Annotated in this window: 54 protein-coding genes and 2 tRNA genes (2 of these 56 running past the window's edge); 38 read left to right on the forward strand and 18 right to left on the reverse strand. The window is 64.4% G+C overall.

The window, feature by feature from the left end; all coding sequences use genetic code 11:
* The 3 genes from edd to ACQ651_RS04505 form a co-directional block, all read left to right on the forward strand.
* Nucleotides 1–1,710, forward strand: partial view of a phosphogluconate dehydratase gene (gene edd / locus ACQ651_RS04495; protein ID WP_227285514.1) — the 3' portion only. It extends 96 nt beyond the left edge of the window; 1,710 of the gene's 1,806 nt are visible here — the last part of the coding sequence; the start codon falls outside the window, past its left edge; the stop codon is at nt 1,708–1,710.
* Nucleotides 1,711–1,786: 76 nt separating this feature from the next.
* Nucleotides 1,787–2,425 carry a bifunctional 4-hydroxy-2-oxoglutarate aldolase/2-dehydro-3-deoxy-phosphogluconate aldolase gene (eda, locus tag ACQ651_RS04500; protein ID WP_430448512.1) on the forward strand — a complete coding sequence of 213 codons (639 nt, stop codon included), beginning with the start codon at nt 1,787–1,789 and terminating at the stop codon, nt 2,423–2,425.
* Nucleotides 2,426–2,583: 158 nt separating this feature from the next.
* Nucleotides 2,584–3,198 (forward strand): outer membrane protein, encoded by a 615-nt coding sequence (locus tag ACQ651_RS04505; RefSeq protein ID WP_227285516.1) that lies wholly within the window; start codon nt 2,584–2,586, stop codon nt 3,196–3,198.
* A gap of 70 nt (nt 3,199–3,268) precedes the next feature.
* On the opposite strand, the gene ACQ651_RS04510 is transcribed toward ACQ651_RS04505, so the two are convergent.
* The 4 genes from ACQ651_RS04510 to ACQ651_RS04525 form a co-directional block, all read right to left on the reverse strand.
* The gene (locus ACQ651_RS04510; protein WP_430448513.1) at nt 3,269–4,093 is read right to left on the reverse strand and encodes an isocitrate lyase/PEP mutase family protein; all 825 of its coding nucleotides are present in this window, start codon (nt 4,091–4,093) and stop codon (nt 3,269–3,271) included.
* A complete protein-coding gene (locus tag ACQ651_RS04515; RefSeq protein WP_430448515.1) occupies nt 4,090–5,151 on the reverse strand; it encodes a bifunctional transcriptional activator/DNA repair enzyme AdaA in 1,062 nt (353 codons plus the stop codon). Before ACQ651_RS04515 ends, ACQ651_RS04510 begins: the two co-directional genes overlap by 4 nt.
* A gap of 50 nt (nt 5,152–5,201) precedes the next feature.
* Nucleotides 5,202–6,389 (reverse strand): pyridoxal phosphate-dependent aminotransferase, encoded by a 1,188-nt coding sequence (locus ACQ651_RS04520; RefSeq protein WP_430448517.1) that lies wholly within the window; start codon nt 6,387–6,389, stop codon nt 5,202–5,204.
* Between the two features lie 78 nt (nt 6,390–6,467).
* On the reverse strand, nt 6,468–6,866 hold the full coding sequence (locus ACQ651_RS04525) for an MmcQ/YjbR family DNA-binding protein (RefSeq protein ID WP_430448518.1): 399 nt from the start codon (nt 6,864–6,866) through the stop codon (nt 6,468–6,470).
* Nucleotides 6,867–7,084: 218 nt separating this feature from the next.
* Here ACQ651_RS04525 and cysS point away from each other — a divergent pair, with 218 nt between their 5' ends.
* The 4 genes from cysS to ACQ651_RS04545 all read left to right on the forward strand — a co-directional run bounded on the left by cysS (nt 7,085) and on the right by ACQ651_RS04545 (nt 11,769).
* Complete coding sequence (cysS, locus tag ACQ651_RS04530) at nt 7,085–8,527, forward strand: cysteine--tRNA ligase (protein WP_430448520.1); 1,443 nt, start codon at nt 7,085–7,087, stop codon at nt 8,525–8,527.
* Between the two features lie 151 nt (nt 8,528–8,678).
* The gene (gene cimA / locus ACQ651_RS04535) at nt 8,679–10,298 is read left to right on the forward strand and encodes a citramalate synthase (RefSeq protein ID WP_430448522.1); all 1,620 of its coding nucleotides are present in this window, start codon (nt 8,679–8,681) and stop codon (nt 10,296–10,298) included.
* Complete coding sequence (locus ACQ651_RS04540) at nt 10,295–11,002, forward strand: class I SAM-dependent methyltransferase (RefSeq protein ID WP_430448524.1); 708 nt, start codon at nt 10,295–10,297, stop codon at nt 11,000–11,002. The genes cimA and ACQ651_RS04540 overlap by 4 nt, the downstream gene beginning before the upstream one ends.
* On the forward strand, nt 10,999–11,769 hold the full coding sequence (locus ACQ651_RS04545; protein ID WP_227285524.1) for a squalene/phytoene synthase family protein: 771 nt from the start codon (nt 10,999–11,001) through the stop codon (nt 11,767–11,769). The genes ACQ651_RS04540 and ACQ651_RS04545 overlap by 4 nt, the downstream gene beginning before the upstream one ends.
* 31 nt (nt 11,770–11,800) lie before the next feature.
* On the opposite strand, the gene ACQ651_RS04550 is transcribed toward ACQ651_RS04545, so the two are convergent.
* The gene (locus ACQ651_RS04550; protein WP_121898039.1) at nt 11,801–13,033 is read right to left on the reverse strand and encodes an MFS transporter; all 1,233 of its coding nucleotides are present in this window, start codon (nt 13,031–13,033) and stop codon (nt 11,801–11,803) included.
* A gap of 114 nt (nt 13,034–13,147) precedes the next feature.
* Between ACQ651_RS04550 and ACQ651_RS04555 the strand changes: the two genes are divergently transcribed.
* The 8 genes from ACQ651_RS04555 to pgi all read left to right on the forward strand — a co-directional run bounded on the left by ACQ651_RS04555 (nt 13,148) and on the right by pgi (nt 21,445).
* Nucleotides 13,148–13,768 (forward strand): DNA-3-methyladenine glycosylase family protein, encoded by a 621-nt coding sequence (locus ACQ651_RS04555; protein ID WP_430448526.1) that lies wholly within the window; start codon nt 13,148–13,150, stop codon nt 13,766–13,768.
* On the forward strand, nt 13,765–14,439 hold the full coding sequence (locus ACQ651_RS04560; protein ID WP_430448528.1) for an alpha/beta hydrolase: 675 nt from the start codon (nt 13,765–13,767) through the stop codon (nt 14,437–14,439). The genes ACQ651_RS04555 and ACQ651_RS04560 overlap by 4 nt, the downstream gene beginning before the upstream one ends.
* Before the next feature lie 201 nt (nt 14,440–14,640).
* On the forward strand, nt 14,641–15,237 hold the full coding sequence (locus tag ACQ651_RS04565) for an HNH endonuclease (RefSeq protein WP_121898293.1): 597 nt from the start codon (nt 14,641–14,643) through the stop codon (nt 15,235–15,237).
* A gap of 46 nt (nt 15,238–15,283) precedes the next feature.
* On the forward strand, nt 15,284–16,243 hold the full coding sequence (locus ACQ651_RS04570) for an agmatinase (protein WP_430448530.1): 960 nt from the start codon (nt 15,284–15,286) through the stop codon (nt 16,241–16,243).
* The gene (locus ACQ651_RS04575) at nt 16,240–17,451 is read left to right on the forward strand and encodes a 4Fe-4S double cluster binding domain-containing protein (protein ID WP_430448532.1); all 1,212 of its coding nucleotides are present in this window, start codon (nt 16,240–16,242) and stop codon (nt 17,449–17,451) included. Before ACQ651_RS04570 ends, ACQ651_RS04575 begins: the two co-directional genes overlap by 4 nt.
* Before the next feature lie 239 nt (nt 17,452–17,690).
* Nucleotides 17,691–19,142, forward strand: coding sequence for a glucose-6-phosphate dehydrogenase (zwf, locus tag ACQ651_RS04580; protein ID WP_227285529.1), 1,452 nt, complete (start codon nt 17,691–17,693; stop codon nt 19,140–19,142).
* Complete coding sequence (pgl, locus tag ACQ651_RS04585) at nt 19,142–19,816, forward strand: 6-phosphogluconolactonase (protein ID WP_430450308.1); 675 nt, start codon at nt 19,142–19,144, stop codon at nt 19,814–19,816. The genes zwf and pgl overlap by 1 nt, the downstream gene beginning before the upstream one ends.
* Before the next feature lie 21 nt (nt 19,817–19,837).
* A complete protein-coding gene (gene pgi, locus ACQ651_RS04590) occupies nt 19,838–21,445 on the forward strand; it encodes a glucose-6-phosphate isomerase (RefSeq protein ID WP_430448534.1) in 1,608 nt (535 codons plus the stop codon).
* Between the two features lie 33 nt (nt 21,446–21,478).
* Here pgi and ACQ651_RS04595 read toward each other — a convergent pair.
* The 6 genes from ACQ651_RS04595 to ACQ651_RS04620 all read right to left on the reverse strand — a co-directional run bounded on the left by ACQ651_RS04595 (nt 21,479) and on the right by ACQ651_RS04620 (nt 26,760).
* Nucleotides 21,479–21,552, reverse strand: a tRNA-Gly gene (locus ACQ651_RS04595).
* A gap of 54 nt (nt 21,553–21,606) precedes the next feature.
* The gene (locus ACQ651_RS04600) at nt 21,607–23,646 is read right to left on the reverse strand and encodes an ASKHA domain-containing protein (RefSeq protein ID WP_430448536.1); all 2,040 of its coding nucleotides are present in this window, start codon (nt 23,644–23,646) and stop codon (nt 21,607–21,609) included.
* A gap of 41 nt (nt 23,647–23,687) precedes the next feature.
* Nucleotides 23,688–24,377 carry a hypothetical protein gene (locus ACQ651_RS04605; RefSeq protein WP_375552577.1) on the reverse strand — a complete coding sequence of 230 codons (690 nt, stop codon included), beginning with the start codon at nt 24,375–24,377 and terminating at the stop codon, nt 23,688–23,690.
* 129 nt (nt 24,378–24,506) lie between these two features.
* Nucleotides 24,507–25,472 carry a methyltetrahydrofolate cobalamin methyltransferase gene (locus ACQ651_RS04610; protein ID WP_121898030.1) on the reverse strand — a complete coding sequence of 322 codons (966 nt, stop codon included), beginning with the start codon at nt 25,470–25,472 and terminating at the stop codon, nt 24,507–24,509.
* Nucleotides 25,473–25,484: 12 nt separating this feature from the next.
* Entirely contained in the window at nt 25,485–26,414 is a 930-nt protein-coding gene (locus ACQ651_RS04615; protein WP_227285533.1) for a methylenetetrahydrofolate reductase, read from the reverse strand.
* A 34-nt stretch (nt 26,415–26,448) separates the two neighbouring features.
* Nucleotides 26,449–26,760, reverse strand: coding sequence for a virulence factor (locus ACQ651_RS04620; RefSeq protein WP_227285534.1), 312 nt, complete (start codon nt 26,758–26,760; stop codon nt 26,449–26,451).
* A gap of 236 nt (nt 26,761–26,996) precedes the next feature.
* Between ACQ651_RS04620 and ACQ651_RS04625 the strand changes: the two genes are divergently transcribed.
* The 5 genes from ACQ651_RS04625 (at nt 26,997) to ACQ651_RS04645 (ending at nt 34,249) form a co-directional block, all read left to right on the forward strand.
* On the forward strand, nt 26,997–28,154 hold the full coding sequence (locus ACQ651_RS04625) for a Ppx/GppA phosphatase family protein (protein ID WP_430448537.1): 1,158 nt from the start codon (nt 26,997–26,999) through the stop codon (nt 28,152–28,154).
* A 133-nt stretch (nt 28,155–28,287) separates the two neighbouring features.
* Entirely contained in the window at nt 28,288–29,004 is a 717-nt protein-coding gene (locus tag ACQ651_RS04630; protein ID WP_227285536.1) for an RlmE family RNA methyltransferase, read from the forward strand.
* Between the two features lie 107 nt (nt 29,005–29,111).
* Entirely contained in the window at nt 29,112–30,566 is a 1,455-nt protein-coding gene (gene guaB, locus ACQ651_RS04635; RefSeq protein WP_227285537.1) for an IMP dehydrogenase, read from the forward strand.
* A gap of 31 nt (nt 30,567–30,597) precedes the next feature.
* Nucleotides 30,598–31,770: an RsmB/NOP family class I SAM-dependent RNA methyltransferase gene (locus tag ACQ651_RS04640; protein WP_430448538.1), complete on the forward strand. Its 1,173-nt coding sequence runs from the start codon at nt 30,598–30,600 to the stop codon at nt 31,768–31,770.
* Between the two features lie 127 nt (nt 31,771–31,897).
* Nucleotides 31,898–34,249, forward strand: a complete 2,352-nt coding sequence (locus ACQ651_RS04645; RefSeq protein WP_430448540.1) for an ATP-binding response regulator — start codon at nt 31,898–31,900, stop codon at nt 34,247–34,249.
* 58 nt (nt 34,250–34,307) lie between these two features.
* Here ACQ651_RS04645 and ACQ651_RS04650 read toward each other — a convergent pair whose 3' ends face one another.
* On the reverse strand, nt 34,308–34,913 hold the full coding sequence (locus ACQ651_RS04650) for a gamma-glutamyl kinase (protein ID WP_375552570.1): 606 nt from the start codon (nt 34,911–34,913) through the stop codon (nt 34,308–34,310).
* 184 nt (nt 34,914–35,097) lie between these two features.
* On the opposite strand from ACQ651_RS04650, the gene recA reads away from it, so the two are divergent.
* The 3 genes from recA to ACQ651_RS04665 all read left to right on the forward strand — a co-directional run bounded on the left by recA (nt 35,098) and on the right by ACQ651_RS04665 (nt 39,348).
* The gene (gene recA, locus ACQ651_RS04655) at nt 35,098–36,180 is read left to right on the forward strand and encodes a recombinase RecA (protein WP_227285541.1); all 1,083 of its coding nucleotides are present in this window, start codon (nt 35,098–35,100) and stop codon (nt 36,178–36,180) included.
* A gap of 213 nt (nt 36,181–36,393) precedes the next feature.
* Nucleotides 36,394–39,054 carry an alanine--tRNA ligase gene (gene alaS / locus ACQ651_RS04660; RefSeq protein WP_430448542.1) on the forward strand — a complete coding sequence of 887 codons (2,661 nt, stop codon included), beginning with the start codon at nt 36,394–36,396 and terminating at the stop codon, nt 39,052–39,054.
* Between the two features lie 3 nt (nt 39,055–39,057).
* On the forward strand, nt 39,058–39,348 hold the full coding sequence (locus tag ACQ651_RS04665; RefSeq protein ID WP_227285543.1) for a DUF1330 domain-containing protein: 291 nt from the start codon (nt 39,058–39,060) through the stop codon (nt 39,346–39,348).
* Between the two features lie 144 nt (nt 39,349–39,492).
* Here the strand turns inward: ACQ651_RS04665 and ACQ651_RS04670 are convergent, their stop codons facing one another.
* On the reverse strand, nt 39,493–39,951 hold the full coding sequence (locus ACQ651_RS04670) for an Lrp/AsnC family transcriptional regulator (protein WP_430448544.1): 459 nt from the start codon (nt 39,949–39,951) through the stop codon (nt 39,493–39,495).
* Between the two features lie 117 nt (nt 39,952–40,068).
* Between ACQ651_RS04670 and ACQ651_RS04675 the strand changes: the two genes are divergently transcribed.
* Complete coding sequence (locus ACQ651_RS04675) at nt 40,069–40,275, forward strand: DUF6356 family protein (RefSeq protein ID WP_227285545.1); 207 nt, start codon at nt 40,069–40,071, stop codon at nt 40,273–40,275.
* A gap of 143 nt (nt 40,276–40,418) precedes the next feature.
* Here ACQ651_RS04675 and ACQ651_RS04680 read toward each other — a convergent pair whose 3' ends face one another.
* The 4 genes from ACQ651_RS04680 to ACQ651_RS04695 form a co-directional block, all read right to left on the reverse strand.
* Nucleotides 40,419–41,633: an NADP-dependent isocitrate dehydrogenase gene (locus tag ACQ651_RS04680; protein ID WP_121898017.1), complete on the reverse strand. Its 1,215-nt coding sequence runs from the start codon at nt 41,631–41,633 to the stop codon at nt 40,419–40,421.
* Nucleotides 41,634–41,751: 118 nt separating this feature from the next.
* Nucleotides 41,752–42,333 (reverse strand): hypothetical protein, encoded by a 582-nt coding sequence (locus ACQ651_RS04685; protein ID WP_430448546.1) that lies wholly within the window; start codon nt 42,331–42,333, stop codon nt 41,752–41,754.
* A 66-nt stretch (nt 42,334–42,399) separates the two neighbouring features.
* Nucleotides 42,400–42,621 carry a hypothetical protein gene (locus tag ACQ651_RS04690; protein WP_227285547.1) on the reverse strand — a complete coding sequence of 74 codons (222 nt, stop codon included), beginning with the start codon at nt 42,619–42,621 and terminating at the stop codon, nt 42,400–42,402.
* An 11-nt stretch (nt 42,622–42,632) separates the two neighbouring features.
* On the reverse strand, nt 42,633–43,286 hold the full coding sequence (locus tag ACQ651_RS04695; RefSeq protein WP_227285548.1) for an alpha/beta hydrolase: 654 nt from the start codon (nt 43,284–43,286) through the stop codon (nt 42,633–42,635).
* 174 nt (nt 43,287–43,460) lie between these two features.
* Here ACQ651_RS04695 and ACQ651_RS04700 point away from each other — a divergent pair, with 174 nt between their 5' ends.
* From ACQ651_RS04700 to ACQ651_RS04760, 13 genes are all read left to right on the forward strand, one after another.
* A complete protein-coding gene (locus ACQ651_RS04700; RefSeq protein ID WP_227285549.1) occupies nt 43,461–43,922 on the forward strand; it encodes an Rrf2 family transcriptional regulator in 462 nt (153 codons plus the stop codon).
* A 124-nt stretch (nt 43,923–44,046) separates the two neighbouring features.
* The gene (locus ACQ651_RS04705; protein ID WP_430448548.1) at nt 44,047–45,090 is read left to right on the forward strand and encodes a cysteine desulfurase family protein; all 1,044 of its coding nucleotides are present in this window, start codon (nt 44,047–44,049) and stop codon (nt 45,088–45,090) included.
* Between the two features lie 103 nt (nt 45,091–45,193).
* Nucleotides 45,194–46,714, forward strand: coding sequence for a Fe-S cluster assembly protein SufB (gene sufB, locus ACQ651_RS04710; protein WP_227285551.1), 1,521 nt, complete (start codon nt 45,194–45,196; stop codon nt 46,712–46,714).
* Complete coding sequence (locus ACQ651_RS04715) at nt 46,714–47,592, forward strand: FkbM family methyltransferase (protein WP_430448550.1); 879 nt, start codon at nt 46,714–46,716, stop codon at nt 47,590–47,592. Before sufB ends, ACQ651_RS04715 begins: the two co-directional genes overlap by 1 nt.
* 11 nt (nt 47,593–47,603) lie before the next feature.
* On the forward strand, nt 47,604–47,915 hold the full coding sequence (locus ACQ651_RS04720; RefSeq protein WP_227285553.1) for a heavy metal-binding domain-containing protein: 312 nt from the start codon (nt 47,604–47,606) through the stop codon (nt 47,913–47,915).
* A gap of 160 nt (nt 47,916–48,075) precedes the next feature.
* A complete protein-coding gene (gene sufC, locus ACQ651_RS04725) occupies nt 48,076–48,831 on the forward strand; it encodes a Fe-S cluster assembly ATPase SufC (protein ID WP_227285554.1) in 756 nt (251 codons plus the stop codon).
* Nucleotides 48,831–50,129, forward strand: a complete 1,299-nt coding sequence (gene sufD, locus ACQ651_RS04730; RefSeq protein ID WP_375552564.1) for a Fe-S cluster assembly protein SufD — start codon at nt 48,831–48,833, stop codon at nt 50,127–50,129. Before sufC ends, sufD begins: the two co-directional genes overlap by 1 nt.
* Before the next feature lie 3 nt (nt 50,130–50,132).
* Nucleotides 50,133–50,630: a YIP1 family protein gene (locus ACQ651_RS04735; RefSeq protein ID WP_227285556.1), complete on the forward strand. Its 498-nt coding sequence runs from the start codon at nt 50,133–50,135 to the stop codon at nt 50,628–50,630.
* Nucleotide 50,631: 1 nt separating this feature from the next.
* Complete coding sequence (locus tag ACQ651_RS04740) at nt 50,632–51,228, forward strand: Yip1 family protein (RefSeq protein WP_227285557.1); 597 nt, start codon at nt 50,632–50,634, stop codon at nt 51,226–51,228.
* Nucleotides 51,229–52,449: a cysteine desulfurase gene (locus ACQ651_RS04745; RefSeq protein ID WP_227285558.1), complete on the forward strand. Its 1,221-nt coding sequence runs from the start codon at nt 51,229–51,231 to the stop codon at nt 52,447–52,449.
* Between the two features lie 476 nt (nt 52,450–52,925).
* Nucleotides 52,926–53,002: transfer RNA gene (locus tag ACQ651_RS04750), tRNA-Arg, on the forward strand.
* A gap of 400 nt (nt 53,003–53,402) precedes the next feature.
* Entirely contained in the window at nt 53,403–54,056 is a 654-nt protein-coding gene (locus ACQ651_RS04755; protein WP_430448552.1) for a glutathione S-transferase family protein, read from the forward strand.
* A 257-nt stretch (nt 54,057–54,313) separates the two neighbouring features.
* Nucleotides 54,314–54,940 (forward strand): LysE family translocator, encoded by a 627-nt coding sequence (locus tag ACQ651_RS04760; RefSeq protein ID WP_430448553.1) that lies wholly within the window; start codon nt 54,314–54,316, stop codon nt 54,938–54,940.
* A 271-nt stretch (nt 54,941–55,211) separates the two neighbouring features.
* Here the strand turns inward: ACQ651_RS04760 and ACQ651_RS04765 are convergent, their stop codons facing one another.
* Complete coding sequence (locus tag ACQ651_RS04765; RefSeq protein WP_430448555.1) at nt 55,212–55,829, reverse strand: TetR/AcrR family transcriptional regulator; 618 nt, start codon at nt 55,827–55,829, stop codon at nt 55,212–55,214.
* Between the two features lie 132 nt (nt 55,830–55,961).
* On the opposite strand from ACQ651_RS04765, the gene ACQ651_RS04770 reads away from it, so the two are divergent.
* Nucleotides 55,962–56,517 carry the 5' portion of an alpha/beta fold hydrolase gene (locus tag ACQ651_RS04770; RefSeq protein ID WP_430448557.1) on the forward strand. 236 nt of this gene lie beyond the right edge of the window, so only the first 556 of its 792 coding nucleotides appear in the window; the start codon lies at nt 55,962–55,964; its stop codon lies off the right edge, out of view.

Below are 56,517 nucleotides of genomic sequence, written 5' to 3' on the forward strand. Positions count from 1 at the left end.
GCAGAGGATGGCCCGCGCCGGGCGCATCTGAGTTGCGGCAACCAGGCCCATGCCTATGCCGCGATGGGCGCCGACAAGGACGCGCTGGTGGATGCGAGAGTGCCCAATCTGGGGATCGTGACCGCCTATAACGACATGCTAAGCGCCCACCAGCCTTTCGAGACCTATCCGCAGAAGATCAAGGATGCCGCGCGCGCCGCAGGCGCGACCGCGCAGGTGGCCGGCGGCGTACCGGCGATGTGCGACGGGGTCACCCAGGGACAGGTTGGCATGGAGCTGAGCCTGTTTTCCCGCGACGTGATCGCGCTCGCCACGGGTGTGGCGCTGTCGCACAACACGTTCGATGCGGCGGTCTATCTGGGTGTCTGCGACAAGATCGTTCCCGGTCTGGTCATCGCGGCGGCCACTTTCGGCTATCTGCCGGGTATCTTCATTCCTGCCGGGCCGATGGTCTCCGGCCTGCCCAACGATGAAAAATCCAGGGTTCGCCAGCAGTTTGCCGCGGGCGAGGTGGGGCGTGACGTGCTCATGAAAGCCGAGATGGACAGCTATCACGGCCCCGGAACCTGCACCTTTTACGGCACGGCCAATTCCAATCAGATGCTGATGGAATTCATGGGGCTGCACCTGCCGGGCGCCAGTTTCGTCAACCCCGGCACGCCGCTGCGCGAGGCGCTGACCGCGGCGGCGGCGGAGCGGGCCGTCTCGATCACAGGGCTGGGCAACGACTATCGCCCGGTTTGCGATATTCTGGACGAAAGGGCCTTCGTGAACGGCATTGTGGGCCTGATGGCGACGGGCGGGTCCACAAATCTGGTGATCCATCTGGTGGCGATGGCGCGGGCGGCGGGCGTGATCCTTGACTGTTCCGATTTCGCCGAGATTTCCGCGGTCACTCCGTTGATGGCGCGGGTCTATCCCAACGGTCTGGCGGATGTGAACCATTTCCATGCCGCCGGCGGGCTTGGCTACATGATCGGCGAGTTGCTGGAGGCGGGCCTGCTGCATCCCGATACCGAAACGGTGGCGGGCACGGGCCTGCATCGCTATGCGCAGGAGCCGAAGCTGAAGGACGGCGTGCTGGTCTATGAGGACGGCGCGGGGGAGAGCCTCAACACGAAGATTCTTCGCCCGGCAACCGACCCGTTCCAGCGGACCGGCGGGCTGGCCGAACTGCGCGGTAATCTGGGCCGGGGGATCATGAAAGTCTCCGCCGTTGCGCCCGAGCGCCATGTGATCGAGGCGCCGGCGGCGATTTTCGAGAGTCAGGCCGACGTCAAGAAAGCCTTTCAGAACAACGAACTCAATCGCGATGTTATCGTGGTTGTCCGGTTTCAGGGTCCGAAGTCGAACGGGATGCCCGAACTGCACGCGCTGACACCGGTTCTTGCGGTGCTGCAGGATCGGGGCCACAAGGTTGCGCTGGTCACCGACGGGCGGATGTCCGGGGCGTCGGGCAAGGTGCCGTCGGCCATTCATGTGGCCCCCGAGGCGCTGGACGGAGGGCTGATCGGCAAGCTTGAGGATGGCGATATCATCCGGGTCGATGCCACAAGGGGCGTGCTGGAGGTTCTGACCGAGGGCGTCGAGGACCGCGCCCCCGCGACGCCGGATCTGTCGGCCAATTCCCATGGCATCGGGCGGGAAATGTTCGAGATCTTTCGCCGGACGGCCGGTTCCGCCGCCGATGGCGCGGGCGTGGTTGTCTAGGCGCCGCGGCCTGCGTATCCCTGTGGCAGGCTTCCGGTTTCGTCGGAGCCACCCCCCGAGTGAAAAGGACGACAGGATGACCCCTTTGCAGGCCAGCCAGACCACCCGCAAGATCTGCCAGATGGCGCCGATCGTCCCGGTCCTCGTGGTGGAGGACGCAGCCCATGCGCGCCCGCTGGCCGAGGCGCTGGTGGCCGGGGGTCTGCCCGCGCTGGAGGTGACGTTGCGAACCCCCGCCGCGCTGGAGGTCATCGCGGAAATGGCCCGGGTGCCGGGCGGCGTCGTAGGGGCGGGCACGTTGCTGACCCCCGCGGATGTCGGGGCGGCCAAGGATGCGGGTGCGCAGTTCGGCGTGTCCCCGGGGGTGACCGACCGGCTTCTGGCCGCCTGTGAGGACGCCGATCTGCCGCTTCTGCCCGGCGCGGCCACCGCCTCCGAGGTGATGGCGCTTTTCGAGCGGGGCTATGACATGCTGAAATTCTTTCCCGCCGAGGCTTCGGGCGGGGCGCCTGCGCTGAAAGCCATCGGCGCGCCGATCCCGCAGGTTTCCTTCTGCCCCACCGGCGGGGTGTCGCCCGGCAATGCGGCGGAGTATCTGGCCCTGCCGAACGTGCTTTGCGCGGGAGGAAGCTGGGTCGCGCCCGCCGATGCGGTTGCAGGCGGGGACTGGGCGCGGATCACCGCCCTTGCGGCCGAGGCGGCCGCTCTCGGCTGAGACTTGCCAAAATCCCCGCGCGCGGGCGGCGGGTGATTGCCAGATCGCAGATTCTGACGATCTGGTTCAAAGAAATGATCGAAATGTGCATCGTAACGGGCCGCGGATATCCCCAAGTTCTGCCGTATCGCGCAAGACATCAAAAAAGGAGTCGCCCGATGCGAAAACGACATATCTTTGCTTTGCCCATGGCCTTTGTCGTGGCCGCCGGAACAGGCCCGGCACTGGCAGGCAACCTTGACCCGGCGCCGATGGAACAGCCTGTGGTTGTTGCACAGCCTGCGCCGGTTTTTGCCGGCAATGACTGGACCGGTTTCTATCTCGGTGGACAGCTCGGCTTTGGTGACGTCGGCACCGGCGGAGCGGCCAACGTGGATGGCGATGGCGGGTTTGCCGGTATTCACGGCGGCTATATGTGGGATTTCGGGAACACCGTGATCGGTGCCGAAATCGACTATGATTTCTCGGAGATGGAACTGGACGCAGGCGCCGGCACGATTGACGAGGTCGGCCGGCTGAAACTGCGTGCCGGTTGGGACGCGGGCAACACGCTTATCTACGGCACCGTGGGTGCGGCCAATGCGGCAGCCAATATCGGTGGCGTCGATTATGACGACACCGGCTGGCTGGCGGGCGCGGGCCTTGCCTATGATCTGGGCAACAGCTGGCTGGTCGGCGGCGAGATCCTGTATCACGAGTTCGAAGATTTCGACTCCACCGGCATCGACGTGGACGTGACCACGATCAGCGCGCGGGTGTCCTACCGGTTCTGATCCGATCCGCACTTAATGAAACAAGGGGCGGGCCGCGAATGTGCGGTCCGCCCTTTTTGGTGGTATCGTCTCAGTCCTCTCCGCGCAGCAGCACGTCGACCCTGTCGCTGGAAATCCCCCGGATCAGGGGCGTGAAATCGCCATGATCGAACATGGCCTCCGCGGCATCATGGATCACCCGGTGCGTGACCCGTGCAAGAGCGGACCCAAGCGAGATGCGCGCCACCCCCGCGGCGGCATAATCGGCCCGGGGAATTCCGGCGAACCGGCCCGCGGCCAGGGCGTTGACGGGCACCGGGCTTGCCGCACAGAGCCGGGCGATATCGGACAGATCGGGCGGCATCGGCGTATAGACGCAATCGGCCCCGGCCTCGGCATAGGCCAGGCAGCGGCGCAGCGCCTCTTCCATATCGTATTGCCCGGTCATGACCCCGTCGGCCCGTGCGCACAGCACGAAATCCCGGGCCGACGCACGGGCGGCCGCAGACGCGGCCCGGATCCTGTCCACCGCGTCCGGAAAGGCATAGGGCTTGCCCGAGGGGAAGGCCGTATCCTCGATGGAGATGCCCGCAAGCCCTGCCTCGACCGAGAGCCGCACCGTTTCGGCGCAGTCCTCGGGGCCATCGCCGAAGCCGTTCTCGAAATCGCCCGATACGGGCAGGGGCGTGGCCGCGACCAGATCCACGGCGTGGGCCAGCGCCTCGTCACGGGTGAGCGTGCCGCCATCGGGGCGGCCAAGGGTGAAGGCATGGGCGGCCGAGGATGTGCCGATAGCCTGTGCGCCAAGGCCGGCCAGCATCCGGGCGCTGCCCGCATCCCACGCATTGGCGAGGATGAACGGATTGCCGGGTTGATGAAGCGCGCGAAAGGCGCGTCCGGGGTCGTGACGGCTCATGTCGATGTCCTTTTCTGATCTTCATATTGTCGTTCGAGTGTCAGCAGGTGATCCTTGCGCCAGAGTCCGCCGCCATAGCCGGTCAGGCCCCCGTCGGCCCCGGTGATCCGGTGGCAGGGCACCAGAATGGCAAGGGTGTTGGCGCCGTTGGCGCGGGCGACGGCGCGCACCGCATCGGGGCGGCCGAGCGCTTCGGCAAGCTGGCCATAGCTGCGCCGTTCACCCGCCGGGATGCGTTGCAGCTCGGCCCAGACCGATTGCTGAAAGGCGCTGCCCGGTTGCCGAAGCGGCAGGTCGAACCGGGCGGAACCGCCGCTGAAATAGAGGTGCAGCGCGCGCTCCAGCCGGTCGATCAGATCGGTCCTGCCAAAGCCAAGCCTGCCGTGGCTGTCCAACAGAAGCCGGTGCAGCGCGGCGGGCAGGGCCTTGCGGTCGAAGAACTCCAGCAGATGGAGCGCGTGGCGGCTGGCCACGGCGATCATCAGGCCGATGGGGGTGGCGATCCAGTCGGCGGTCAACTCGGCGGATTTGAGCAACTGGCCGGGCGGTAGCCCCAGAAGCCGGATCACGGCCTGACGGAACGCATCGGGGGAGGAGAAGCCCGCATCGATCTGCGCGTCGATCACCCGGCCGCCCGCGGCCAATGTGGTGAACCCGGCCGCCAGACGGCGGTGCCGCGCCATTTCCAGAAAGCTCAGCCCGAAGGCCCGCTTGAAGGCGCGCCGCGCGGTGGACGGCTCGATCTTCATGGCGATGATGTCGACCTCCGACCAGCGGCGGGACGGCTCGGCCTCCAGCGCGGCCAGAAGCCGCGTCACCATCGGGTCGCCATGGGCCAGCGGATCGCAGCGCTTGCAGGGGCGAAAGCCCGCGCCGATGGAGGCGGCAGCACTGTCGAAAAAGCGGCAATTCGCGCGGTTCGGTTTGCGGGCTGGGCAGCTCAGGCGGCAAAAGATCCCTGTCGTCGTGACGCCGACAAAGACCTGCCCGTCATAGGCCGGATCACGTGCCAGAAGGGCGGTATAGAGCGTGTCAGAATCGGGTGTGGTCATCAGCATGGGGGCAGAGTAGCGCGCTTGCCGCGGCCGGTGAGCCGGAAATCGGGCGTCTATTCCGCACCGCGCCGGGCCGCGCAAAGATTGGCGAACCGGATCAGCCGGCTCGCGGCCTCCCCGAACTGGTCATCGGGCAGGGTCAGCGCCACACGTATATGGCCCGCCGCGGCGGCACCGAAGCTTTCGCCGGGCATCACGGCGATCTTTTCGGCCTCCAGAAGCCGCGCGGCAAACTCCTCGCCGCTGAGCCCGGTCGAGCGGATATCGAGCATGGTGTACATGGCCCCCTGCGCGGGGACCGCGCGCACCGCCTGCTGCCCCGCCAGAAGGGTCAGGATGATCTCGCGGCGGCGCAGGAAGGGGGCGGCGATCCCGGCCTCGAACTCCACGCCGAGGCCAAGGGCATGAAGGCCCGCGTCCTGAATGTAGCCGGGCACGCCATAGGTGGTGTGGGTGGCAAGCGTGATCATATGGGCGATGACCTCCGAAGGCCCCACGACCCAGCCAAGGCGCGACCCGGTCATCGCATGGCTTTTGGAGAGCGAGCCCACCACAAGGGTGCGCGCGGCCATGCCGGGCAAGGCGCGCGGAGAGATATGGGCGCCCTGCCAGACCTGGGTGTCGTAAACCTCGTCCGAGATCAGCCAGAGCCCGTGCTCGCATGCGACCCGCGCGATGCCCGCAAGCGTCTCCGGCGTGTAGACGACGCCCGTGGGGTTGTTGGGCGAGTTGATCAGCAGGGATTTGGCCCCGGGTGCCGCCGCGGCAAGGGCGGTCTCGCGCGGCTGGAACCCGTCCTCCGGCGCGGCCTGAACCGGGACGGGAACCGCGCCGACGCCACGGATCGTTCCGGGATAGGTGGCATAATAGGGATCGATGAGCAGCGCGCGGTCGCCCTCGTCGCAGGCGGCGTGGTGGGCGGCGAAAAGACCGGCCTGTCCGCCCGGCGTGATCAGCACGTTGTCGCGGGAGGTGGGCACCCCGGTCCGTTCGGTGAGCCGCGCGGCCACCGCGTCGCGCAGGGCGGGGATGCCGGGCACGGCGGCGTAGCCCGTATGCCCGCCCCGGGCCGAGGCCGTCATGGCCGCCAGAATGCGCGGATCGGTGGCGATGTCATGCTCCCCGATGGTCAGCTCCAACACCGGCTCGCCCGCGGCCTTCATCGCGCGGGCGCGCAGAAACAGGCCCCAGCCATCATCGCCGGTACCGGTCAGCGTGCGAATGCGGTTGGAGGCTTTCATCGCGCCACCTCATCTGATGCTGCGACCAGATGGACCGGCGGCGCGGAAAAAGGCAAGGGCTGCGCCCGCGATCCCGTTTCAGGCGCCCGCCGCACGCCCGCGTATCGGCGGCGGCGGGGGCAGTTCCGCCTGCCGTTCGCAGGGCAGGCCGCTGCGCACGATCATGTAGCTGTCGGTCAGCCGCCACCGCAACTCTTCGGGCCGGGTGTTCTCCCACAGGAACATCACCCAACCGCCCCGTTTGAGATAGGGCGCCGAGATCGCCTTGCGGGTCTGGATCAGCCGCTGCGCCGTGGCCCCGTCGGCGCATTTGACCGAAACGCCGTTCGCGCCGCGCGTATGGGCGGCAAACATCCGGCCACCGATCTTCCAGACCTGCGTGTCCGGTCCGAACGGTTGTTCGGCAATGGCGCCGGGCAGGGTCGCGCAATGGGTGTCGATCAGACGGGCGAACATGGCGGAAAGGGTAGTTTGCATACAACGGAATGCAAGCGGGCCGGGTCGCGCCGCCGTCGCCGGTCTTGATTTGCGTGACGGGCAGGCGTATGGCTGGGTCATGACCCTGCTGATGACCCCGATTTGCGGCATTTGTATTCCTGTCTGACATTTGTCGGCGGGCCGGTCTTCTTTGTTTCCCTAACACTCCGAAGCTGCTACCCCGCCGGCGCGAGCGCTATGGCGAAAGGCTGTCCGTGATGGTTGAGATCCGTCTGAGAAACACCAAAACCCGCCGGGAGGAACGGTTCACGCCGCTCGATCCGGAAAACGTGCGGATGTATGTCTGCGGGCCTACGGTCTATGACCGGGCGCATCTGGGCAACGCGCGGCCCGTGCTGGTGTTCGACGTGCTCTACCGGCTCCTCAGGCATGTCTATGGCGAGGATCACGTCACTTATGTGCGGAACTTCACCGATGTCGATGACAAGATCAACGCGACCGCGCAGAAGCGCAAGGCGGCGGGCGACCCCCGGAACCTGGAGGAGTTGATCCGCGAGCGGACCGAAGAGACGATCGGCTGGTATCACGAGGATATGGACGCGCTCGGCGCGCTGAGGCCCACGCAGGAGCCGCGGGCCACCGAATGGATCGGCGCGATGATCGCGATGATCGGCGATCTGGTGGCCAGGGGGCATGCCTACGAGGCCGAAGGGCATGTGCTGTTCGCCGTCGAGAGCTATGCCGATTACGGCAAGCTGTCCGGCCGGACGGTGGAGGACATGATCGCCGGCGCCCGGGTGGAGGTCGCGCCCTACAAGAAGAACCCGATGGACTTCGTGCTGTGGAAGCCGTCCACCGACGACCTTCCGGGCTGGGATGGGCCAGTGGTTGATGGCAAGAAAGTTGGCCGTGGCCGCCCCGGCTGGCACATCGAATGCTCGGCCATGGCGCGGGAGTTGCTGGGGGAGAGCTTCGACATCCACGGCGGCGGCATCGATCTGCAATTCCCCCACCACGAGAACGAGATCGCGCAGAGCATGTGCGCCCACCCGGAGGGCGATTTCGCGCGTGTCTGGATGCATAACGAGATGCTGCAGGTCGAAGGCAAGAAGATGTCCAAATCCCTGGGCAACTTCTTCACCGTGCGTGACCTGCTGGATCAGGGGGTGCCGGGCGAGGTGATCCGCTTCGTGATGCTGAGCACGCATTATCGGAAGCCTATGGACTGGACGGTGGAGAAAAGCGTTGACGCACAATCACGCTTATTCGGCTTTGTGGAACTGATCGCAATGTATGGCGATATCGACCAGGCTATCAGGCTCCAACCTGAGCAGGCGATAATAGACGCCCTGGCGGACGATCTGAACACCCATGCCGCGCTAGACGTTCTTAAGAAGATGAATGATTCCTCCAGTGCCAATCGGCTTGCCCGAAATCTCTTATTCTTGGGTTTGTTCAGCGAAGCCGGATTGAAGCGTCGAATAGAGGATTATCGCGCAGGCCTAGAACGCTTGCGTGTCGTCGCCGATTTTTTGCAGCGCGCCCGTGATGAAGCCCAAAAAAATAAAGACTTCGCAGAGGTGGACCGGATCAAGCATATCCTAATGCTCGCGAATGTCAGCGTGATGATGAAGAAAGAAGACGTGGTTCTCAGGCCAGAAATGGACTTCGATCCCTCCAAATTGGAGTCCCTGAAATGACCCCGCAGTCCCGAGCGCACCAGAGGCTTGTGCCCGGCACGCGGGGTGGGCGCACTTGCGCCCGCCCCGGGGGGGCGGGTCGGGCGCAAGCCGGTTCGCAGGCGAACCGGCAAGAGGGTGAATATCGGCGCGCAGAGGGAGGGGGTGATCTATGAAAGACCGCCTCTCCCTCTTCGACACCACTCTCCGCGACGGGCAGCAGACGCAAGGGGTGCAGTTCTCCACGCCGGAGAAGATCCGCATCGCCGAAGCGCTCGACAGGCTCGGGGTTGATTACATCGAAGGCGGCTGGCCCGGCGCGAACCCCACTGACAGCGCGTTTTTCGAGACCGCGCCGAACACCCGGGCGACGATGACGGCATTCGGGATGACCAAGCGCGCGGGCCGCTCGGCGGAGAATGACGAGGTGCTGGCGGGTGTCCTCAATGCAGGCACTTCTGCCGTCTGTTTGGTGGGCAAATCCCATGTATTCCACGTGGAAACCGCGCTTGGCATCTCGCTTGCGGAAAACCTCGACAATCTCTCGAAATCCTTCGCGCATCTGACCGCTCAGGGCCGGGAGGCGCTTTACGACGCGGAGCATTTCTTCGACGGCTACCGTGCCGACCCGGGATATGCGCTCGATTGCCTGCGGGCCGCACTTGATGCCGGGGCGCGGTGGGTGGTGCTGTGCGACACCAATGGCGGAACCCTGCCCGATGACATCCGCCGGGTGACGGAAGCGGTGATCGCCGCGGGCATCCCCGGTGACCGGCTTGGCATCCACACCCATAACGACACCGAAACCGCCGTGGCCGGCAGCCTGGCCGCAGTGGAGGCCGGCGCGCGGCAGATCCAGGGCACGCTGAACGGTCTGGGCGAACGCTGCGGCAATGCCAATCTGACGACGTTGATCCCGACCCTGCTTCTGAAAGAGCCCTATGCCAGCCGCTATGAAACGGGCGTCGCGCCGGAGGCGCTGGAGGGGCTGACGCGGATCAGCCGTATGCTGGACGATATCCTGAACCGCGTGCCCCACCGGCAGGCGCCCTATGTCGGGGCTTCGGCCTTTGCGCACAAGGCGGGGCTGCATGCCAGCGCGATCCTGAAGGACCCCACGACCTATGAGCATGTCGACCCGGCGACCGTGGGCAATGCGCGGATCGTGCCGATGTCGAACCAGGCGGGGCAATCCAACCTGCGCCGCCGTCTGGCCGAGGCGGGGCTGGAGGTGGCATCCGGCGATGCGGCCCTGCCGCGCATCCTCGACGAGATCAAGGCACGTGAGGATCAGGGCTATTCCTACGACACCGCGCAGGCCAGTTTCGAGCTTCTGGCGCGGCGTATCCTTGGCCGGATGCCGCGGTTTTTCGAGGTGAAGCGCTACAAGGTCACGGTCGAGCGGCGGAAGAACAAATACGACCGGATGGTCAGCCTGTCGGAGGCCGTGGTGGTTGTGAAGATCGGCGATCAGAAAATGCTGTCGGTTAGCGAGTCGATGGACGAGACCGGCAGCGACCGGGGCCCGGTGAACGCGCTGGCCAAGGCGCTGGCCAAGGATCTGGGCCCCTATCAGAGCTATATCGACGATATCCGGCTGGTGGATTTCAAGGTGCGCATCACCCAGGGCGGGACGGAGGCCGTGACCCGCGTCATCATCGACAGCGAGGACGGGCAAGGGCGGCGATGGTCCACGGTGGGCGTTTCGGCCAATATCGTGGATGCCTCGTTCGAGGCGCTGCTGGATGCGGTGATGTGGAAGCTGGTGCGTGACGGGGCTATGGGGTCATGAATGCGGCCTTCTTCAGATTGCATGCGGATCTGCCGCGCGAAGGGCCGGGCGAAACCGCCGATGTGGCCTGGGCCGCGGCGGTTGCGCGCGCGCGCCCCGATGCGCGTATCTGCGATGCGGCCTGTGGCCCGGGCGGCGATATCGGCGCGCTGCTCAGGGCCGCGCCCGAGGGCCATGTGACGGCGATCGATGCCCATGCGCCGTTTGTGGAGGCCGCGCGGGAGCGGTTTCAGGGCAACCCGCGGGTGACGCTCCGGGTCGGCGATATGGCGGCGCTGGAGGGCCGGTTCGATCTGATCTGGTGCGCCGGCGCGGTCTATTTTCTGGGCATCGAAGCGGCGCTGCGGGGCTGGCGCGACGCGCTGAGGCCGGGCGGTGCGGTGGCGTTTTCCGAACCCTGCCTGTTCAGCGCGGCCCCGTCGGACGGCGCGCGCGCGCTTTGGGAAGGGTATGACGTGCGCGACGCACACGAGATCGCTCGTCAGATCTGGGCCGTCGGTTATGAAACACTCGGCACGCGGCGGCTGTCGGACGTGGCCTGGGAAAGCTATTATCGCCCGATGGAAGCACGGATTGCCGCCCTGAAACCCGGCGCGGATGCGGAGTTGCGGCAGGTTCTGGAGGAGGCGGAGCGGGAGATTGCCGCCTGGCGCGCCCACGCGCGCGAAACCGGTTACCTGCTGTCCGTGGTGCGCCCGGCATGACGCTGGAGGCCTGCGCCGAGATCGTCCGCCGCGCCGACCCGGACCGGTTCCTTGCCGCGATGGCGGCGCCGCCCGCGGCGCGGCAGGTCCTGTTTCCGCTTTATGCGTTCAATGTGGAGGTGAGCCGCGCGCCTTGGGTCACCGAAGAGCCGATGATCGCCGAGATGCGGCTGCAATTCTGGCGCGATGTGGTGGAGGAACTGGCCGCGGGCAGGGCGCCCCGCGCCCATGAGGTCGCGGCCCCCCTTGCCGCGGCCGTGCGCCCGGGGGATGCCGGTCTTCTTGATGCGCTGGTGGCCGCGCGGCGGTGGGATATCTACAAGGACGCGTTCGAGGATCAGGCGCATTTCGACGACTATATCGCGGCCACGAGCGGCAATCTGATCTGGGCCGCGGCGCGGGCGCTTGGCGCAACCGATGCGGCCGAAGCGCCGATCCGCGCTTACGGGTTTGCAAGCGGGGTGGCGGCCCTGCTGCGGGCCGTGCCGGCACTGGAGGCGCGGGGGCGGGTGCCGCTTCTGGACGGAACGCCGCAGGGCGTGCGGGATCTGGCCGCGCGCGGTCTGGCGGAACTGACCCGGGCGCGCGCCGCCCGCGCTGCCGTCGGCCGCGACGCTGCCGCGGCACTTTACGCAGGCTGGCGGGCGGAAGGGACGTTGAGGGCGGCCCGCGACCTGCCCGAACGCGTGATCGAGGGCAAGCTGGATGAAAGCGAGTTCGCCCGGCGCGCGCGGCTGATCTGGGTTTCGGCAACCGGGCGCTGGTGAGCCCAGGCAGGGAAGCGGAGCGGGCGCTGTCTCAGGCCGTTTCGGATTTCGGCCGCAGCGACAGCCAGATCAGCGCGCCGCCCGCAAGCGTCAGAAACGGGATCATCGCGATATTGACCGCCGTCCAGCCGGCGACCACATCCGTGCCGCCCGAATTCATCAGGACGCCCGAACTGAGAGAGGCCAGCGTCACGCAGCCGAACACCAGAAAATCGTTCATCCCCTGCACCCGGCCGCGTTCTTCGGGCTCATGGGCCGCCTGCAGCATGGCGGTGGCGCCGATGAAGCCGAAATTCCAGCCGATGCCCAACAGAACAAGCGCGCCGAAGAACTGGTAAAGCTCCACCCCGGTCAGCGCGACCACACCCGCCGCCGCGAGGCAAAGCAGGCCGATGGCCACGATACGGGTCGCCCCGAAGCGCGCAATCAGATGGCCGGTGAAGAAGGACGGCGCGAACATCGCGATCACATGCGCGGTGACCACATCGGCCGCGTTCCCGGTGGTGAAGCCGCAGCCGACCACCGCAAGCGGCGTCGAGGTCATCATCAGGTTCATCAGCGCATAGGTCACCATCGCGCAGATCACCGCGACCGCGATGCGCGGGTCTTTCAGCAAGGCCGTGCGGCTGCGGATGGCGGCGGCACCGGGGCGCGGCTTGGGCGCGGGCGGCAGATCGAGGAAAAGGAACATCGCCATCCCGGCGAGGTTGATGAGCATCGCCACGGCATAGGTGCCCAGAAACGGCACCACCGTCAGATCGTTGGTGACCTTGACCAGTTGCGGGCCGATGATGGCCGAGATCAGCCCGCCCGCCATGACGTAGGAAATCGCCTTGGGCCGGAACGCCTCGGACGCGGTATCGGCGGCGGCGAAGCGGTAGAAGCCCTGGGCGGACATGTAGATGCCGGTGAAATAGGACCCGACGAGGAACATCGGGAAACTGTCGAGATAGAGCCCGGTCGCCGCGATGAGAGAGCCGATGGCCCCGCCGACCGCGCCGAGAAAAAAGCCGGTCTTGCGGCCAAACCGCTGCATCACCGCCGAGAGCCAGGGCGCCGTCGTCATCGAGCCGAAGACGATGAGCGAGATCGGCAATGTCGCCAGCGCGGGCGAGGGGGCAATCATCAGCCCGGCTAGGCCGCCGACCACGAAGATCATGGTGATCTGGCTGCCCAGTATTGCCTGAGCGCCGACAAGCACGGCCACATTTCGCCGGGCGCGCGCGTCGTCGATCACGATGTCGGGGGCCGTTGCATCAGTCATGACAGAGGCGTATCGCAGAGCCTGTGCGGGGTCCAGCGCTATGTGATTTCCAGCATGCTCCGACCGGTGTCGGACCGGTTGTGCGCGATATCTCTGGCCGGAAGAAAGGGTGCGATGCGTATTCGGAACAGGCAGGATCTGGATCGGGGCGCGGCGGCGCTGGTGGCGCTGGAGCCGCGGTTCGGGCCGGTTCTGGATGCCGTGGGGGCCTTGCCGCTGCGGCTGCGCGGGGACGGATTCGCGGCCCTCCTGAGCGCGATTGTCAGCCAGCAGGTCTCCACCGCGTCGGCGGCCGCGATCTGGGCGCGGATCGAGGCGGCGGGCCTGAACGACGCGCGCACCGTGCGTGCCGCCGACGATGCCACCCTGAAAGCCGTTGGTCTTAGCCGGCCCAAGATGCGCTACGCCCGCGCCCTGGCGGAGGCGGATCTGGATTACGCGGCCCTTCGCGAGATGGCGCCTGAGGCCGTGGTGGCCGAGCTGATCCGGGTGCCGGGGATCGGGCGCTGGACGGCAGAGATCTACGCGAAATTCTCCCTCGGGCATGCGGATGTCTTCGCCGCCGGCGATCTGGCCCTGCAGGAAAGCGCGCGGCTGGTTTTCGACCTTGCCGCACGCCCGGACGAAGCCGCGCTGCGCCGGATGGCGGAGCCCTGGTCGCCCTGGCGCGCGGTTGCCGCCCGCGCGCTTTGGGCCTACTACCGGGTTGCAAAGGATCGAGAGGGGATCAGGTGACGCGGGTATTGGATTTCGGCCGCAAGGCCGCGCAATCGGGACAGGCGGACAGCCTTGTCGTATTCCTTCACGGCTATGGCGCCGATGGCAAGGATCTGCTGGGACTGGCGGACCCGCTGGCCGATCATTTGCCGAACACCGTGTTCGTGGCCCCCGATGCGCCGGAACGATCGGCGATGAACCCGATGGGCTTTCAATGGTTCCCGATCCCGTGGATCGACGGCTCCTCGGAGGAGCAGGCCGAACAGGGGATGGTCCGCGCGGTCGAGGATCTCAACGCGTTTCTGGATGCGGTGATGGCCGAGGAAGGCCTGCAAGCCGAGCGCGTGGCGCTGGTCGGGTTCAGCCAGGGCACGATGATGGGCCTGCATGTGGCGCCGCGCCGGGATGCCGAGTTTGCCGGTGTCGTGGGTTTTTCGGGGCGTCTTCTGGGCCCCGAACTGCTTGCCGACGAGGTCAGGATGCGCCCGCCGGTTCTGCTGATCCATGGCGATGCGGACGATGTGGTGCCGCCGCAATCCCTGCCCGAAGCCGCCAAAGCGCTTCAGGGCGCGGGGTTCGATGTCTATGCCCATATCATGAAGGGCACGGGCCACGGGATCGCGCCCGACGGGTTGAGCGTCGCGCTTGCCTTTCTGCGGGACCGGTTCGGGGTTGAGAACCCGGGCTGAGCCCCGGGCGGGCCGGTATCGGAAAAGCTGTGGATAACGTCACAATTCTGTCAGGGAGCGCAGGTATCTCTTCAGGCGGCAGCCACAGCATATTGCGGGGGTTGTAAGAGGCGGAAGCCTATATATAGTCAGCGCATGGCCGGAGTGGGTGCCCCCGACGCAAGGCTTGGAATGGCGGCTGGCATGGGAATGGAGGCGCGGATGATACTGGCAGGCGACGGCGATTTCCGAACCAGTTTCGTGCGCGAGGCCGGTGGCCTCAAGCAGAACCCGGCATTGGTGCTGAACGCCGATTACCGGCCGCTCTCCTACTATCCGCTGTCTCTCTGGCCATGGCAGGACGCGGTGAAGGCCGCATATCTGGACCGGGTGCAGATCGTCGCCGAATATGACGAGGTCGTGCGCAGCCCGACAACGGTGATCCGAATACCCTCGGTCGTGGTTCTGAAAGACTATGTGAAACCTCAAAAGCGCGTGGCCTTCACGCGCTTTAATTTGTTTTTGAGGGACGAATTCAGCTGCCAGTATTGCGGCGGCCGGGGCGATCTGACCTTCGACCATGTGGTGCCACGCGCCCGCGGCGGGATCACGAGCTGGGAAAACGTGGTCGCGGCCTGTTCGCGCTGCAATCTCAAGAAGGGCTCCAGAAGCCTGCGACAGACGGGCATGTCGCTGCGCAAGCCGCCGCGTCAGCCCGGCTCGGAGGAGTTGCGCAACATGGGGCGCAAATTCCCCCCCAACCACCTGCATGAAAGCTGGCTCGATTTCCTCTACTGGGATGCCGAACTGGACGCGTGACAGGGGCATCGGCGCGCTGTTAGCTTCCCGCCGAAAAGGAGGCGTCATGTCCGATCCGTTCTTCATCCCGCCCTCGGGGGCCGATCTGCCGCGCTATGCCGGCGTGCCCACCTTCATGCGCCTGCCATATCTGGGCCCGGAGGACCCGCGCCGGGCGGAGGTGGATCTGGGGTTCTTCGGCTTGCCGTGGGACGGGGCCACCTCGAACCGGCCCGGCGCGCGCCATGGGCCGCGCGCCCTGCGCGACGCCTCCACCATGATCCGCGCAATGAACCGTGCCACGGGCCAGACGCCGTTCGCCGCCATGCAGTGCGCCGATCTGGGAGATGTGGCAATGAGCCCCGTCGATCAGGACGAGGCGCTTGGCAATGCCGAAACCTTCATCGCCGGAGTTCTGGCACACGGCATCCGGCCGCTGATGGTGGGGGGCGACCATCTTTGCACGCTGACCGTGCTGAGGGCGCTGAAAGCCGCGCGGGGGGAAGCCTTCGGCCTGATCCTGCTGGACAGCCACACCGATCTCTATCCGCCCTATTTCGGGGGCCAGACGCTGACCCATGGAAACCCGTTCCGGCAGGCGGTGACCGAAGGCCTGATCGCGCCTGAGCGGACCGTGATGATCGGCATGCGCGGCACGGCCTATGACACCGAGGATTTCGATTTCGGGCATCGCCACGGCATTCGCATCGTCCCGATCGAGGAGTGTTTCGATCGCGGTTTCGGCCCGGTGATGGAGGAGGCGCGGGCCGTCGTCGGCACCGCGCCCGCCTATCTGAGCTTCGACATCGATTTCATCGACCCGGCCTATGCGCCGGGCACCGGCACGCCCGAGGTGGGCGGCCCGGCGAGTTTTCAGGCAATCCAGTGTGTGCGGGCGCTTCGGGGGCTGGACATCATCGGCGCCGACCTGGTGGAGGTCTCGCCGCCCTTCGACCCGTCGGGCGGCACGGCCTGGCTGGGCGCGTCGGTGCTGTTCGAACTGTTATGCGTGATGGCGCCCGCATGAGCTGGCCCGAGAACCGCACGCCGGAGCATCTGCTGGAAAGTGACCGGGCGGCCGGGTTCGACATCAGCGCGGATTTCCGGAGATTTTCGCAGATGAACGACATCTTCACCCGCGCCTTCTGGGACAAGCGGGTGCGGAGCAAGGATAGCGACGCGTTCTTCGCCAGTTACCGGATGGAGGCCGCGCCGCGCTGTGGCGATGGCTTCACCCAGGCCGATTTCGCGCTGAGAAACGCAAGCTGGCTGATCTCGGACATGATTTCGGAACGCAATGCGGCCGAGGGGGAGCGGGAGGGGTTTCAGGCGCCGATACGGTCCTCCGTGCCGGTGGCCGATATTCAGGCGGATCTGGGCAGCCCCGCGGATGCGGCGGCGAACATCAAGCGGGTTGCGCGGCTGTTCGGGGCCGATCTGGTGGGGATCACGGCCATCGACCTGCGTTGGCATTATGCGGACAGGCCCGATGTGCGTGAGATGAAACCCGTGCCCAACGATCTGCCGCCTGGGCTGACCCATGTGATCGTGATGGGCCACGCGATGGATTTCGGACTGGTGGAGACCTATCCAAGCGCGCTGGCCGGGGCGGCGACGGGGCGCGAATACAGCCATGAGGCCGCCATCGTGATGCAGATGGCCGCCTATATCCGCAATCTGGGGTATGAGGCGGTGGCGAGCATGAACGACACCGCGCTGGTCATTCCCTATGCGGTGAAGGCGGGGCTTGGCGAGTATGGGCGCAACCAGATGGTTCTGACGCCGGAATTCGGGCCGCGGGTCCGGTTTTCGAAGATCTTCACCAACCTGGATATGGCGCTGGACGCGGTGAAACCCCTTGGCATGGCGCATTACTGTCAGGATTGCACCGCCTGTGCGGCGGCCTGCCCGGTCAAGGCGCTGCCCTTCGGCGCCCCCGATTTCGGGGAAGAGGTGGCCGCCGGATCGCCGTCGACGCTGCGCGGGGTGCGCAAATGGTCTTCGAACGCGGAGGCCTGTTTCGGCTATTGGACCAAGATCAAGACAGATTGCGCGATCTGCATGCGGGTCTGCCCGTTCAACCGGGATTACACCCGCACGGCAGACCGGCTCTGGCGATGGCTGGCGCGGGGGCATATGGGCGCGGCGGGGGTGAAACTTGCCCGTTGGTGGGAGACCCGCCGGGGCAAACGGGCGCGGCTGAAACCCTCCCAATGGTGGGCGCGGGGGTACTGACACTCCGGCATTTTCCTTGGGTTACGAGGCCGAGGGCGAGGGCGTCCGGGGGCGTGCGGCTTGCGGTCTTTGCGGCCCGCCCGCGTCGGGGCCGGAAAACATCCGCCCGCGAATGCTCCGGCATTGTGGTGCCGTTCCAGTTTGCTAGACTAAGCCGACCGGGGCCTGTATGAGCCGGATAGGGTTTCGTTAGCGCTAACACCATACGCCGAGTTCGGCTCAGCACCTGAGGAGATTACATGGTTTCTCGCGTCATACCGGTAGATCCGTTCGATCTGGTGATTTTCGGCGGCACGGGCGATCTGGCGCGGCGCAAGATCCTGCCTGGCCTCTATCGCCGGTTCTGGGCGGGGCAGGTGCCGGACGGGTTCCGCATCATCGGGGCCGCGCGCACCGAGCAGGACAGCGATGCCTGGCGCGATTTCGTGCGCGAGGCGATCACCGAGTTCGTGACCGAGGCCAAGCGCGAGCCCGAGACGATCGACGCCTTTCTGGCGCAGCTGCACTACATACCCGTCGATGCCCGTGGCGACAGCGGCTGGCCCGAACTGGCCGGAATGATGCGCGGCGATGTCGTCCAGGCGTTTTACTTTTCGGTCGGCCCGGGTCTGTTCGGCGATCTGGCGGAGCGGTTGCAACGCTTCAACATTTCCTGCGAAGACTGTAGGATCGTTGTGGAAAAACCGTTTGGCCGTGACCTGTCCAGCGCCAGGGCCCTGAATGCCACGCTGGCCGAGCATTTCGACGAGCAGCAGATTTACCGGATCGATCATTACCTCGGCAAGGAGACGGTTCAGAACCTGATGGCCGTCCGCTTCGCCAATGTTCTGTTCGAGCCGCTCTGGAATGCCCAGTATATCGATCACGTCCAGATCACCGTGGCCGAGGAGGTGGGTGTTGGCGGGCGCGGCGGCTATTATGACAAATCCGGCGCCATGCGGGATATGGTGCAGAACCATCTGATGCAGCTTTTGTGCCTGACGGCGATGGAGCCGCCAAGCAGGTTCGGGCCCGATGCCGTCCGCGACGAGAAGCTGAAGGTGATCCGGGCACTGGACCCTCTGGGACAGGCCGATATCGTGCGCGGCCAGTATACGGCGGCAGGCGGCGAGCCCTCTTATCTGGAGGATGTGGAAAACCCCGAAAGCCGCACGGAAAGCTTCATCGCGCTGAAGGTGCATGTGGCCAACTGGCGCTGGAACGGAACGCCGTTCTATCTGCGCACGGGCAAGCGGATGAAGGCGCGGAACTCGGAAATAGTGGTCACGTTCAAGGAGCCGCCGCATTCCATTTTCGATGCGGATGCAGGCGGCCGGGCGAATGTGCTGTCGATCCGCCTGCAACCGGATGAGGGCATGGATCTGCGGGTAACGATCAAGGAACCGGGCCCCGGGGGCATGCGTCTGGTGGATGTCCCGCTGGACATGAGCTTTGCCGATGCGCTCGGGCCCGAAGCGGCGGATGTGCCGGACGCCTATGAGCGGCTGATCATGGATGTGATCCGTGGCAACCAGACGCTTTTCATGCGCGGCGACGAGGTGGAGGCGGCCTGGGCCTGGACCGATCCGATCATCGCGGCCTGGACCGAGCGGGGCGACCGGCCGCTGCCCTATGCGCCCGGCAGTGCGGGGCCGGAAGATGCGCTGATCCTGATGCACAAGGACGGGCGGCGCTGGCGGGAGATCGCATGATGAGAGAACTGGTCGAATATCCGGACCGGGACATGATGATGCTGGATCTGGCCGATACACTGGCCGGAGAGTTGGCGGATTGCCTGCGCCGCCATGAGACCGCCAGTTTCTGTGTGCCCGGTGGCACCACGCCGGGCCCGATTTTCGATGTGTTGAGCGAACAGGCGCTGGACTGGAACCGGGTGGCGGTGTTTCTCAACGATGAACGGTGGGTGGGCGAGGACAACCCGCGCTCCAACACGCGGCTTCTGAAGGAAAGGCTTCTGGTATCAAAGGCTTCGGCGGCAAACCTCATCCCGCTCTACACGTCCTCGCCGGAGCCCGAACCGGTCATGGAGGAACTGGCGGCCGCGTTCGACGGGCATTTGCCGATCTCGGTTCTGGTGCTGGGCATGGGCGCGGATATGCATACAGCCAGTCTGTTCCCGGGCGCCGACCGTCTGGCCGATGCCCTTGCCTCCGACGCGCCGATCCTGATGCCGATGCGCGCCGATGCAGCCGGAGAGCCGCGCGTCACCCTGACCGCGCCGGTGCTCAACGGCGCGCTGTCGAAACATATCGTCATTCTCGGAGATGAAAAACGCGCCGCGCTGGAACGTGCCGCGCATCTGAATGCGACGGAGGCGCCGATCCGGGCGGTCTGGTCGGATGCGGTGGTGCATTGGGCGAAATGAACCGGCGGAAGGGATGCGCGGATGACCATCTGGGATGAGCTGAAGGACCATCGGGACGCGAATGGGGGCCTCCGGATCCTCGATCTGTTCGCGGACGAGAACCGGGCCGAGACCTTTTCGCGCCGGGTCGACGGGCTGCTTTTCGACTTCTCGAAAACCGCATTGGATGCCGGGGCGATGTCGCTTCTTCTTGAGCTGGCCCGAAGCCGGTCGGTGGAGAACCGTCGCGACGCGATGTTCGCGGGCGCGCGGATCAACGAGACCGAGGGGCGCGCGGTGCTGCACACCGCGCTTCGGGCGCCCGGCGGGGTGGTCGAGCTGGATGGCCGGGACGTCATGCCCGGCGTGCTGGAGACCCGGTCGCGCATGGCCGATTTCGCGAATGCGGTGCGCCATGGCGGTCTTGTCGGGCAGGGCGGCACCTATACCGATGTGGTGAATATCGGGATCGGCGGCTCCGATCTGGGCCCGGCCATGGCGACCCTGGCCCTGGCGCCCTGGGCGGACGGGCCGAGGCTGCATTACGTCTCCAACATCGACGGCGCGCATATCCATGACACGCTGGCGGGGCTGGACCCGGCGCGCACGCTGGTGATCGTGGCCTCCAAGACCTTCACGACGATCGAAACGATGACCAACGCACGGACCGCGCGGGACTGGATGGCCGGAACAGTCGCAGACCCGGCGACGCAGTTCGCGGCCGTGTCGAGCGCCACGGACAAGACCGGTGCGTTCGGTATCCCGCCGGCGCGTGTTTTCGGTTTCGAGGACTGGGTTGGCGGGCGGTATTCACTCTGGGGGCCGATCGGGCTTGGGGTGATGCTGGCGGTTGGGCCCGAGCCGTTCGGCCAGATGCTCGCCGGCGGCCACGCGATGGATACCCATTTCCGAGAGGCCGATCTTGCGGATAACCTGCCCGTGCTGCTCGCGCTGGTGGGGATCTGGCACAACCAGATCTGCGGCCATGCGACTCGCGCGGTGCTGCCTTACGATCAGCGTCTGGCGCGTTTGCCCGCCTATCTTCAGCAACTGGAAATGGAGAGCAACGGCAAGCGCGTCGCGATGGACGGCACCGATCTGGCGCGCGACAGCGGCCCGATTGTCTGGGGCGAGCCGGGCACCAACGGGCAGCATGCGTTCTATCAGCTGATCCATCAGGGAACCCGGATTGTGCCGTGTGAATTTCTGCTGGCCGCCGAGGGACATGAGCCCGATCTGGCCCATCAGCACCGGTTGCTGGCGGCCAATTGTCTCGCCCAGTCCGAGGCACTGATGCGGGGCCGGTCGCTGGAGGAGGCGCGGGCGCTGATGGCGGGCAAGGGGCTGTCGGGCGACGAGCTGGAACGTCAGGCCCGCCACCGGGTCTTTCCCGGAAACAGGCCGTCCACCACCCTGCTTTACAAGCGGCTGACACCCTTTGTTCTGGGCCAGATCATCGCGCTTTACGAGCATCGGGTGTTTGTCGAGGGCGTGATCCTGGGGATCAATTCCTTCGATCAATGGGGCGTGGAACTGGGCAAGGAACTGGCTCTGGCCTTGGAGCCCGTCTTGAGCGGGGAGGTCGACGGGGCCGAGAAGGACGCCTCCACAAGGCAGCTTGCCCGCGCCGTTCGCACCGGCAGCCTATAGCGGCCTGATCTGTAGTCCAATCGCGGCTGGCCTTGGAGCGGGTAACGGGAATTGAACCCGTAACTTAAGCTTGGGAAGCTCGCGTGATACCTTTTCACCATACCCGCGCTCAGACCGTTGAGATACTCAAAGCCGCCAGGGGCGTCAATTGCAGAAACGGCTCAGGACCGGCGCCGGCGGCGTCTGCCGCCATCCGATCCGCCGCTTGCGCCGAAGGCCACGGCCGGCAGCGTTGTGACCTTGGCAAGTTCGGGGAACGGATCGGTGGCGTGGGGGATCGCATTGGCGGCGACGAAATGCTCCTGAAATCTGGGCTCCACCGCGGTTTCGACCTTGTGGATCCGTCCGACGGTTTGTTCGATCTGCGTACGAGCGGCCCGGTTGCACAGGGCGATGCGGGCGCCGTGACCGGCCGCGTTGCCGGCACTTGTGACCTTGTCCAGCGGTGCGTCGGGGATCATGCCCAGAACCATAGCGTGTTTCGGGCTGATATGGGCACCGAACGCCCCGGCCAGAACCACGCGGTCGACCGTGTCGACCTCAAGCTGGTCCATCAGCAGGCGCGCGCCCGCGTAGAGGGCCGATTTCGCCAGCTGGATGGCCCGAATATCGCCCTGGGTCACGGTGATGCGCGGGCCGCCATCCGCCGTTCCGTCATGGAGCAGATAGGCATGGGTCCGCCCTTCGGGCTCCGCGCGCGTCGTGCCGGTCTGCGCGGCCGAGCCGATCAGGCCCGAGGCGTCCAGAAGCCCCGCCATCCGCATCTCGGCCACGGCTTCGATGATGCCCGAGCCGCAGATCCCGGTCACGCCCGTGGCCGCCGTCGCCTCGGCAAATCCGGGGTCGTCGGACCACAGGTCGGAGCCGATGACGCGGAAGCGGGGCTCCTTGGTGTCCGGGTCGATCTCCACCCGTTCGATGGCACCGGGGGCGGCGCGCTGGCCGGAACTGATCTGCGCTCCCTCGAAGGCGGGCCCGGTGGGGGAGGAGCAGGCAAGAACCCGGGTCCTGTCGCCCAGAAGGATCTCGGCATTGGTGCCGACATCGACGATCAGCACCAGATCCTCGGATTTGTCGGGCGCCTCGCTGAGTGCCACGGCGGCGGCATCGGCCCCCACATGGCCCGCGATGCAGGGCAGCAGATACACCTGCGCCTCCGCATTCAGCGCGTTAAGGTCCAGATCGCGGGCGGGCAGGGTGAGGCTGCCGGAGGTTGCCAGCGCGAAAGGCGCCTGACCCAGTTCCACCGGGTCGATGCCAAGCAGCAGATGGTGCATGACCGGATTGCAGACGACCACAGTCTCCATGATCAGGGCGGGGTCGACCTGCGCCTCGGCGGCGATTTCGCCGGCCAGCGTATTGATCGCCTCGCGCACCGCATTGGTCATCTCGACATCGCCGCCGGGGTTCATCATGACATAGGAGACGCGGCTCATCAGGTCTTCGCCGAAGCGGATCTGCGGGTTCATCAGCCCGGAGGAGGCCAGAACTTCCCCGGTGACCAGATCGCACAGATGCGCGGCGATCGTGGTGGAGCCCAGATCGATCGCCAGCCCGTAAAGGCCACCTTCGTGAAAGCCCGGCCAGACATCGAGGATCCGGGTTTGTTCCATATTCGCAGGGGTATGGAGGGCGAGGCTCACCTTCCATTCGCCCTTGCGCAGCGCCGGTTGGAGCTTGCGCAGAACGGGCAGGCCCGCGTGCACATGTTCGATGCTCCACTGATCGCGCAGCGCATCCTGCACCCGCTCCAGATCGCCGGAGGGTTCGTGCATGTCGGGCTCCTGCACCTCGACCAGCACAAGCCGCGTGGCAGGGTCCATCGTGATCGGCCGGGCAGAGGCCGCCTTGCGCACGACCTGCCGGTGAACCTGCGACTCCGGCGGGACATCGACCACCACATCGCCCTGCACGGTGGCCTGGCAGCCAAGCCTGCGCCCCTGCTTCAGGCCCCGGATCCGGTCATAGCGCTCTTCGACGGCGTTCCAGTCCGACAGGGCTGTTTCCGATACTGTGACGCCATGCTTGGGGAAATCGCCGAACGAAGGCGCGATCTGGCATTTGGAGCAGATACCCCGCCCGCCGCAAACCGAATCCAGATCGACACCGAGCTGCCGGGCAGCGGTTAGAATGGGCGTACCCACGGGGAAATGCCCGCGTTTGCCGGAGGGGGTGAAGATGACTAGGGGATCGCTGGACATTTGGATGGCCTGTATGTCTTCGGGTTAGAGGGCAGCGTGTCTTAGCCCAGAAATTCCGCGCCGAACAGCCAGACCGCAAGCGGCACCGGCGCCACGGCAAGACACAAGGTGAGAGCGAGGGGCAGGGGCCGGAACACGCGGCTCAGACCCGCAAGAAGCGACAGCCCGCCGCCGCCACCGATCACGGCATTGCCGGGCAGGTTCAAAAGCATTGCCAGCGTCAGATAGCGATAGCGCAGCAACCACGGTGCCGCCCATCGCGGAAGGCGCCGCCTCAGCAATGCCAGCCGCGCGTCGGCGCCAAGCGGCGCGATCTCCGCGATCATCCGGCAGGCCGAAGTCATGTGCAGATCCAGAAACAGCCGGTGCATGACGGTGATCGGCAGATAGCGGCCCAGAAGATAGGCCAGCAGAAGCCCGAGGACGGTGGCGAGATAGACCGCCGGCGCAATCTCCGCGCCGCGCATCAGTAACAGGGCCAGACCGATCTCCACCCCCGGCACGAAGGGCACGGAAATCAGAATTGCATAAAGCAGCAGGACGCCGCCGGTCAGGACGATCTGTGTCGCCCAACGGTCCGTTTCGGGCAGCCGGTCGCTGAGCGTCATCGCGACATCGTAGAGCGACAGAAGCAGAAGGGCCGCCCCGACCACGACCGCACAGCGCAAAGCCAGACGCGGCAACGCCACGCGCCAGGGCGGCGGCGTCAGATCCCGTGGCGGATCGGTCATCGACCGGGTTGGCGAGGGGGCATGCTCTCTCCGCGACTGCGTTCTGCGGAGTGTTCCGCCCTTGGTCTGGTTTGGTCAACATGCGGTTTCCGGGCCGCAAGACCGGCCCGGCTGGCCGATCCGACCCGCTCACGCCCGTCTGCGCCCGCCACGGCGCCCGCTGCGGCCCGCACCTGATGCAATCGCGGCCTTCGCCGCCTCGGGGAAGGGCATGCCCTCCTTCACGGCCTCCAAAACCTTGGCAAAGCCGATCCATTTGCCGCCATTGGGATCGTGGTTCATCAGGAAATTCGCGGCGTTCACCGCCTCCATCTCCACCGGACGTACCGGGTTCATGATGGCGCTGGTCATTCCCGCGCCGATCGCCATCGGCAGGAAAGCGGCGTTGATACCGTGGCGGTTGGGCAGGCCGAAAGAGATATTCGATGCGCCACAGGTTGTGTTTACGCCCAGTTCTTCGCGCAGCTTCGCCACCAGCGTGAACACCTGCCGCCCGGCGGTGGCCATGGCGCCGACGGGCATCACCAGCGGGTCGACCACGATGTCATGGGCCGGTATGCCGAAATCGGCGGCCCGTTCGACGATTTTCTTGGCGACGGCGAAGCGCACATCCGGGTCTTCGGAGATGCCGGTATCGTCATTCGAGATCGCAACCACAGGCACGTTATATTTCTTCACGAGCGGCAGGATCGCCTCCAGCCGCTCCTCCTCTCCGGTGACGGAGTTCAGAAGCGGGCGGCCCTCGGCCAGTTCAAGCCCCTTTTCCAGCGCGCCGGGGACAGAGCTGTCGATACATAAAGGAACATCCACAAGCCCCTGAACAAGCTCGATCATCTTGCCCATGAGCGGTGGTTCGGTCTCGTTCGGGTTGGGGTTGGAATTGTATACGACGCCCGCATTCACATCCAACACCATCGCACCGCAGGCCACCTGTTCCAGCGCGTCCTTCTCGACAGTGGAAAAATCCCCCGCTTCAAGCTGCGCGGCCAGCAGTTTGCGTCCGGTGGGGTTGATCCGTTCGCCGATCACGCAGAACGGCTCGTCAAAGCCGATGACGACGGTTTTGGATTTGGACTCAAGGACAGTGCGGGTCATGAATATTCCTGTTCAGACATTGGCGGGGCGGGTCGAGGCGCCCCCGTGATCGATGGCCCATTGGGCATTCGTCTTGATGCCGCCCAAGGGGAAGAAATGGACCGCCTCTATATTGAAATCCGGATTGGCAGCCTTGTGTGCGGCCAGTTTTGTCAGAATGTCCAGAGGCTCGAACGGCAAGAGCAGCTTGGTGACGTCCTTGGCCCGCTTCTGCAGCACGTCGAGCGACGGGCCAACCCCGCAGGCAATGGCGAAGCGGATCAGGGTCTGCAGCTTGGCGGGCCCCGCGATGCCGATATGGATCGGCAGGCGGATACCTTCGGCGGAAAGGCGGTCGGCCCATGCGATCACCGGCGCGGCCTCGAACGCGAATTGCGTGGCTAGCGCCATCTCCGCATCGGTGCGGTCGGCGAAATCCTGTTTCCAGCGCAGCGCCTCCATCACCATGGCATCGCCGCCGTCGGGGTCGATGTCGCGGTTGCCCTCGGGATGGCCTGCGACATGCAGACGCCTGAAGCCCGCCTTGTCGAACAGACCGGTTTCCATCAACTGCATGGAGCTGTGAAACGCCCCGACGGGCTTTGGCGGGCCGCCGGCCAGAAGCAGCGCCTGATCGACTCCCGCCTCGCCCTGGTAGCGGGCGATCCAGTCGGCCAGCGTCGCCTTGTCTGCGATTATGCGAGCCGGGAAATGCGGCATGACCGCATAGCCATCGGCGGCCAGACGCGCGGCGGTCGCCACCATGTCGTCAATCGGTGTACCCTCGATATGGGCGATGTAGACGCGGGTGCCTTCGGGCAGGAGCGCGCGGAAATCCTCGACCTTCTCGGCGGTGCGCGGCATCACCTCGATCGAATAGCCGTCCAGAAATGCCTCCAGCTCGGGGTTGACCGGCGGTGCGGGCATTGCGGCGGAAGTGCGTTTGAAGTTCAACAGGGCCATCAATCTCTCCAGGGGTGATGTCGGGCGCATGGGATCACGCGGCCTTGCCGCTTTCCCATCCGTCATTGGCGATCAGCGTTTTCAGACGATCCTGATCATAGGTTCGGTCCAGAAGGTCGGCTTGCGCCGCCGCGATCTCGTCCGGCTCGCCCTCGACCTCGAACGGCGCGGCCTTGCGCCAGTCGGCCAGATACGCGTCATCGTCCTTGGCGCCGACCTTCATCGCGCAGCGGTCGATTGCCTGTTCGAACCGCTCGGGCAGGGGGGCCTTGGACCCGCGCCGTCCCTTGCCCACAATGATCTGGGCCGGGATATCACGCCAGTAAACGATGGTGACGGCGGGCATGGGCGAATCCTTATCTCTGGCCGTCACCATATGGGCGGCTGACCTGCCCACCGGGCCTGTTTTCGACATCAATTGGGGCCGGAACGACCCCGGCCGAACCTTAGGCGCTGAGGCGGGCTCAGGCCAGCGCCGCGGGCCGTCATAATTCTCATGATGATGTTGAGGGCGAGCAAGAGCATTGTGAGTTCACGACCGGGCCGCTACATTCGGGACAACTTGATCATTCGGAGGGGCCGATGTCACGCAAGCGTGTTCACGGTGGCGGCCCGTTCCCCAGACCCGTCGCCCCGGTCAGCCCGGTGGCGGCCCCGCCTGACGAACGGAAACCCGCTGCGGACAATCGCCCCGATCCTGCGGATCTTTATGCCGCGCTGGATCTGGGCACCAATTCCTGTCGCATGCTGATTGCGCAGCCCAAGGGCAATCAGCTGCATGTGGTGGATTCATTCTCGAAATCCGTGCAACTGGGCCATGGGCTGGAAGCGTCGGGCCGGCTGTCGCGAAGCTCCATGGCGCGCGCGGTCGGCGCTCTGAAGATCTGTCAGCGCAAGCTTGGCCAGCACGATGTGCGCCGCGCGCGTCTGGTGGCGACCGAAGCCTGCCGGCGTGCGGTCAATGCGCGCGATTTCATCAATGTGGTCAAGCGGGACACGGGGCTGGAGCTGGAGATCATCGAGCCGGAGGAGGAGGCGCGGCTGGCTGTGGTGTCCTGCGCGCCGCTGGTGTCCACCCGGACCGAGCAATTGCTGGTCGTCGATATCGGCGGCGGCTCGACCGAGCTTGTCTGGATCGATCTGAGCCGGGTGCCCGCGCTGGAACGCCCCCGCGCGATCATGCGGCTGCATCAGGGCTTCGATCACGAGGATACGGTTTTTCCGCGCGCCAAGGTGGTGGACTGGATTTCCGTGCCATTGGGCGTGGCGACGTTGAAGGACATGTATTCAGACGTGACCGACGACAGCGCGCGCTTCGCGCTCATGAGCTGGTATTTCGAGGAGCAGCTTGCGGAGTTCTCGCCCTATGACGATGCGGCGGACCAGGCCCGCGAGGGGTTCCAGATCATCGGCACCAGCGGGACGGTCACGACCGTGGCGGCCAGCCATCTGGGCCTGCGGCGCTATGACCGCAACAAGGTGGACGGGCTCCGGATGACCTCCGACCAGATCGACACGGTCATTCAGGGATATCTGAGCCTCGGCCCCGAAGGCCGGCGCAAGGACCCCCGGATCGGACGGGACCGGCAGACCCTGATCATGTCGGGCGCGGCGATCCTGCAGGCGCTGCTGCGGGCCTGGCCCACGGACCGGCTGAGCGTGGCCGACAGGGGCCTGCGGGAGGGGCTGCTTTATGCGCAGATGTCCTCCGATGGTGTTCTGGAGGATGGTCCGCTATAGGAATGGCGCCCGGGCCTTGCCCGGGATCCGGCGAGGGTCGTCTTGCACCGGGGCGGGACGCGCGCGCGGTTCGGCCGCGAGGTTTCCGGCGGGATGATTTTTGAAACACTGAGGCAAGGAGCTCAAGCGCACCATGGCGAAGGGCACAAGCGGGCGCGGGCAGCGCGATTTGCGGGTGAAGGTGAAGACCGCGCGGGGGCGCAAGCTCAGCTCGACCCTGTGGCTCGAACGGCAGTTGAACGACCCGTATGTGAAACGGGCCCAGGCGGAGGGATATCGCGGGCGCGCGGCGTTCAAGATTTCCGAACTGGACGACAAGTACCGGTTTCTGGTGCCCGGTGCGCGGGCGGTCGATCTGGGATGCGCGCCGGGTGGCTGGTGTCAGGTGGCGGTGAAGCGGGTCAACGCCCTGGGCGACCGCCCGGGCAAGGCGGTGGGCCGGGTCATCGGGCTTGACCTGCAGCCGGTCGAGCCGATTGCCGGGGCCGAGATCCACCAGCTCGATTTCATGGAAGACGGGGCGGACGCGCAGGTGAAAGCCTGGCTTGGCGGCAAGGCCGATGTGGTGATGAGCGACATGGCGGCGGCGGCGTCGGGGCACAAGCAGACCGACCATCTGCGGATCATCGCCTTGTGTGAGGCGGCAGCGGAGCTGGCCTTCGACGTGCTGGAGGAGGGCGGCACCTTCGTCGCCAAGGTATTGGCCGGTGGCGCCGAGGGGACGTTGCAGAAACGGCTCAAGCAGCGGTTCACCAAGGTGGCCAACGTGAAACCCGCGGCGAGCCGTGCCGACAGTTCGGAGAAATTCGTCGTCGCCACCGGGTTCAAGCCTGCCGAGGATGTGGAGTGACGCGGCAATTTCGCCAAAGCCGCCGCGTACCAGATTTGGGGGTTTCCCTTCGGCGCGCCCCATGAGATAGCAGCATGCCAACGGAAACTCCCCCAGGAGGTCGCGTGATGGAGATTCGTGAGGCCCTTACCTTCGACGACGTGCTGCTTGTGCCGGGCGCCTCGTCGGTGTTGCCGAGCACGGCCGATACGCGGACAAAGGTGACCGCGTCCATTGCCCTGAACATCCCGCTTCTCAGCTCCGCCATGGACACGGTGACCGAAGCGCGCATGGCGATCGCCATGGCGCAGGCCGGCGGCATGGGCGTGATCCACCGTAATCTGGATATCGAGGCGCAGGCGCGCGAGGTCCGGCGCGTGAAGCGGTTCGAAAGCGGCGTGGTCTACAACCCGATCACATTGAAGCCTGACCAGACGCTCGCCGATGCCAAGGCGCTGCAGGAACGCTATCGGATCACCGGGTTTCCGGTGGTGGACGAGGCCGGGCGCGTTCTGGGCATCGTGACCAATCGCGACATGCGCTTTGCGACCGATGACAGCACGCCGGTGCGGGTGATGATGACCTCCGACAATCTCGCGATGCTGGAAGAGCCCGCCGATCTGGCCACCGCGCGCAGCCTGATGCAGGCCCGGCGGATCGAAAAGCTGCTGGTCGTGAGCAAGACCGGCCGCCTGACCGGGCTTCTGACGATCAAGGATATCGAACAGGCGGTTCTGAACCCCTCGGCCTGCAAGGACGAGCTGGGGCGACTGCGCGTGGCCGCGGCGACGACGGTGGGCGATGCCGGGTTCGAGCGGTCCGAGGCATTGATCGATGCGGGATGCGACCTGATCGTGATCGACACGGCCCATGGGCATTCCGAAGGCGTGGGACACGCGGTGGAGCGGGTCAAGAAGCTTTCCAACGCCGTGCAGGTCGTGGCCGGCAACGTCGCGACGGGCGAAGCGACGCGCGCATTGATCGGCGCGGGCGCGGATGCGGTCAAGGTGGGGATCGGGCCGGGCTCCATCTGCACAACGCGGATCGTGGCCGGCGTGGGCGTGCCGCAATTGACCGCGATCATGGATTGCGCCGAGGCGGCCGCCGCCACGGGTACGCCTGTGATTGCCGATGGCGGCATCAAGTATTCCGGCGATTTTGCCAAGGCGATCGCGGCGGGTGCCCATTGCGCGATGGTGGGCAGCATGATCGCCGGGACCGACGAAAGCCCCGGAGAAGTGATCTTGTATCAGGGCCGCAGCTTCAAGAGCTACCGGGGCATGGGGTCGCTTGGCGCGATGGCCCGGGGCTCTGCCGACCGGTATTTTCAGAAGGATGCCGCAAGTGACAAGCTGGTGCCTGAAGGTATCGAGGGGCAGGTGCCCTACAAGGGCAGCGCCGGCGCCGTGATCCACCAGCTGGTCGGCGGGTTGCGCGCCGCCATGGGCTATACCGGCAGTGCGACGGTGGCCGAGATGCGTCAGGGCTGCCGTTTCGTGCGGATCACCGGGTCGGGCCTCAAGGAGAGCCACGTGCATGATGTCCAGATCACGCGGGAAAGCCCCAATTATCGTTTGAGCTGAGTATGATGTCGGCCAGTCTTGATGTGATCAGGTGACCCCCGAGGCGCGATATGCCGCCGCGATGACCGTTCTGGACCGCTGGTTGCAGGATGTGCCCGTGGAAAAGGCGCTGACCGGGTGGGCCCGGGGCGCGCGATATGCCGGATCGAAAGACCGTGCCGCCGTGCGCGACCATGTGTTCGACGTGTTGCGCTGCAAGGGCCGCTGTGCGGCGCTTGGCGGGGCGGAGACCGGCCGCGGCCTTGTGCTTGGTCTGATCCGGCTGAACGGTCTGGCCCCGGAGGCGATCTTCACCGGACAGGGGTTCGCGCCGCCCGCGTTGAGCCCGACCGAAGCCTCGGTCCCCACGCCGGCGCCGGATGTTCTGGCCGATCTGCCCGGCTGGCTGTCGCCCGCGCTGCGGCAAAGCTTCGGCGCCGACCTGGCTGATCTGGCGCGAGCCATGGGGCAGCGCGCGCCTGTGTATCTGCGGGCCAACCTTAGAAAAACCACGGTAGATGAAGCGGTTGCGCTGCTGACTTCAAGCGGGATCGGGGCCCGCGCCGTTCCGGGATGCGAGACCGCGATCGAGGTGATCTCCGGCGCGCGCGGTGTGCGCCACACGCAGGCCTATCTTGATGGGCTGGTGGAACTGCAGGATCTGTCGGTACAGCGGGCCTGCGCGGCGGTGGACTGGCCGGTGGACGGGCGCATTCTCGACTATTGCGCGGGCGGCGGCGGAAAGGCGCTGGCCATCGCCGCCCGATCCGATGCGGAGATATCAGTGCATGACGCCAATCCGGTGCGCATGGCCGATCTGCCCGCGCGGGCGGGCCGCGCCGGGGTTCGGCTGATTGCACGGAAAACATCCGCGCTCACAGGCGCGGGCCCGTTCGATCTGGTGCTTGCGGATGTTCCATGCTCCGGCAGCGGGACATGGCGGCGCGATCCCGAAGCGAAATGGCGGCTGACGCCGGAGCGGCTGGCGGATCTGCGGCGACTGCAATCCGATATTCTGGATCGGGCCGCCCGGCTGGTTCGTCCCGGCGGATCGCTTGTCTACATGACCTGCTCGCTCCTGCAGTCGGAGAATGAGGAACAGGTTGAAGCCTTCCTTGCCCGCACGCCCGGCTGGGTTCTGACCGGGCGGCATATCGAGACCCCGCTGACCGCGTCGGACGGGTTTTTCATGGCCGAGTTGACGCAGGCCACCTCAACAGCTTAAAAATTTAGGAAAAGCTGGCGGTCGCACGCCGATTTTAAGACCCGTTTAAGCATTTGATTGCGAAATGGGAGACACCGAATCGGATTGGAGGTTGACTGTGGCGGATCAGGCTTTGGAGCCCGGCAAGATGCGGGCTCCCCTCGGAACGGCCCCGCGTCAGCCATGGCTGCTGTTCGGTATGGCCGCGATATGCGCCGCAGCCGGCTGGTTCGTGCCCTCCGCCCTCGGGGCGCTTTTGCTCTTTGCCGCGGCCGGCTCGATCGTGGTTCTGGCGCTGATGCTGATGGCGAAGACCTATCTTGGAAAATCCGGAGAGCGTCGCGCGCTGATACAGGCGATTTCGCTGATCGAGCTTGATCCGGCGCCATGTTTCTGCACCGACGAACAGGGGCTGGTTCTTGCCCAGAACATCTCCGCGACGGACCGGTTCGGAGACCGCGCGGGCCAGCCCATGTCGCGCGCGCTCAGCGGCCTGCTTGCGAATGCGCCGGCGGTGGTGTTCCGGCAGGAGACCGCCCTGTCGCGCACAAGGATGGCGCGGGAAACCGTCGTGACCCGCAAGGGCCATGTCCGGGTTACGGCCTATCGCGTCGGAAAGGGAACGCTCTGGCGGCTGGATGAAAGCGTCGAGAGCACCAATCGCAGCGGCGATCACATCGCCCTGCCGATGATGGTGGTCAGCCAGAATGACACGATCCTGTCGATGAACGATGCGATGCGCGACACGCTTGGGCGCCGCGCGCGCAGCCTGTCGCAGGTTTTCAGGCAACTGCCCCTGATCTCCGGCCAGCGGCGGACCCTGCGGACCGAAACGGGCACGATCGACGTGACCCCGGTCGAAATCAAGGCCGGCGATGGGCGGCGCGAGATTTATCTGGTGCCCGCCTGCGTCAGTGGCAGCATCGGGGATGAGGGCGTGGCGGCCCGCGCGTTCGAGGCGTTGCCTGTCGCGCTTGTCCATATCGGCAGCGATGGCGAGGTTCTGGCCTTCAACCAGCATGCGCAGACGCTTCTGGGCCTCTCGCCCGGGGAGGGGCCGTTTCTGTCGAACCTCGTGGAGGGGCTTGGCCGCCCCGTCGAAGACTGGATCCGCGACACGCTGGAGGAACGCATTCCCAACCGGCCCGAGGTGGTGCGCGCCAAACGCCGGGACGAGGATTGCTTCCTGCAGATCACCCTTGGACGCATCGCCACGAGCAAGGGCCCGTCGCTGCTTGCGGTGATGCATGACGCGACCGAGTTGAAGACGCTGGAGCAGCAATTCGTCCAGAGCCAGAAAATGCAGGCCATCGGCGAACTGGCCGGTGGCGTGGCCCATGATTTCAACAACCTCTTGACCGCGATCACGGGGCATTGCGACCTGCTGCTGCTGCGCCACGATCAGGGCGATCCGGATTACGGGGATCTCGTGCAGATCAACCAGAACGCCAACCGCGCGGCCAGCCTGGTGGGGCAATTGCTGGCCTTCTCCCGGAAACAGACGCTGCAGCCCGAGCTTCTCGACCTGCGCGACACGATGGGCGACCTCACCCATCTTCTGAACCGGCTGGTGGGCGAAAAGGTGCAACTGCATCTGTCCCATGACCCGGCCCTGCTGCCGATCCGGGCCGATTCCCGCCAGCTCGATCAGGTGATGATGAACCTTGTGGTGAACGCGCGCGATGCAATGCCCGATGGCGGCGCGATCCATGTGGAGACCCGGATGGTACGGCTCCGCGAAGCGCTCAGCCGGGATGAGGCGGTGGTGCCGCCCGGGCAATATGTCTCGATCACGGTCCGGGATGAGGGCTCGGGGATCCCCCCCGACAAGGTCAGACGGATATTCGAGCCGTTTTACACCACGAAAGGCGTCGGCGAGGGCACGGGCCTTGGGTTGTCGATGGTTTACGGGATCATCAAGCAGACGGGCGGCTACATCTTCGTTGACAGCGAGATCGGCAAGGGCACGACCTTCACGATCTACTGTCCGGCCCATGACCATCCGGCGGCTGAGGAGACACCCGTTCCATCGGAGCGTCCGGCGGCGGCGGTTCCGGAGCAGCTAGCACAGCCGCCCGCGCCGGCAGAGCCGGAAACGCCCGAACCGGAGCAGGATACCGGTCCGGCCGCGCCGGGTGACGGGGTCGTTCTGCTGGTCGAAGACGAGGCCCCGGTGCGCGCCTTCGCCTCCCGCGCTCTGCGGCTGCGCGGATATACGGTGCTGGAGGCGGAAAATGCGGAGGAGGCGCTGGAAACGCTGCGCGATTCGGCGCTCTCAGTGGATGTCTTCGTGACCGATGTGGTGATGCCCGGAATGGACGGCCCAAGCTGGGTGCGCCTTGCGCTGAAGGACCGGCCTGGTGTGAAAGTCGTGTTCGTCTCGGGCTATGCGGAGAACGCGCTGGACAAGACCAGTGAAGAGATCCCGAATTCCGTCTTCCTGCCCAAGCCGTTCTCCCTCTCGGATCTGACGGCGACGGTGCAGCGCCAGTTGCATTGAGCCAGCGCCCGACCGATGGCCGGCCACGCCGCCATGACCATGGGTCTGAGGTATCGAACTAGGGTCGCTGTTCCGTGAGCCAGGCCCAGAGATCGAATTCCGCCGAGCGTTCGCTGCGCAGCCGTTTCTCCAGTTTCGGGGACAGGTTCACCGCCATTTCGGGAGAAACGTTGCGCCGGGGCAGGGCGAGATCCGCGCCGAGCCGGGTTTCGAGGAAATCGACCGCCTCGTCCAGCCGGTCATAGCGAAACAGATGAGTAACTCCGCAGGCCGCATCCCCGTCGCGCAGAAACCGGGCCTGTGATCCGATATTGGCGAATGCGGGCGGATTGTCCGTCAGCCAGGCGGTGACGAACCCGTCAAAATCGACCCCCCCGGTCGAGTTGTCCTTGCCGGCCAGTTGCGGGCGGCGGCGGTACCGGTACCAGCTGTCGAGCCAGGATACGGGCTCGCGCATCACCGCCATGGTCTCCATTTCATGGCGGCCGCGCTGTTCGAAGAATCCCGCAAGCATGTTGCGGTAGCGGCTGACGGAGACATGTTTCATGCCCGGCGGATCGAGGATCGCGGCGCTGGCATGGGGCAGCAATGCCGCCTCCAACGCCGTCGTGCCGGTTTTCGGCACCGCAAAAAGAACCAGTTTTTGCTTCCAGAACAATAACATGATCACACCCCTGACTGATTTTTCCTACGCTAACCGGTTCTTAACCCTTCCGGGAAAAAACTTGGCTCTACAAGATTTCACTTGAAATGTTCTCTTTTTGTGCGCATCACCGATATAGAACAAGAGGCGAACACAGAGCATCATTGCCGCCCCCATGGCGGTATGAAATAAGGGATCAACACTCATGGCAATGGCGAACATTCTGGACATGACCGACCGAAAATCCGCGGATAAGCAAAAGGCGCTCGACAGTGCGCTGGCCCAGATCGAACGCCAGTTCGGCAAGGGCTCGATCATGAAGCTGGGTGGCGAAAACGTCATCAAGGATATCGAGGCGACCTCCACCGGGTCTCTCGGTCTGGACATCGCGCTCGGCATCGGCGGTCTGCCGAAAGGCCGGGTGATCGAGATCTACGGGCCGGAAAGCTCGGGCAAGACCACGCTCACGCTGCACGCGGTGGCCGAGGAGCAGAAAAAGGGCGGTGTCTGCGCCTTTGTCGATGCCGAACATGCGCTTGATCCGCAATATGCCCGGAAACTGGGCGTGGATCTGGATGAGTTGCTGATCAGCCAGCCCGACACCGGGGAACAGGCGCTGGAGATTGTCGATACGCTGGTGCGCTCCGGCGCGGTCAGTATGGTGGTTGTCGATTCAGTCGCCGCCCTGACCCCGAAATCGGAACTGGAAGGCGACATGGGCGACAGTTCGGTCGGTGTGCATGCCCGGCTGATGAGCCAGGCGATGCGAAAGCTGACCGGGTCGATCAGCCGGTCCAACTGCATGGTGATCTTCATCAACCAGATCCGCATGAAGATCGGCGTGATGTTTGGCAGCCCCGAAACCACGACCGGCGGCAACGCGCTGAAATTCTATTCCTCGGTCCGTCTGGACATCCGCCGGATCGGCGCGATCAAGGACCGTGACGAGGTGGTCGGCAACGCAACCCGCGTGAAGGTGGTGAAAAACAAGGTGGCGCCGCCTTTCAAGCAGGTCGAGTTCGATATCATGTACGGCGAAGGCATCTCCAAGACCGGCGAGTTGCTGGATCTGGGCAACAAGGCCGGCGTGGTGGAGAAATCCGGCTCGTGGTTCTCCTATGGCGACGAGCGCATCGGTCAGGGACGCGAGAACGCCAAGCAGTTTCTGAAAGACAACCCCAAGATCGCGCTGGAGATCGAAGACAAGATCCGCGCGGCCCATGGTCTGGATTTCGATCTGGCCCCGGGTGATCCCGTGGCCGATGACGAGGACATGATCGAGGACTAGGCCAGCGGCGACGCGCCCGGCACGGCCCGAGCGCGCCTTGTCCCGAAAGCCCCCCGGCCCGGGGTCGGGGGTCCGGCATATCCCCCGGAAAGGCATCGCGGTGGCGGTGCCTTTTCTTCTGTGATCGCCGGGCCCGATTGGCCTGTGGACAGGGCCGTGCGGCAAGGCTACATCCCTCTAACGCGCGATCCGCCACTCCAGAAGAGACGTCACATGGCCAGCCTGAACGATATCCGCACGACCTTCCTCGACTATTTTGGCCGGAACGGGCACGAGATTGTCGAAAGCTCCCCGCTTGTGCCGCGCAATGACCCCACGATGATGTTCGCCAATTCGGGGATGGTTCAGTTCAAGAATGTCTTTACCGGGCTGGAACACCGCGACTATACCCGCGCGGCCTCCAGCCAGAAATGCGTGCGCGCGGGCGGCAAGCACAACGATCTGGATAATGTCGGCTATACGGCGCGGCATCATACCTTCTTCGAGATGCTGGGCAATTTCAGCTTCGGCGACTATTTCAAGAACGAGGCCATCCCCTATGCCTGGGAGCTGATCACCCGGGATTTCGGGATCGACAGGACCCGTTTGCTGGCCACGGTCTACCATACCGACGACGAGGCGTTCGAGGTCTGGAAAAAGGTGGGCGTGCCTGAAGACAGGATCATCCGCATCCCGACCCATGACAATTTCTGGCAGATGGGCCCCACCGGGCCTTGCGGCCCCTGCACCGAGATCTTCTACGATCACGGCGATCATATCTGGGGCGGCCCGCCGGGCTCGCCCGAGGAGGATGGCGACCGGTTCATCGAGATCTGGAACATCGTCTTCATGCAGAACGAGCAGTTTGCCGACGGCTCCATGGTGCCGCTGGAGATGCAGTCGATCGATACGGGCATGGGCCTGGAGCGGATCGGGGCGCTGTTGCAGGGCAAGCATGACAATTACGATACCGACCTGATGCGCAGCCTGATCGAGGCCTCCGCCCATGCCACATCCGTGGATCCGGACGGCCCGAAGAACGTGCATCACCGGGTGATCGCGGACCATCTTCGCTCAACCTCGTTCCTGATCGCCGACGGGGTGATGCCGTCGAACGAGGGCCGCGGCTATGTGCTGCGCCGGATCATGCGCCGGGCCATGCGCCATGCGCATCTTCTGGGCGCGCAGGATCCGCTGATGTATCGCCTCGTTCCGGCGCTGGTCGCGCAGATGGGTCAGGCCTATCCGGAACTGGGCCGCGCGCAGGCGCTGATCACCGAGACGTTGAAGCTTGAGGAAGAGCGGTTTCGCGCGACCCTGGACCGGGGGTTGCGCCTGTTGGACGAGGCGTTGGATGACCTGCCCGAGGAGGCGCATCTGCCCGGTGAAACGGCCTTCAAGCTTTATGACACCTATGGCTTCCCGCTCGATCTGACGCAGGACGCGCTGCGCGAAAAGGGCCGCGTGGTCGATGTGGACGGGTTCGATGCAGCGATGGCCGAACAGAAGGCCAAGGCGCGGGCCGCCTGGGTCGGGTCCGGTGAGACGGCGGATGCCAAGATCTGGTTCGATCTGGCCGACGAGCACGGCGCGACCGAATTCCTCGGCTATGACACCGAAATCGCGGAGGGGCAGATCCTGGCCCTGGTCAGCGACGGTGCGCCCGTTGAGACGGCCAAGGCCGGAGAGCGTATCGCGATCGTGCTGAACCAGACGCCGTTTTATGGCGAAGCGGGTGGGCAGGTGGGTGACAGCGGCATCCTCAGGTCCGAAACCGGGCAGGCGCGGATCACCGACACACGGAAGGCCGGCAATCTGTTCCTGCACATGGCGGAGGTCACCGAGGGCGAGATCGCCCGCGGCAAGGCGGCAGTGCTTGAGGTCGATCACGCACGGCGCGACACGATCCGGGCCAACCATTCGGCCACGCATCTGCTGCACGAGGCGTTGCGGCGGGCGCTTGGCGACCACGTGGCTCAGCGCGGCAGCCTGAACGCGCCCGACCGGCTGCGCTTCGACTTCAGTCATTCCAAGGCGCTGAGCCTCGCCGAGCTGAAGCGGGTAGAGGACGAGGTGAACGCCTTCATTCGCCAGAACGCTCCCGTCGAAACGCGGATCATGACGCCGGATGCGGCCCGTGACCTCGGCGCGCAGGCGCTGTTTGGCGAGAAATACGGCGACGAGGTCCGCGTGGTGTCCATGGGCATGCTGGACGGCTCGGGCAAGGGCACGGACAAGCGGACCTATTCGATCGAGCTTTGCGGCGGCACCCATGTGCGCCAGACCGGCGATATCGGCGTGTTCGTGACGCTTGGCGACAGCGCCTCCAGCGCCGGGGTGCGCCGGATCGAGGCGCTGACCGGGGCGGCGGCGTTCGAATATCTGTCGGGGCAGGATCGACGGCTGGCGGAGGTGGCTCTGGCGCTGAAAGCCCCGGCGGGCGAGGTTCTGGACCGTGTCGCGGCCCTGCAGGAGGAGCGCAAGAGCCTTGCCAATGAGGTGGCGCAGCTTCGCAAGCAACTGGCGATGAGCGGCGGGGCAGGTGCCCCCGCGCCCGAAGCGCGCGAGATCAACGGCATTGCCCTCCACGCGCAGCTTTTGCAGGGCGTCACCGGCAAGGATCTGCCCGGCCTCGTGGATGAGCACAAGGCCCGGCTCGGCTCCGGTGCGGTTCTGCTGATCGCCGATGCGGGCGGCAAGGCCGCCGTGGCCGCCGGTGTGACCGATGATCTGACCGGGCGGCTGAGCGCGGTCGATCTGGTCCGCGCGGCGGTCCCCGAACTTGGCGGCAAGGGGGGGGGCGGACGGCCCGACCTGGCCCAGGGCGGCGGCGCGGATGCCAGCAAGGCCGCTGCCGCGATCAAGGCCGCCGAGGCCGTTTTGCAAGGAGTATAGCCGATGCCCGGAGCATTCTGGATTGCCCATGTCACCGTCACCGACGAGGAGGCGTATATGAAATATGCCGCCATCGCGACCGAGGCGATTGCCGAACATGGCGGGACGTTTCTGGCCCGCGGGGGGCGGGCGGTACAGAAGGAAGGGCGTGCCCATCCGCGCAATGTGGTGGCGCGGTTCCCCAGCCTTGAAGCGGCGGAAACCTGTTATAATTCAGACCGGTATCAGGAAGCGTTGAGCTTTGCGCAAGGCGCGTCCGAACGGGATCTGGTGCTGGTCGAAGCGCTGGATTGAGCGCCGGTCCTTCCCCGGGCGCTGCCGACCGCTTGCGCCAGATCGGCGGGGGCGACGACGCTGATGCCCTGACGCGCTGAATGAGGGCGAGCCGGATTTGCCGCTGGGCCCGGGTGCGACGCGATCAGGGGGCGCCCGCGGCCATCACAGGGGCAGGGTGAGGGTATCCTTCAGCTCTTCCATGACGAAGCTGGCGGACACGTCGTTGAGCTCCACCTTCCGGATCAGCCGCTGATACAGTCGGTCGTAATCCGCGACATCGGCCACGCGCGCGCGGATCAGATAGTCGAGATCGCCGGTCATCCGGTAGACGCCGAGGATCTCCGGCATTTCCCGCACGGCGCGGCCGAATTTCTCCAGCCAGTCCGCGTCGTGGCGCGCCGCATGGACCTGAATGAAGACCATCAGGCCAAAGCCCAGTTTTGCGGGGTCGAGCAGCGCCACTCGCCCGGTGATGACACCGCGTGTCTCCAGCGCGCGGACACGGCGCCAGCAGGCATTGCGCGACAGGCCCACCCTTGCCCCCAACTCTTCCAGTGCGATATCGGCCTCGCGTTGCAGAACGCTCAGGATTCGACGATCCGTTTCATTAAATGTCTCCATAATTGCAGATATACCGTGCATATCTCCCGAAATCACGCAAAATCCGCACGGATATGGGAGGCATTCTCTCTCCATGCCGGTCATGATTGGCCTTGCGACAGGACATGGAGGACCGAAATGATCACGCGTATCTTTCTGAGCCATCCGCAGGATGTGGACGAAACCTATCTGCAACACGCGGCCTTTGCCGGAAAATTCGCGGGCCGTCTGTTTCTGGCAAGCTGCGCCGCGGCGGTTCATGCAGTGATCCCGTGCCTGTTCGAGAAAACCGCCAGCCGGATCACCGCCGAGCTTTATGCCAAGACCCATAATCGCGGGCAGTAGCCGGCTGTCTGCCGCCGTTACCCGGATGCAGGCCGTGTGACCACCCACCGGCCGCGCGCCTGCGTGGCCAGTCCGAGCGGCAATAAGAAAGGCCGCCCTGCGGAGCAAAGCGGCCTTCTGTCATGTTTCGTGGCGGGCGCGGATCAGCCGGCCAGCGCCTTGTTCAGGTTCTCATCAACCTTCTCAAGGAAGCCCATCGTGGTCAGCCATTTCTGATCGGGGCCGACCAGCAGCGCCAGGTCCTTGGTCATGTCGCCGCTTTCCACGGTATCCACGATCACTTTCTCCAGCGTTTCGGCGAAGTTCTTCAGCGCGTCGTTCCCATCAAGCTTGGCGCGGTGCTTGAGCCCGCCGGTCCAGGCGAAAATCGACGCGATGGAGTTGGTGGAGGTCTCCTTGCCTGCCTGATGCTGCCGGTAGTGCCGGGTGACGGTGCCATGTGCGGCCTCCGCCTCGACGATCTTGCCGTCGGGCGTCATCAACTGGGAGGTCATCAGACCAAGGGAGCCGAACCCCTGCGCAACGGTGTCGGACTGCACGTCGCCGTCATAGTTCTTGCAGGCCCAGACAAACCCACCGGACCATTTCATGGCCGAAGCCACCATGTCGTCGATCAGGCGGTGTTCATAGGTGATGCCCGCCGCTTCGAACTTGTCCTTGAACTCCTCGTCAAAGACCTTCTGGAACAGGATCATGAACTGGCCGTCATACTGTTTCAGAATGGTGTTCTTGGTCGAGAGATAGACAGGCCAGCCAAGCGACAGGCCATAGTTCATCGACGCCCGCGCGAAATCGATGATCGACTGGTCGAGGTTGTACATGCCCATATAGACGCCGGAGGACGGGGCTTTGAACACCTCGCGCTCATCCACGGTGCCGTCATCGCCGACGAATTTCATCGTCAGCGTGCCGGGGCCGGGGAATTTCATGTCCGTCGCGCGATACTGGTCGCCATAGGCGTGCCGGCCGATCACGATGGGTTGGGTCCAGCCCGGCACCAAGCGCGGCACATTCCGGCAGATGATCGGCGCGCGGAAAACGACGCCGCCCAGGATGTTGCGGATCGTCCCGTTTGGGCTGCGCCACATCTTTTTCAGGCCGAACTCCTCGACCCGCGCCTCATCGGGGGTGATGGTCGCGCATTTGACGGCGACGCCGACCTCCTTGGTCTTCTCGGCTGCGTCGATGGTGATCTGGTCTTCGGTCCGGTCCCGCTCTTCGATGCCGAGATCGTAGTAGAGCAGATCCACGTCCAGATAGGGCAGGATCAGCTTTTTCTTGATGAAATCCCAGATGATCCGGGTCATCTCATCGCCATCCATTTCAACGATTGGGTTGTCTACCTTGATTTTCGACATCTGGCGTCCCTCTGTTCTTCGGTGAATCGCATCTTGCGCGCGGTCTAGCGGATCATGCGGCCGCAGGGAAGTGTGTATACCGATGTATACCGGTGGCGTGGTGTCGCGGGGCCCTCGTTCAGGCCTTGCGCAGGAAACCCCAGATCATCGCACAGGTCCAGATCAGACCGAGGGCGAAAGCCACCATCCCGAGCGGCGGAAAAAGACCCAGTAGCCCCGCGCCGATACCAAGGATCGAGATGACAGGTGGCCATGGCCGGGCCTGCAGGGCCGTGCCGTTGACAAGGATCAGCCAGAGCGCGCCCAACAGCGCGGACCCAAGGGCGAGCAGGCCGATTGCGGGCATGAGGGAGGGGCTGGCCAGCCCGCTCATCAGCGCGATGCTCAGCGCCGCGTTCCCCACCAGGCAGGCGGCCGCCAGAAACCCGGGCCAGCGGATCCATCCGGCGTGATGCGTCAGGTTGCGGATCGCAATGACGAGCGTGATCGTCGCGGCCGCGGATATCAGTTTGAGCGCATCCTGAATCCAGAAGGCGGAGGGCACTTCCACGGCGCGGCGGGCCATCATCACGGGGTCTTGCATCGCGCTTGCCCCGATCCAGACCACCCCGATCAGAAGCATGGAGAGTGATGTGATCCCGTCGGTCGCCGCCGCGGCGGCGCCGGTGATGCGGCTGGAAGGGTTCGGTTCGGTCTGCACGTCCGGCCTCCTTTACAAGGAGATTGTGCCGTGGAACCGGAGTTGCAACATCTGCGGCTCAGACTTTCAGCCGGGGCCTTTCCGCGCGAGCTGCTCGGCCAGATACTTTCGCGCCCGCGCCTCGGCCATGCGGACGCGAACGGCGGTGCGAAACGCCTCCTCCGTCGAGGGGGAAGAGGCACCGATCACCTCGGCGACGCGATTTATCAGAAGATCGTCGTCAAGGGCTTCCGCCGCCTCGATCGTGTCTTTGGCGAGTTTATCGGCAAGCTCTTCGACAATACTCATGGGCGTGGTCTCTAGCGTGTGGTTTCCGTCAGCCGCCGGCGCACATAGGTCTGAACGCTCTCGATCATCGGGTCCATATGCGGATCTTCGAAGAAATGGCCCGCGTTTTCCACCTCTTCATGGGTGATCGTGATGCCCTTCTGCTCATGCAGCTTGTCCACCAGAATGCGCGTGTCCTGAGGTTTGGCCACGCGGTCGGAGGCCCCGTTGATGATCAGGCCCGAAGCGGGGCAGGGCGCCAGAAAGCTGAAATCATACATGTTGGCGGGGGGCGAGACGCTGATGAAGCCGGTGATTTCCGGGCGCCGCATCAGAAGCTGCATGCCGATCCACGCGCCGAACGAGAATCCGGCGACCCAGCAATGCTTCGAATTCGGGTTCATCGACTGAAGATAATCGAGCGCTGAGGCGGCATCGGACAATTCGCCGATGCCCTGGTCATATTCGCCCTGCGACCGGCCGACACCGCGGAAATTGAAGCGCAGCACCGTGAAGCCCATATTGTAGAATGCGTAGTGCAGGTTATAGACCACGCGGTTGTTCATCGTGCCGCCGAATTGCGGATGCGGGTGCAGGATGATGGCAATCGGCGCGTCCTTGGCCTTTTGTGGGTGATAACGACCCTCAAGCCGACCTTCTGGGCCGGGGAAAATGACCTCGGGCATCATGCCTCCTTCGTGGCGGTCCGGTTGACGACGGCTTGACAGCAGGGCCGGGCGCTACCTAGAACAATTCTAAACTCCGGGCGTGTCGGAGAAATGGGTGGATGGCAATTAAGCCGCCCGCCGGCAAAGGTCAATGTTTCGGCGCGTCTTGCGCCAATGATGGAGACGGCGGCAATGAAACTCAGCACCAAGGGCCGGTATGCGATGGTGGCGCTCGCCGATCTGGCTTTGCAGACGGATGATGGGCTGACCTCGCTTTCGGAGATTGCGAAACGCCAGGATATCTCGCTTCCCTATCTCGAACAGCTTTTCGTCAAGCTGCGCCGGGGCGGGTTGGTGGAATCCGTCCGCGGGCCGGGTGGCGGGTACCGGCTGGCCAAGCTGCCCGCGGAGATCCGGGTGGTGGAGATTTTCGAAGCCGTCGACGAAACGGTGAGCGCCCTGCACACGGGCGCGGGCGCGTCGGGCGGAAGCTCGGGCAGCCGCGCGCAGAGCATGACCAACCGGCTGTGGGAAAGCCTGAGCGCCCATGTCTATGTGTATCTGCATCAGACCCGCCTGTCCGATGTGGTGACCAATGAACTGACCCCATGCCCGGCGGTGCCCAATCTTTTCGAAGTGGTGGATGACGCTTGACGGCGCCGGTTTACGGCATATCGCGGCTGACCGGCTCGGCGCGGTCGTGTGACGGGCGGTCCCCTATTGCGCGTGCGTTGCGCGGCCGGATAGCCGGGGCCGCGCGCGACGCGGTGTGTCCGCGATGAACCGGGTCTATCTGGATCATAACGCGACCATGCCGCTGCGGGCGGAGGCGCGCGGGGCGATGGTGGCGGCGATGGATATCGTCGGCAATCCGTCCTCCGTGCATGCGGAGGGGCGCGCGGCCAAGGGGCTGGTGGAGACCGCCCGGGCCGAGGTCGCCGAGGCCTTCGGGGCGCAGGCCGCCGATATCGTCTTTCTGTCCGGCGCGACGGAAGCGGCGGCCCTTGCCTGCGCGGGGCGCGGTCTGCACGGGGCGGCGGTGGAACATGATGCGGTCCGCGCGTGGATCGCCGAGGATCTGGCCGTGGACCGGGCCGGGCAGGTGGCGATCGCCGATCCGGGCCGAAGTGCTGTGCAGTTGGCCAATTCGGAGACCGGCATTCTTCAGACCCTCCCCGAGGGTCTCGCCGTCAGCGACATGACGCAGGCTTTCGGCAAGCTGCCCGTGGCCTTCGACTGGTCCGGCGTCGATATGGCGCTGATCTCGGCGCACAAACTGGGCGGGCCGAAGGGAATCGGGGCGCTCGTTCTGCGCCGCGGGCTGGATCTGGAAGCCCGTATCAAGGGCGGCGGGCAGGAGATGGGCCGGCGTTCGGGCACGGAAAACATCATTGGCATTGCAGGATTTGGGGCTGCTGCACGGGCTGCGACACAAGATCTGGAGGCTGGTGTCTGGGACAAGGTTGCCAAACTTAGAAATATTCTAGAAACAGCTCTGGAAGCCCGCGCAAAAGAGACTATTTTTGTCGGGAAAGATGTCGAGCGGCTTCCCAACACGTCCTGCATCGTGACGCCGGGCTGGAAAGGGGAGACGCAGGTGATGCAGATGGATCTGGCCGGGTTCGCAATCTCGGCAGGGTCCGCCTGTTCATCGGGCAAGGTCAGATCCAGCGCCGTTCTGCGCGCAATGGGGTTCGACGAGACCGCGGCGGCCAGCGCCATTCGCGTCTCGCTTGGCCCGGAGACGACCGAGGAAGAGGTCTTGCGATTCTGCGAGACCTGGTTAGGAGCCCATGCCCGGTTTCGGGCGCGGGTCGCGTAGCAGGGCAGGGCTGTAGACCCGGTTCTGAGGAAACGGCGCGACCCGAGGGCACGGGATGGAAACAGGGCGGCGGACACCGCCCCAATAGCGAACGGGATGACCCATGACAGCACTCGACACGGATATTCGCGACGGTGTGGACCGCGAAACGGTGGAAACCGTTCAGGCCATGGGCGGCAAATACAAATACGGTTGGGAGACCGATATCGAGATGGACTATGCGCCCAAGGGCGTGAACGAGGATATCGTTCGTCTGATCTCGGAGAAAAACGGCGAGCCCGAGTGGATGCTGGATTGGCGTCTGCAGGCGTTCAAACGCTGGAAGCAGATGGACGAGCCGGAATGGGCGATGGTGAACTACCCGCCGATCGACTACCAGGATCAGTATTACTATGCCCGGCCCAAGAGCATGGAAGAGAAGCCGAAATCCCTCGATGACGTGGATCCGAAGCTTCTGGCGACCTATGACAAGCTGGGCATTCCGCTGAGAGAGCAGATGATCCTCGCCGGTGTCGAAGGCGCCGAGGAAGTGCCCGCGGAAGGCCGCAAGGTCGCGGTGGACGCGGTGTTCGACAGCGTTTCGGTCGGGACGACTTTCCAGAAGGAACTGAAAGAGGCGGGCGTGATCTTCTGCTCGATCTCCGAAGCCATCCAGGAGCATCCCGAACTGGTGAAGAAGTACCTCGGTTCTGTCGTGCCGATCACCGACAATTTCTTCGCGACGCTGAATTCGGCCGTCTTCTCGGACGGCTCGTTCGTCTACGTGCCGCCGGGCGTGCGCTGCCCGATGGAGCTCTCCACCTATTTCCGGATCAATGCCGAGAATACCGGGCAGTTCGAGCGGACGTTGATCATCGCCGACAAGGGCTCTTACGTCAGCTATCTGGAAGGCTGCACCGCGCCGCAGCGCGACACCCATCAGTTGCACGCGGCGGTTGTCGAACTGGTGGCGCTGGAAGATGCGGAGATCAAGTATTCCACGGTCCAGAACTGGTATCCGGGCGACGAGAACGGCAAGGGCGGGATCTACAATTTCGTGACCAAACGCGCCGATTGCCGGGGCGACAGGTCCAAGGTGATGTGGACCCAGGTCGAGACCGGATCGGCGATCACATGGAAATACCCGTCCTGCATTCTGCGTGGCGATGACAGCCAGGGAGAGTTCTACTCCATCGCAATCGCCAACAACATGCAGCAGGCCGATACCGGCACCAAGATGATCCATCTGGGCAAGAATACGAAAAGCCGGATCGTGTCCAAGGGCATCAGTGCGGGCCGGGCGCAGAACACCTATCGCGGTCTGGTCTCCATGCATCCGAAGGCCAAGAACGGGCGGAACTACACGCAATGCGACTCGCTTCTGATCGGCGATCAGTGCGGCGCGCACACGGTTCCCTATATCGAGGTCAAGAACAACTCCGCCCGCGTGGAGCATGAGGCGACGACATCGAAAGTGGATGACGATCAGCTGTTCTATTGCCGTCAGCGGGGCATGGACGAGGAAGAAGCCGTGGCCCTGGTGGTGAATGGGTTCTGCAAGGAGGTGCTGCAGGCCCTGCCGATGGAATTCGCGATGGAAGCGCAGCAGCTTGTGGCGATTTCGCTGGAAGGCTCCGTGGGGTAATGTCCGCGCCGTTCGAGACAGAGCGGGCCACCTATCTCTACGATGTGTTGTCGCCCGAGCGGCTGACGCGGATTGTGGATGTGGGGGCCAATCCGCTGGAAGCGGCACCCTACGAGGGGTTGCTGAAGGCAGGCCTGTGCGAGGTCTGGGGCTTCGAACCTCAACCGGAGAGATATGACGAGCTGGTCGCCGAAGCCGGTCCGCATGAGCACTATCTGCCTCATGCGATCGGCGCGGATGGCCCGGCCACGCTGAATATCTGTCAGGGCTCGGGCTTCACGTCTCTGCTTGAACCGAACATGGACACGTTGGACGCGATTGGCCGGATGCGGCGCGGCGCGACGGTGAAGGAGCGTGTGGAGATCGTCACGAAGCCGCTGGACGGGCTGGAGGATCTGCCCGATTTCGATTTGCTGAAGATCGACATCCAGGGCGGTGAAACGGTTGTTTTCGAACATGGCGTCAAGAAGCTGAGGTCGGCCCTTGCGGTCATCACCGAAGTTGCGGCCATACCGCTTTACGTCGATCAGCCGCTGATCGACGCGCAGATGCAGAGCTTGCGAAAGCTCGGGTATCAGTTGCACAAGTTCCTGTTCCTGAAGACGATCAAGTTCTTCAACGTCCATACCAGCCGGCTTCAGAGGCGGTTCTATCGCAGCCAGGCGGTGGATGGGGATGCGGTGTTCCTTCGGGCGCTGCTGGATATCCCCAGCCTCGGCGACGAGGAGCTGAAACATCTGGCCATGCTGAGCGACGCGGTTCTGCTGAGCCAGGATATCACCGTCACGGCGATGGGCGAGTTGTCGGTTCGCGGAAAACTGTCGGAGGATCAGCTTCACGGCTATATCGACCGGCTGCCGCATGTGGATCCGAGATAGGGGAGGAACATATGATCATCACGACCACGCATAGTGTCGAAGGCCACCAGATCGCCGAATACAAGGGGATCGTCGTGGGCGAAGCGATCCTTGGCGCGAATGTGTTTCGCGACCTCTTCGCGAGGGTCACCGATATCGTCGGGGGCCGGTCGGGCGCCTATGAAGAGGAACTTGGCAAGGCCCGCCAGACCGCGCTTGACGAGATGGCCGATCACGCCCGCGACCTGGGCGCCACGGCGGTCGTCGGCGTGGATCTGGATTACGAGGTCATCAACAACATGCTGATGGTCTCGGCCTCCGGCACCGCGGTGCGGCTCGGCTGAGCATGGCGACAGCATCCGATATCCTGCCCGGCCACAGGCCCGATGGCGTCCGCGATGCGATATCCGGCGCCCGAAACGACCGTATCACCCGCGCGGCTGCCCGCGCACTGCATTCATCCGGCGCCCGTTGCGGCGGCCTGACAATCAAGAGGACCCATATATGTTGAGCATCAAGAACCTGCACGTGAAGCTGGAAGAGGAAGACAAGCAGATCCTGAAAGGGGTCGACCTGACGGTCGAATCCGGCAAGGTCCATGCGATCATGGGGCCGAACGGCTCGGGCAAGTCGACGCTGAGCTATGTGCTTTCGGGCCGCGATGGCTATGAGGTGACCGAAGGTGAGGCCGTTCTGGAGGGGCAGGATATCCTTGACATGGACCCCGAGGAACGCGCCGCCGCTGGCCTGTTTCTGGCGTTCCAGTACCCGGTCGAGATCCCGGGCGTGGGCAACATGACCTTCCTTCGGACGGCCGTGAACGCACAGCGCAAGGCCCGCGGCGAGGAGGAGATGAGCGCCGCGGATTTCCTCAAGCTGATCCGGGAGAAGGCCAAGGCCCTGAAGATCGATGCGGACATGCTGAAACGGCCGGTCAATGTCGGCTTTTCCGGCGGTGAGAAGAAGCGCAACGAGATCCTGCAGATGGCGATGCTGGAGCCGAAGATGTGCATTCTGGATGAAACCGATAGCGGGCTGGATGTCGATGCCATGAAACTGGTCGCCGAGGGGGTGAACGCCCTGCGTGATGCGGGCCGGGGCTTTCTGGTCATCACTCATTATCAGCGTCTGCTGGACCATATCAAACCGGACGTCGTGCATATCATGGCCGATGGCCGCATCGTGAAGACCGGCGGGCCCGAACTGGCCCTTGAGGTCGAGGAAAACGGATATGGCGATATTCTGGCGGAGGTGGCGTGATGGCGTTGGCTCAAGCCAAGATCGACCTGACCGAGGCGCGGCTTTCCAGGCTGGAGATGCCCGCCGGGTCATCCTGGGCCGCAGAGGCGCGGCAGGGGGCGGCCGCGCGGTTGCGCGCCTCCGGCCTGCCGACGCGGCGGGACGAATACTGGAAATTCACCGATCCCGCGACGCTGACCGCGGCCGAACCGCCACAGGCCGCCATTTTCGAGGCGCGGGACGAGGCGCCGCTTTACGACGGGATCGACCGGCTGAAACTGGTCTTCGTCGATGGCGTGTTCGATGCCGCCGCAAGTGACGATCTGACCCTTGAAGGGGTGGAGATCGACCTGCTTGCCGATGCGCTGGCCAAGGATATCCATTGGGCCAAAGATCTGTATGGTGTGCTGGAAACCCGCGGGCAGGACCCGGTCGCACGGCCGCTTGCGGCGCTGAACACTGCCTATGCCACGAACGGGATCGTCCTGCGGGCCACGGGCAAGGTCAGCAAGCCGATCAATCTGATCTATCTGCATAATGACGTGGCCTCGGACGCGATCCTTCACCATCTGGTCAAGATCGAGGAGGGGGCCGAGGTAACCGTGCTGGAAAGCGGCCCGGCCGCCGCGCGCTTCAACAAATGCATGGAAATCGAGGTGGCCGATGGCGGGACGTTCCACCACGTCAGGGCGCAGGGCAGGGATCACGAGCGCCGCGCGGTCACGCATATGTTCTCCCGGATCGGCAGCGGATCGACCTTCAAGTCCTTCACGCTGACAGCCAATGGCGTGTTGACCCGCAACGAGAACATCATCGAGATCGTGGGCGACGATGCGGTGGCCCATGTGGCGGGCGCGGCCCTTGGCGATGGCGCGCGGGGCGCGTTTCACCATGACGACACGGTTTTTATCACCCATGACGCGGAACGCTGCGAAAGCCGTCAGGTGTTCAAGAAGGTGCTGCGCAACCGGGCCGAAGGCGTGTTTCAGGGCAAGATCCTGGTGCGCCAGGGGGCGCAGAAAACCGATGGCTACCAGATCAGCCAGGCGTTGCTTCTGGACGAGGACAGCAGCTTTCAGGCCAAGCCCGAACTGGAGATCTACGCCGATGACGTGATCTGCTCCCATGGCTCGACCACGGGCGCGATCGACGAGGACGGGCTGTTCTATCTCCGCTCGCGGGGTGTGCCCGAGGACAAGGCGACCGATCTGCTGGTTCTGGCCTTTCTGGCCGAAGCCATCGAGGAGATCGAGGATGAGCGCCTGCGGGAGGATATCCTGCTGCGTCTGCAGCAATGGCTGGAGCGGCGGCGCGGGTAAGCCATGGCGGTCACGACGGATATCGTGCAAAGCTGGCGCAGGCCCCGACGGGTGATCCGCAGGCTGCTGGATATGGGGCGGCGCGAAGATCGCGCGCTGGTCTATCTGATCCTGGCATGTCTGCTGATCTTCGTGGCCCAGTGGCCGCGCCTGCAGCGCGAGGCGATCCTGATGCCGGAGCGCCCTCTCGATGCGCTGATCGGCGCGGCTCTTTTCGGCTGGCTGTTCATCGCGCCGCTGTTGTTCTATGCCATCGGCATGCTCAGCCATCTGGTGGCGCGCATGCTTGGCGGCAAGGGTACCGGTTATTCCGCCCGGCTCGCGCTTTTCTGGTCGCTTCTGGCGACCAGCCCGGCCTTCCTCTTCTACGGGATGGTGGCGGGGTTCATCGGGCCGGGGCCAGCCCAAACCATGGTTGGCGTGGGGCTGCTCTTGGCCTTTGTCGTAATCTGGGGCATGACGCTAATCGAGGCCGAACAGGCGCCTGAAAGGCAGGGCTAGGATGACCGATATCGCGACCCTGGGATCGCTCTTGCGCCTCGCGCGCGATACTGTGGCGAACCCGCGCGAAGGTGCCACCACCGTACTTACCTTTGCGCCGCCGCGGCAGGCGCTCTGGCTGATGCTGGCGCTTGTCGTCGTGGTCACGATGCTGCTTGGCTTCGTCTTCAATCTGGTCGCTCCGCCAGCGCCCGGCGACGTGGCGGTTCAGATCTCACCGGTTACGTTTGGTCTGGTTCAGGGCGTTCTGCTGATCGTCATGGTCCACGCGATCCATCGGATCGGCGCGGCGTTCGGGGGTACGGGGCGTTTCGAGGAATCCCTCCTGCTGGTGATCTGGCTGCAATTCATCTTCATCTGCATCCAGGTCCTGCAGGTGCTGGCGATGCTGATCCTGCCGGTGCTTGGGCCACTGATCTTCCTGCTGTCGATCGCGTTGTTTTTCTGGCTTCTGGTCAATTTCATAGCGGCGCTGCACGGGTTCCGGTCGCTTGGTCAGGTCTTGGTGATGGTGATCCTGACACTCATCGGCTTCGCGTTGCTGGCGAGTATCATTCTCGCAATTCTGGGTGTGCAGATGCCACAAGGAGGCGTTTAGATGTATGATGTCGAAAGCATTCGCGCGGATTTTCCGATCCTCGCGCGGGAGGTCAATGGCAAGCCGCTGGTCTATCTGGACAGTGGCGCCTCCGCCCAGAAACCGCAGGTCGTGATCGACACGGTCGCGCATGCCTATTCGATGGAGTATTCCAACGTCCATCGCGGGCTGCATTACCTGAGCAACCTGGCGACCGAGAATTACGAGGCTGTCCGTGGCAAGATCGCCCGGTTCCTCGGCGCCCGCGACGAGGAAGAGATTGTCTTCACCTCGGGCACGACCGAAGGCATCAATCTGGTGGCCTATGGCTGGGCCATGCCGCGGATGGGAGAGGGGGACGAGATCATCCTCTCGGTCGCCGAACACCACGCCAATATCGTGCCCTGGCATTTCCTGCGTGAGCGGCAGGGGGTCAAGCTGGTCTGGGTCGACACGGATGCGAATGGCGATCTGGATCCGGCGACGGTGCTGGATGCGATCACGCCGCGCACCAAGCTGATCGCGCTGACCCATATGTCCAACGTTCTGGGCACCGTGCTCGACGTGAAAACCATCGTTGCGGGGGCCCATGCTGCGGGCGTGCCGGTCCTGCTCGACGGGTCGCAATCGGCGGTTCACATGCCCGTCGATGTGGATGATATCGGCGCCGATTTCTACGCCATCACCGGGCACAAGCTCTATGGTCCCTCGGGCTCCGGCGCGATCCATATCCGGCGTGAGCGGATGGAGGAGATGCGGCCCTTCATGGGCGGCGGCGACATGATCCGCGAGGTGCACAAGGATCAGATCACGTGGAATGATCCGCCGATGAAATTCGAGGCCGGAACGCCCGGCATCGTCCAGCAGATCGGGCTTGGCGCGGCGCTGGATTACATGATGGGCGTGGGCCTGGATCGGATCGCGGCCCATGAAGCGGATCTGACCGCCTATGCCCGGTCAAGGCTGGACGGGTTGAACTGGCTGAATGTGCAGGGCAACTCCGCAACCAAGGGGGCGATTTTCTCCTTCACCCTCAACGGGTCCGCCCATGCCCATGATATCTCGACGATTCTGGACAAGAAGGGAGTTGCCGTGCGCGCGGGCCACCATTGCGCACAGCCGTTGATGGAGCATCTGGGCGTAACCGCGACCTGCAGGGCGAGCTTCGGGATGTACAACACCCGGGCCGAGGTCGACGCGCTTGTCGATGCCCTTGATCTGGCCCACGATCTCTTCGCCTGAGCGTGATGCCTTATGTGCCCCCCGCGCGGCGGATACCGCGCAGGACACGCATCGCGAACCCCGGTCTGCCTCGGCATGATCCTCCGATATGTGGCAACGGCCTCCCGCAAGGGACGGGCGGGAGCGGGTTTTCTCCGGCACAAGGGACGCCGGTACGCTCTCCCCGCCCGTCCGCGTGATCGAGTCATCACGAACATTGCGCATCGCGGGCTGCAAGGTTGAGGATTGCAGCCGCTCCGATCGGAGGGTATAGCGACGTCAGGCACCCGTAGCTCAGCTGGATAGAGCGCCGCCCTCCGAAGGCAGCTTCTACAGTGGCAAAGTGCGAGAAAGAGTGTAGGGAACCAATAACTTACGAGGGAGACCGGAAAAGACTAAGTTGGAAACTCACCAGATTCTCACCAGAAGCAATGTTGCTACTTGATGTGAGGATCCGAGTTGACGATTCAGACTGGGTCAGGATACCCAGACAAAATGCACCCGTAGCTCAGCTGGATAGAGTGTCGGCCTCCGAAGCCGAAGGTCACAGGTTCGAATCCTGTCGGGTGCGCCATTTTTCTCTAAATATCAATATTTTAGCGAAACACGCGTTCAAGAACTTATTGCTTACGCAGGAAGTTCGCGTAAGCAGTTGGGCTGGTGCAAAGCGCCGAAACAGCGCCTTCGACCTATCGGATCGTGCACGTAATACCGCGTCCGAAGCCACTCGCAGTAAGCGCGATCGCGCAGGACGAGTCGGTGGCCGACGAACTCCACTCTGACGGTATCTCCCAGCTTGCGATCTCCCCTAAATGGATGCCAACCGAATGGATGCTAGCGGGGCACCGAATAGACGAGGCAAGCTCGAAAGACGTTCCCGCGCTCGCCTGCACGGAATCGTTTCGCACTTGACAAACAAAGCCATAGCAAAGCACTTATAGTACTCAGCAGTACCTCAATTTTGGACATGTCCGATGTGTGCCATCCTTACAGCCTTCGCGACCTCTCCGGACCGCGGTCGGGCATTGGCGCGCGACTTCCGCGTGCGGTGGGCGCTAGAGGAAGCTGGACAACCATACGATGTTCGCCTCCTGACTTTTACAGAACTCAAGGCGCCAGATCATCGGAACCTTAATCCATTCGGACAGATCCCGACTTGGCAAGACGGCGATCTCCATCTTTTCGAATCTGGTGCAATCGTCTTGCATATCGGGCTGCGGTATCCGGGGCTGCTCCCGGACGACGAGGCCGGTCGTGCTCGGGCTATTGCCTGGACATTTGCAGCCATCGACACAGTCGAGCCACCGATCTGGGACTGGGATCTCGCGCGTATGTTCGAGCGCGACAAACCCTGGCACGCGGAGCGCCAACCGATGTTGGAATCGCGCATTCGTCAGCGCCTGAGCGAACTCGCAACGTGGCTTGGTGGATCGGACTGGCTGGAACGCGAGTTCTCCGTTGGCGACCTGATGATGGTCACTGTGTTGCGCCGCCTCCATGGCTCCGAATTGCTTGAGGAGCATCCATCACTGGTGGCGTATGTTTCTCGCGGCGAGGCACGTCCGGCCTTCGGGCGCGCGTTCGCTGCGCAGAAGGCGGTGTTCGATCGAGCGACTGCGAGCGCATAGGGAAGGACACATCATATGATGGTAGCGTTACATCGCGACATCATCTGCCATCCGAATGGCGGCGGCCGACGCCACGCGATGGGGCAGCCGACTGCGCTTTTCAGGGCGGATGGGGTCGGTGACGGGTTCCAACGCAATATGTCGGTCAACGTGGACCGGTTTGCAGAACGCGGGGGCACCGGAGTGAGCCGGTCAGTGGCGCTGCGATGGCACCCAGGATGTTTCGGAGCATTCGACTGTCCAGCGAGAACCTTCACATGATTGATGCTCTATTGTCCCCAGCACTCTTTGCCTTCTTCGTGGCGGCCGCCTCGCCGGGACCGGCCACGCTGGCCGTATCGACGACGGCCATGGCAGGCGGGGCGAGAGCGGCGGCTTTTCTGGGACTGGGTCTGGCAGCCGGCTTGGCATTCTGGGGTCTGGTGGCTGCGGCCGGCCTTGGCGCACTGCTCGTGCAATCCTCCGCCGCCCTCACCGTTCTGAGGTGGTTCGGAGGCGCCTATCTGCTCTGGCTTGCCTGGCAATCGGCGCGTAGCGCGATCACACCCCTCGCTGGAGGGGCCGACATCGCCCCGGTTGCAGAGAGGAAGCTGGTGCTGCGGGGACTCATGCTCAATCTCAGCAACCCTAAGGCGGTCTTGGCCTGGATCTCCATTCTCGCTCTTGGCGTGGGCTCGACAGACGACAGTTCGGGTCTGGCATTGATCACCGCGCTCTGCGCGATCCTCGGTCTGGTGATCTACCTCGCTTACGCCGTCCTGTTCTCGCAAGCCACGATCCGGTCCGGCTATCGCCGAGGGCGTCGAGCCATCGACGCCATGGCTGCCACCTTCTTCGGATATGCAGGCCTCAAGCTGGTCCTGACGCGCCCGGAGACGAATTGATCGGACTGCCGAAAGACGAGGCCAGAACTAGCGAATTAGCGCAGCTTGCGTGGCTTCAGACCCTTTGAGAGCACTTCAGCAGCGCCGCACGTCGAAAGGGATCGAGCCCTTCAGTGTCTCACCGCCCGACGTCTCAGCCGTCCGGTGGCCTTGACTGTGGGCCGCCGCCATCTGCGGAGGGCGATGTTGATCTCGCCGCGCGCGATCCAGCCCAATATCCGCTGCTTGAGATGCAAATGATCGTACCTTGTTCCTCTAGTCTGAGTCCCGATCAGCGGCGTGACTTGTCGGGCGACTGCGCGGCGCCATAGGCCGCAAGGAATACGTCGACAGCCGCATCAGCATAATCCGCGTGCTGGGACCGGTCCTCGATCGTGTCCACATCGAACATTCCGCGGTTCATGGGGATCGATAGGATTAGCCAGTTGAACTGTTCCGCAGCAATTTCCGCGTCCGCGATGTTCAGAAGCCCGCGTTCGCACAGCCCTTTAAGGCACTCTGCCAACTTCTCTCTAGCACGCTTGGGCGCGGCCTCGTACCAGGCCTTGGCGATATCGGGAAACCGTTCGACCTCCGAGATAATGCGCCGTCGCACCTGCATGATATCCGGCTGGATGACATCGAAGATGTGCTGCCGGGCGAAAGCACGCAGATCGTTCTCTAAGTCGTTGGACTCAGCAAGTGTGTCGAATGCCTCTGCACCCTGCTCCTCGGCAGCCGCGATGAGGCGCTGCAGTGCTTCTCGCACTAGATCGTCCTTGTCGGAAAAGTGGCGGTAGATCGTCTGCTTTGAGACCGAAGAGCGCGCGGCCACCTCGTCCGTGCTCGTCCCCGAGTACCCTTTCTCTAGATAGAGCTGCAGCGTTGCGTCCAGAATCGCCCGGCGCACTTCTTCGGGGTGGGGGCGTGGTCGCCTTTTAGGAGTCGGTACCACCAGCTAATGACCTCCTGGATGGGTACTTGACAGTACTAGAGTTTCGAGACATTTTATAGTACTGATTAGTACCCAAAGGAGTGAGCTGTGTCCAGATCATCCAGCGTGAAGTCCAAAGACGGAACCTCGATCTCGTTCGACCGAACCGGAAGCGGTCCCGTGCTGATCCTCATCGAGCCTGCCGGTCACTACCGGGCCCTAAGCGCGTTCGATGAACTCGTACCTCTGCTGGCGCAAGACTTCACCGTTTGTCGCTATGACCGTCGCGGCCGTGGCGAGAGTGGCGATACGCCCCCCTATAGGCCGGAGCGCGAAGCTGAGGACCTGGAGGCGCTGGTCAGGAAGGTTGGCGGTCACGCCTTTGTATATGGCTACTCCTCTGGTGCGCTGCTTGCGCTGCACGCCACGGCCTTAGGGGTTCCATTGGCTGGAGTGGTTCTCATGGAGCCGACGCTGCAGGACGAGACGCGGGAAAATTCCGATCCGTTGACGGGGCAACTCGATGAACTGACGAAAGCTGGCCGTGATGAAGACGCGGTGGAACTCTTCCACTCGTCAATCGGTGTACCGGACGAAATGATATGCGATATGCGTGGTACGGACAGGTGGATGGGGATGATCAGCGTCGCGCCGACACTTGTTT

It is taken from the genome of Rhodophyticola sp. (genome assembly GCF_965284195.1).
Lineage (GTDB): Bacteria > Pseudomonadota > Alphaproteobacteria > Rhodobacterales > Rhodobacteraceae > Rhodophyticola.

Coding starts and splice junctions, on each gene's coding strand:
- ACQ651_RS04620 (WP_227285534.1), bottom strand. CDS start 26,760: ATGCCCGCCGTCACCATCGTTTACTGGCGTGATATCCCGGCCCAGATC.
- ACQ651_RS04705 (WP_430448548.1), top strand. CDS start 44,047: ATGAACCGGGTCTATCTGGATCATAACGCGACCATGCCGCTGCGGGCG.
- ACQ651_RS04600 (WP_430448536.1), bottom strand. CDS start 23,646: ATGTCCAGCGATCCCCTAGTCATCTTCACCCCCTCCGGCAAACGCGGG.
- ACQ651_RS04650 (WP_375552570.1), bottom strand. CDS start 34,913: ATGTTATTGTTCTGGAAGCAAAAACTGGTTCTTTTTGCGGTGCCGAAA.
- ACQ651_RS04720 (WP_227285553.1), top strand. CDS start 47,604: ATGATCATCACGACCACGCATAGTGTCGAAGGCCACCAGATCGCCGAA.
- ACQ651_RS04670 (WP_430448544.1), bottom strand. CDS start 39,951: ATGGAGACATTTAATGAAACGGATCGTCGAATCCTGAGCGTTCTGCAA.
- ACQ651_RS04520 (WP_430448517.1), bottom strand. CDS start 6,389: ATGAAAGCCTCCAACCGCATTCGCACGCTGACCGGTACCGGCGATGAT.
- ACQ651_RS04745 (WP_227285558.1), top strand. CDS start 51,229: ATGTATGATGTCGAAAGCATTCGCGCGGATTTTCCGATCCTCGCGCGG.
- ACQ651_RS04555 (WP_430448526.1), top strand. CDS start 13,148: ATGCGTATTCGGAACAGGCAGGATCTGGATCGGGGCGCGGCGGCGCTG.
- sufB (WP_227285551.1), top strand. CDS start 45,194: ATGACAGCACTCGACACGGATATTCGCGACGGTGTGGACCGCGAAACG.
- recA (WP_227285541.1), top strand. CDS start 35,098: ATGGCAATGGCGAACATTCTGGACATGACCGACCGAAAATCCGCGGAT.
- sufC (WP_227285554.1), top strand. CDS start 48,076: ATGTTGAGCATCAAGAACCTGCACGTGAAGCTGGAAGAGGAAGACAAG.
- sufD (WP_375552564.1), top strand. CDS start 48,831: ATGGCGTTGGCTCAAGCCAAGATCGACCTGACCGAGGCGCGGCTTTCC.
- ACQ651_RS04690 (WP_227285547.1), bottom strand. CDS start 42,621: ATGAGTATTGTCGAAGAGCTTGCCGATAAACTCGCCAAAGACACGATC.
- cysS (WP_430448520.1), top strand. CDS start 7,085: ATGGTTGAGATCCGTCTGAGAAACACCAAAACCCGCCGGGAGGAACGG.
- guaB (WP_227285537.1), top strand. CDS start 29,112: ATGGAGATTCGTGAGGCCCTTACCTTCGACGACGTGCTGCTTGTGCCG.
- ACQ651_RS04760 (WP_430448553.1), top strand. CDS start 54,314: ATGATTGATGCTCTATTGTCCCCAGCACTCTTTGCCTTCTTCGTGGCG.
- ACQ651_RS04540 (WP_430448524.1), top strand. CDS start 10,295: ATGAATGCGGCCTTCTTCAGATTGCATGCGGATCTGCCGCGCGAAGGG.
- ACQ651_RS04665 (WP_227285543.1), top strand. CDS start 39,058: ATGCCCGGAGCATTCTGGATTGCCCATGTCACCGTCACCGACGAGGAG.
- ACQ651_RS04510 (WP_430448513.1), bottom strand. CDS start 4,093: ATGAGCCGTCACGACCCCGGACGCGCCTTTCGCGCGCTTCATCAACCC.
- pgi (WP_430448534.1), top strand. CDS start 19,838: ATGACCATCTGGGATGAGCTGAAGGACCATCGGGACGCGAATGGGGGC.
- ACQ651_RS04525 (WP_430448518.1), bottom strand. CDS start 6,866: ATGCAAACTACCCTTTCCGCCATGTTCGCCCGTCTGATCGACACCCAT.
- ACQ651_RS04755 (WP_430448552.1), top strand. CDS start 53,403: ATGTGTGCCATCCTTACAGCCTTCGCGACCTCTCCGGACCGCGGTCGG.
- pgl (WP_430450308.1), top strand. CDS start 19,142: ATGAGAGAACTGGTCGAATATCCGGACCGGGACATGATGATGCTGGAT.
- ACQ651_RS04680 (WP_121898017.1), bottom strand. CDS start 41,633: ATGTCGAAAATCAAGGTAGACAACCCAATCGTTGAAATGGATGGCGAT.
- ACQ651_RS04700 (WP_227285549.1), top strand. CDS start 43,461: ATGAAACTCAGCACCAAGGGCCGGTATGCGATGGTGGCGCTCGCCGAT.
- ACQ651_RS04505 (WP_227285516.1), top strand. CDS start 2,584: ATGCGAAAACGACATATCTTTGCTTTGCCCATGGCCTTTGTCGTGGCC.
- ACQ651_RS04575 (WP_430448532.1), top strand. CDS start 16,240: ATGAGCTGGCCCGAGAACCGCACGCCGGAGCATCTGCTGGAAAGTGAC.
- ACQ651_RS04625 (WP_430448537.1), top strand. CDS start 26,997: ATGTCACGCAAGCGTGTTCACGGTGGCGGCCCGTTCCCCAGACCCGTC.
- ACQ651_RS04630 (WP_227285536.1), top strand. CDS start 28,288: ATGGCGAAGGGCACAAGCGGGCGCGGGCAGCGCGATTTGCGGGTGAAG.
- ACQ651_RS04610 (WP_121898030.1), bottom strand. CDS start 25,472: ATGACCCGCACTGTCCTTGAGTCCAAATCCAAAACCGTCGTCATCGGC.
- zwf (WP_227285529.1), top strand. CDS start 17,691: ATGGTTTCTCGCGTCATACCGGTAGATCCGTTCGATCTGGTGATTTTC.
- cimA (WP_430448522.1), top strand. CDS start 8,679: ATGAAAGACCGCCTCTCCCTCTTCGACACCACTCTCCGCGACGGGCAG.
- ACQ651_RS04515 (WP_430448515.1), bottom strand. CDS start 5,151: ATGCTGATGACCACACCCGATTCTGACACGCTCTATACCGCCCTTCTG.
- ACQ651_RS04675 (WP_227285545.1), top strand. CDS start 40,069: ATGATCACGCGTATCTTTCTGAGCCATCCGCAGGATGTGGACGAAACC.
- ACQ651_RS04645 (WP_430448540.1), top strand. CDS start 31,898: ATGCGGGCTCCCCTCGGAACGGCCCCGCGTCAGCCATGGCTGCTGTTC.
- ACQ651_RS04735 (WP_227285556.1), top strand. CDS start 50,133: ATGGCGGTCACGACGGATATCGTGCAAAGCTGGCGCAGGCCCCGACGG.
- ACQ651_RS04550 (WP_121898039.1), bottom strand. CDS start 13,033: ATGACTGATGCAACGGCCCCCGACATCGTGATCGACGACGCGCGCGCC.
- eda (WP_430448512.1), top strand. CDS start 1,787: ATGACCCCTTTGCAGGCCAGCCAGACCACCCGCAAGATCTGCCAGATG.
- ACQ651_RS04740 (WP_227285557.1), top strand. CDS start 50,632: ATGACCGATATCGCGACCCTGGGATCGCTCTTGCGCCTCGCGCGCGAT.
- ACQ651_RS04570 (WP_430448530.1), top strand. CDS start 15,284: ATGTCCGATCCGTTCTTCATCCCGCCCTCGGGGGCCGATCTGCCGCGC.
- alaS (WP_430448542.1), top strand. CDS start 36,394: ATGGCCAGCCTGAACGATATCCGCACGACCTTCCTCGACTATTTTGGC.
- ACQ651_RS04565 (WP_121898293.1), top strand. CDS start 14,641: ATGATACTGGCAGGCGACGGCGATTTCCGAACCAGTTTCGTGCGCGAG.
- ACQ651_RS04715 (WP_430448550.1), top strand. CDS start 46,714: ATGTCCGCGCCGTTCGAGACAGAGCGGGCCACCTATCTCTACGATGTG.
- ACQ651_RS04695 (WP_227285548.1), bottom strand. CDS start 43,286: ATGCCCGAGGTCATTTTCCCCGGCCCAGAAGGTCGGCTTGAGGGTCGT.
- ACQ651_RS04605 (WP_375552577.1), bottom strand. CDS start 24,377: ATGACCGATCCGCCACGGGATCTGACGCCGCCGCCCTGGCGCGTGGCG.
- ACQ651_RS04545 (WP_227285524.1), top strand. CDS start 10,999: ATGACGCTGGAGGCCTGCGCCGAGATCGTCCGCCGCGCCGACCCGGAC.
- ACQ651_RS04615 (WP_227285533.1), bottom strand. CDS start 26,414: ATGGCCCTGTTGAACTTCAAACGCACTTCCGCCGCAATGCCCGCACCG.